The organism is Streptomyces sp. ISL-94, assembly GCF_018614075.1.
Taxonomy (GTDB): domain Bacteria; phylum Actinomycetota; class Actinomycetes; order Streptomycetales; family Streptomycetaceae; genus Streptomyces.
In genome coordinates this window covers 57,672-111,348 of record NZ_JAGGOZ010000021.1, presented here as the reverse complement: position 1 = coordinate 111,348, position 53,677 = coordinate 57,672, and the positions used below count along the sequence as shown (strand labels likewise).

Here is a 53,677-nt window from a genome sequence, read left to right as displayed (position 1 = left end):
AGATGTTTATAAGAGACCGGTAGCGAACTACGCAGTGTCACCAGGGGAGATTTCGGCCCCAATCCACCACCGGTGCCCGCCTGACCTGCATCGACTCGCTAACTCACCGGCATTGGACTGACCTGCCACTTTAGGGCGGCGGCAGCCCCGTTTGCATAACTTTCACCGATTCGGACGTAATGGTCATTACCGCATTTTTTCGGTGAATGTGGCCAGCTATGTTCGACTCGCCTGCTGCAGACATGCCAGCACACCGCCTAGCTGAGCCGCCGTCACCGGGCCGCGGTCCGGGAGCGAGGCCTGCTGCCAGGCACGGAGCGCTAGGTCCCGATCTCCAGCAGCTGCCTGGAGGACGTGTCCCTTGGCCTCGTCCTCACCAATGGACTCCGTCTCCAGCCCCAGGTCCATCAGGTGCACCACCACCCGCGCCTTGTGCATCGGATTCGACGCCAGAGCCTCCATCTCCTTGTAGACCAGCACCCGGCGCCCCACCAACGACTGAGCCCGCGTGATCATCGCCGCACCAGCATCCGTGTCGCCCCGATCCGTACGGATGGCCGGCTCCAACTCACCCGAGACGTTGCGCAGCAACAGCACACCGCGCTTACTCGAGTCCTCCGTCACTACTCCCAGCAGCGTCGCGGGAAACCGAGTCGCCGCGCCCAATCGCTGAATGTCCCGGGCCACCACATCACCCAACACAAAGAGATCGACGGCCAGCGCTCGTACCCGCGTCTGCCAGGCCGATTCCTCCCCCGCGACACACGGACCGGCCGCCTGTGCGGCAGCAATAACAAGGGGCTGATGACTGCTCATGCACCCATCATGGCCCCCGCGGCAACCTCGCCCCAGGCTGGGCTGGGGCCGTTCTCGCCGGGCACAAGCCCGCATGGCGGGGTCATCCGGGTGTGAGTAGTTGAGGTGCAGGAAGGCCCGGTGCGAGCACCGTGTTGTACCACGGCAAGGGCATCAAGCCGCGAAGCCCCAGGGCTGGGCATCTGCTCTGAGTCGGGCCCGAGGGCGGGCAGCGGTGCAGGTGTGCTCCTCGAACAGCACCTTCGCCGCGCGCGCGAGCGTCCGTGACGCTTCTCCCGCTGCGGCAGCGTGGGCAGGCGCTCTTTCTCCCTGGCCCGCTTCGCCGTGCCGATCAGCAGGGCCCTGGACCTGGTCCAGGGCCCTGGTAGGCGGCAGCCACGCAGACGCAGACTTTCGGTGCCGTGGCCCGCGCGACTGGGAGGCTGCGCCGTCAGGCCGTGCGCCAGCGGCGGAGGGTGTCGTTCGAATGGGACGTGAGCCAGGTGCCGTCGCCCAGGGCGAGAGGGTCGCAGCAGGTGGTGGCCGAGTAGGTGACTTCGGCGGTGGGGCGGAGGGTGTGGGCCTCCAGGAGGAGATTGCGGTTGTCCTCCCCGTCCTGCTCCTCGGCGACGGCCGCCAGGACGCGGTCCGCGTCGAGGAAGCCCGGTCGGTAGCCCACGAAGCGCAGGCCGTCGGGGAGGACGTCCTCCGCGTCCGCGCTGACGTCCGGGTGTCCGGGCTGGTAGCGGCCCAGCCAGTCGCCGCCCACGTCCAGTTTGAGGAACGCCCCGTCGCGGGCCAGTCCGGCGAACGGCTCGTCCTCGTAGCCGACGTGTTCCGCCTGCGGGGTGTCGCCGTTCAGGGTGACGAGCAGGGCGTGGAAGGTGTCGCCCTGGGGGCGTCCAGGAAAATCTGGGCAGGGTCGGTCAGCGACTGCTGGAAGCCGTAACCGGCGGAGGCCGACGGGAGTACCGTCTGCGCGAGGAGGCGGCCGTCGGCGAGGTCGAGTACGACGATCAGGTCGCCGGGGTAGGGGCCGTCGGGGTTCGTCGGGCCGGGTACCGTCACCAGCAGCCGGCGGCCCGAGGAGTCGGCCGTACAGGCCCCCGTGGCGATGCGCTCGTCGGCCCAGGACTCGTGTTCGTACCTCCACCGCGTCCGCCCGTCCGCCTCGACCACGGCGACGTACCCACTGCCGATCACCGCCAAGGCGCCATCCGGGAGGGGGGAGACGAACGCGGTGCGGAGAGCGGGACCGGGTGCCGCGCGGAGTTCCTGTCCGTCGAAGACCCGGGACTGATCCTCGGAAACCCGCGCGAGGACCAGGTCCTTGTCCTCTCTGCCCACCATCCAGACCGCGCCGTTGCGCACCTGCCAGGCATCAGGCCGGAAGTAGCCTGAGCCGATCCCGGGAAGACGCTCCTCGGCCAGCAGCACAGCGTTGACATGTGTGATTTCCATGCTGCCTGTTTACGCGGGTTTGTGCGGGGAGGGCCAATAGAACTGGTTCTGCTGTGCCCCGTGGGAATGGGAGTGGACCAGCCCGAACATGGCTCCGCCGCTGCCCCGGACGACGGGCGCACAGAACTTGTTGCAGACGACGTTCGACGCGGCGCCGTGCGATGGCAGCCACGTGGGCTGCGACTGGCCGTCGTTCATCCTGCTGAGGAAGGCCAGGATGTTCTGCTCGGCGTGACCCCCTTGTCGCCCTTGGGTACCTTCATGTACTCGCTGCTGGGCAGCGGGACCAGCCCCAGGGACTTGGCCAGGGCGATCTGGGCGGCGTCCAGCTTGCTCTTGCTGGTGTCGGCCACGAAGGTCACGGCCCCCCTTGGGGGTCTCAGACCAGCAAGAACCGCCCGGCGCCTGAACTCGTCGTGGTTACGTGGGCTATGCCTCCCCCGCGGTTCCCGGAGCAGTACTGCCGCAAGGTCCTCCGGCTCGGCGGCGTTCACCTGAAGAGCCAGTTGACGACGGCCTCGGCGGCGCCGCTCACGGCGGCCAGCGCGAGGAGTCGTAGGCACCTGGCGAGCGCGTCGCGGGTACGGGGGGAGGGGTTCGGGGTGTCGGTGTCGGCCATGGCTGTCTCCTTCGCCGCGTAGCGGGTCGCCCGATGCGGCCCGGCTGCGGTGCCAGTACCGCGCTTCCGGGGAGTTTCCGGCGAGGTGTCCGAGGGCTGCAGGAGGCTTGTGCGGCCGTGACAAGCCTGGTGGGCTGGCATCTCACAGTCTTTTCCGGGGAGTTCGGGAGGGTGGCAGTGGCGGAGCGCGCGCGGCGGTTCTGGGCGGAGCTCGCGACGGTGTACGAGAGCGCGGGGCGCCCGACGCTCGAGCGCTTGGTGCAACTCGGAGAACAGCGGAACCCACCGGTGAAGATCGGCGTGTCGACCCTCAGCGACTGGCTCAATGGCCGCACCGTTCCGGACCGAAACGACCGGTATGTGATGGCGCTCGTCCACTTTCTTCAGCAGGAAGCGGCAGGCGTGGGGAGCGGATACGCGAGGCGGCCCGAGGGGTGGTGGCAGCAACTCCTGGCGGCGGCCCGCCAGGAGCGCAACACCACACGCGGCGGTCGGCCCGCGACCCGGGCCGCGTCACCGGGCCCGCCGCCCGGTCCCGTGACGCTGCCCCCGGATCTGGCGGGATTCACCGGCCGTGCGGCCGAACTGGCCGAGATCCTGGATCTGCTGGAGCCCGACGGTGGCTCCGGTGGCGGTCCGGGCGACGCCGCGGCGGCTGCGGTGGTCGTGTCGGCGGGGATGGGAGGGGTCGGTAAGACGGCCCTGGCTGTGCACGCCGCCCACCAGGCCCGGGTACGAGGGTGGTTCCCCGGCGGGATCCTCTTCGCCGACCTGCGCGGCTACAGCAACGCCCCCCAAGTGGAGGCGGGCGCGGTCGCGGACCGGTTCCTGCGCGCACTCGGGGTGAAGACGAAGGATCTGCCAGGCACCGACGAGAAGCTGGATGCCTGGCGGATCCACCTGGACACCCGGGCGGCGCAAGGCCGTCCGCTCCTCGTCATCCTGGACAACGTTCGCGAGCCCGGGCAGATCGACGCCCTGCTGCCCGCCGCACCGCACCGGGCCCTGGTCACCTCGCGGCACACCCTGTCCTCGCTGCCCGCCCGCCGCGTCGATCTCTCCCCGATGAGCCCGGCCGACGCCGTCGACCTCCTGGACCGGACGCTGCGGGCCGGCGGCACCGACGACGCGCGCGTCATCGCGCAGCACGACGACGCACTGCGGCTGGCGCGGCTATGCGGGCGCCTGCCGCTGGCGCTGAAGATCATCGGTGCCCTGCTGCGGGACGAGCCCGACCGGCGCCTGGCCGATCAGGCCGACGAACTACGCGACGCCCGGACCCGCCTGGACCGGCTCGCCTACGACGGGGACGACGACGAAGGCCGCCCCTTGGCGTTGCGGGCGTCGCTGGAGCTGTCCTACCAGCACCTGACGGAGCCGCAGCAGCGCGCGCTGCGCCTGCTGGCTGCGGCGCCCGGGCCGGACGTGTCGACCGCCGCGGCGGCCGCCCTGCTCGGCGAGAGCGCCACCCACGCCCGGCGTCTCCTGGCCGGCCTGGCCAGGACCCACCTCCTGGAGCCCGCCACCGCAGGGCCGGAGCGCTGGGCGATGCACGACCTCGTCCGCCTCTTCGCCGACGACCTCGGCCAGAGGGAGGCGCCAGCCGACGGCCGGGAGCCGGCGGTGTCGCGCCTGCTCCACCACTACCTCACCACCGCCCAGGACGCCGACGCCCACCTGTGGCCCGAGCAGAACACGCCCGCCTCCGGCACCTTCGCCGACCGCGACCAGGCGCTGGCGTGGCTTGACGCCGAGCGCAGCAACCTTGTCGCAGCCGCCCTCGCCGCCCCCGCGCACCACCCCGCCGCCACCAGCCTCGACCAGGCTCTCGCCATGTACTTCACCCACTCCGGCCACTTCGCCGACTCCATCCGGCTGAGTAGCGCAGCAGCCGCCGTCTTGCGCGAGGCCGGCGACCGCCGGCGCGAGGGCAGCGCCCTGAACACCCTCGGGACAGCTCTGACCCACGTACGGGACTTTGAACAGGCCGTCGACATCTTCACGGAGGTCATCGGCCTCTACCGGGATGTCGGCGACCGCCGTGCCGAGGCCATGACGTTGGGCAACCTGGGCGGCGCCCTGATGCGCCTGGAAAGATTCCCCGAAGCGGCCGAGACCTTCCACCGCGCAGGCGCCCTCTTCCGTGAGACCGGCGATCTCTATAGCCAAGCGCAGGTGATGGGCAACATGGCGGCCCTCCTGGTGGATGCGGGCAAGCCGGAGCACGCCGTCCAGACCCTCACCGAGGTCGTTGCCGTCTTCCGCAAGATGGGCGACCGCCGCAGCGAAGGCACGGCCCTGGGCAACCTGGGGCGCGCCCTGCTCGAGTTGGGCCGACTGGACGAGGCCGTCACGGCGTACACCGACGCGGTCGCCGCCTGCCGTCACGCCGGCGAGCGCCGCACCGAGGGCACGACGCTGTACAACCTCGGCGCCGCCCTGGTCGTGTCAGACCGGCCGGAGGAGGCCGCCGGGACACTTACCGACGCGATCACCGTCTGCCGGGGGACCGGCGACCGCCACGGCGAGGCCATGGCGCTGAGCAACCTCGGCCTGCTCCGTAACCAGGAGCGGAGATTCGCCGACGCCGCCGACCACTTCACCACCGCCGCCGCCCTCTTCGGGGAAACGGGCGACCGCACCCGCGAGGGCCTGATGCTGAACAGCCTAGGCGGCACCCTCGTCGCCACGGGCAGGCTGGCGGACGCCATCGACGTCGGCACCCGGGAGCTGGAGATCTGCCGCGAGATCGGCGACCGCAGGGGCGAGGGCATCGTGCTGACGAACCTCGGGCGCGCACTGTCCGAGCTCGGCCGCTTCGCCGAGGCCGCCGACCACCTCACCGCCGCGGTCGCGGTCTTCCGCGAGCTCGGCGACCCCGGCCGGGCAGCCGAGGCGCTGCTGCACGCGGCGCGGGCCCGCGCCGCGCGTGGACTGCCGGACTGACCCCGTCCGGCGAGGCGCGTGCGGGAGCCAATGCGGCCGCGGGATCGCCTCGCCGCTCTCCCTGACCATGCCGGACAAGAACGGCTGGTCCCAGGCCGGCGACTACTGCCTCGACAAAGCCCTGATCCCCCTTCACCGAGGCCCTCGACCGTGAAGAAGCACTACACCGCCGGAGGATGATCCGTGTACGACGCCCTGGACGACCCCACCCCTCCGCCGGTGGCTGACCATGACACCCGAAATCCCCCGGCACCAGGACGGGGCGGTCTGCCAGCCGTTGCAGGGTCGAGGAGATCGGCGGAGTCGTCGCCGGGGTCCGACCGCTCGGTGCGCCGTGCCCCTCCGGCGACCCAGTATGTGATGGCCGACGGCGGCGCTGGTCCCGAGGATCTCCGCGTGAGAGGGGAGCAGCGTTGACCCCCGACTGAGGGGGACGTGCGTGGGGTTCATCCCCGCGTGCGCGGGGAGCAGGCACCGACCGTCTGCGCGAGCATGAGGATGCCGGGGTCATCCCCGCGTGCGCGGGGAGCAGAGGGGTCCGACGTATCGAGAATGCCTAGGTGTGGGGTCATCCCCGCGTGCGCGGGGAGCAGCACAGCCGCGTGCCCGAACTGCCCGGGAGACCGGGGTCATCCCCGCGTGCGCGGGGAGCAGGGTGGGCAGGGTGGCCGGGCCCCCGGCGAGGAGGGGTCATCCCGCGTGCGCGGGGAGCAGATGGCGTAGCTGCTGCCGGGGAGGGTGCGGTCGGGGTCATCCCCGCGTGCGCGGGGAGCAGGCTTCTTGACCTGGGACTCTATGCGGGCGATGCGCCGTTCTTGAGTACTTTCACCGAATCCGGCAAATCAACAATTTCATACCAGAGCGAGGCGCCGTGATGGCAGGTGCCCCCAGGGCCAACGGCTACCACCAGTTGCAGTGCGCAGCCCCGCAGCTGCCTGTAGCGCGGCCTCGGCACCGCAAGCCGCTGCCCCACCCTCGGCCCCTCAACGGGGAACGAGCTCCGCAGGGGGTGATGGCCCCGTCCCGCGGGAGCGGTCAGCGAAGGTAGGTCTGCTGCCACTCCAGGGACGTCATGGAGAGGGCCGCGTCCGCCAGGGCCTTCGCCGAGTCCGTCTTCAGGCTGGCGAGGCTGGTGTCGATCCAGTTCTGGGTGAGGGTGTAGCCCTGTTCGCGGTACTCCACGGCCTGGATCAGGCACTCCAGCTTGTCCGCGTCGCGCGCCACGATCGCCTCGGGGGTGGTGCCGTCCTCGTACTCGTCGACCGCCGACTGCACGCCCGCGCGGACGGCCGGGTGCGCCGCCGAGACCTGGTCCGCGGTGACCTCCTGGTTGGAGGCGGCGCGCAGATAGCGGCGCCCGATGTGCGGGATGTCGCCGACCCGCGTCTCCTGGCTGTCGTGGAAGAGGCAGAGGAGGGAAGTTCGCGCCGGGTCGGCGCCCTCCATCATCGCCAGCACCGAGCCGATGACCCCGACCCGGAAGGAGTGCTCGGCGATGGTCTCGGGCTGCTTGTTCCCGAGGAACCACCAGCCCGTACGCGCGACGCGCTTGAGGACGCCCATCTCGAAGAGGAAGCCGGTCGTGCCCCGGGCCGTGTCGTCCTTCATCTGCTGCCTCCGGTCTCTCGGGTGTGCTGACCTAGAACGTATGCGACGGAGCCCAGTTCACGTCTGGATCTTTCCGACAGTTCTGCCCCGTCCAGGAGCTCCGCCACCTTCCCCTGCAGCGGGGCGCCGAGCCGGCCCGCTGCCTGCGGCAGCCACGGGAACGCGCGCAGCAGTGCCCACAGCGAGTGCGCGTACAGGTCCACGTAACCGGGGGCGAGGTGTATCCCGCGGGCCAGCGCGCGCAGCAGCGTCACCGGGTCCCAGCCGGTCAGCTCCCGGTCCCGCATGAAGGTGTCGTCGGCCTGCGGCACGGCGTACGCGCCGAGCCAGTACGCCCAGTAGTTCAGGTTCGCCGCCTCGGCGGTGTCGTCGTCGGCGACGGCCCGCTCGATGAAGTCCAGCAGCGGCTGCGGGTCTCCGAGGCGGGCCAGGGCGGTCGCGGTCGAGCGGGCCTCCGCCCAGTGCGGGGACCAGCCGCGCCGCGCCAGTACGTCCCGGCGCCCGTGCAGGGCCTGTGCGGTCCACGCGGCGGCGTCGGGCCCCCGGTCGTACGAGGCCAGATATAAGGCCTGCCGGTGCAGCAGCACCCCGCCCCCGCCCTGACCGGCGGCCAACTCGGCGCTCTCGCGCAGCCGGTCGAAGAACATCTGCCGGTCCGCCGGGCCCAGGAGCGGCGCGGCCGCCACGGGCCCGCGGCGGGGCGCGGGCGCCAGGCCGGCGAGCGCGGGCGGCGCCGTACCGGTCAGGGCCCAGGCGAGCATGTGCGCGGTGTCGCGGGTGTGGACCCAGCCGGCCAACGGGTGGGGGCCGCCCTGGCGGTCGGCGTCCAGGCCGCCGAGTCCGGAGGCGATGATGCGGTCCGCGTCCATCGCCGCGTCCAGGAGCCCCACCAGCCGGGGGTCGGCGCCGAGCGCGGGAAGCCGCCGGCGCAGCTCCAGCAGCGCCCCCACCCGCATGTGCGCCACCGGCCGGCGACCGGATTCCCAGCCCTGCCAGGTGTTCAGGTCCACGCCCAGGGCCTCCGCCATCGAGACCTGGGTACGCGGAATGCTCTGCCTGGCCAGGCGCAGCACGAAGCCCGTCACTGCGCCTGCTGATGTGTGCGGCCTGCTCATGACGGCCTGCCCCCGGTCGCGATGTCCTCTGACGAACTCGTACCCCGGGTCAGTCCTACCGCATCCGCAGTGACCCTACGGTCGTCCCGAGAAAGCCCGACCCGACCTGACCCCCGGCGCGGCCCAACCGCCTGCAGGCACAGGCCGTGTCGACCGGCCCGATGTGAGGAGGCCGCCCGTGAACGGACCGGCAGACGACACAGCAGACGACACGGCGGACAACGGCCTCGACCGCTTGCCGCAGGGCCACCCATCGCCCGAGCTCCTGGCGCGCGCCGGCCGCGGCCTCGCCCGATTCCTGCGCGGCTACGACCCCGCAAGCCAGCAGCCCGGCGGAGGGAACGACCGGACATGAGTACCCACCTCGGCTTCGGACACGAAGCGCATCCGCTGCTCGGCTGCCTGGTCCGCGACCTGGCCTCCGGCACCGAGGGGCGGCTGATGGCCGTCGTCCTCGAGGAGGTCGACACCCACGCGGGCCCGCGCTGGACCCGCCGCGCCTACATCCGCCCCGTGGCCGGCGGCACCGAGCTGGCGACCGCCGTGGCCAACATCCAGCTCCTCGCGGCTGCCTGAGCCGCCCCGCACCCGGGAGGCCGACCGCCCGGCCCCGGTGCGGCTACTCCCTCCGTACGGCCGACTTCCCCGGCCTGCGGACACCACCAAACCGACGGCCCGCCCGGGCCGCCGCCGGCACCTCGCGGAGGCATCGTGTACGACCGCTCCCCCCTCGCCGCCCTGACCGGCGCCACCGTCCTGGTGACGGGCGGTGCGGGGCTCATCGGCTCCCGCATCACCGCCCGGCTGCGCGCGCTCGGCGCCCGCCCCATCTCGCTGTGCAGCATGAACGCCTACCCCCAGCACGTCTACACCGACTTCTTCGGCGTCGACCCGACCGACCCGGACGTCATCACCGGCGACATCCGCGACGCCCCGCTCGTACGCAAGCTCGTGGCGGAGTGCGACTACGTCGTCCACGCGGCCGCCCTCGCGGACGTGGCGGCCTGCACCCGCGAGCCGCTCGCCGCGATCGACACGAACATCGCGGGAACCCAGGCCGTCCTGGACGCCGTCGCGGCCAGTGCCCGTATCCGGCGGATGGTGTTCGTGTCCTCCGCCAGCGTCTACGGCGACGGCAGCCCCGAGGAGGCCCACAGCCAGGAGCTGCTGACCATGCGCCAGCTTCTGGAGGTGGTCCACGGGCGGATCCCGCCCCAGTTCCACGAGGGCGACCGCATGCGGCCGGTGTCGGTGTACGGGAACACCAAGGCGTGGGGCGAGGAGCAGACCGCCCTCGTCTTGGGCCAGGTCGGGATCTCGTACGCGATCGTCCGGTACTTCTCCGTCTACGGGGAGCCGCAGACCGTCAAGCCCAACAGCCACTCGTGGGTGGTGGCCTGGTTCGCCGCCCGCGCCTCACTCGGGCTGCCGCTGCACCTGAACGGCGGCGGCCGCCAGGTCCGCGACCTGACCCACGTCGACGACATCGCCGAGGGCACCCTGCGCGCGCTGACCAGCCCCCGGGCGCACACCGAGACGGTCAACATCGGCACCGGGGTGGCAACCAGCATCCGCGACGTCGCCGACCTGGTCCGCGCCCACTACCCCGGCACACCGATGCTGGAGACGCCGCTGCCGGCCGGGGACCCGCTCGGCGGGTACGCCTCGGTCCGCCGCATGGAGAACATCCTGGGCTGGAAGCCGCGGGTGGCCATCGCCGACGGCGTGGCCCGCTACGTGGCGTGGCTGCAGAACGCCCCGCACGCCGCGCCCGGCTGGCTGGCGCAGACCGCGACGCAGGGCTGACGGGCCTAGATGACCGGCGGCCGGCCCAGCCGGGCCATCCGCACGACGGTGCGCCACCGCATGGGCCGGCGGGGTCCGCCGCTGGTCCGAACGCCCTCGGCGAACCCGCCGAACCAGGCCCGCAGCCCGGCCGCCGACCGCGTCCGGGCCACGGTCAGCACGGTCCACACGCCGAGGTAGACGGGGACGAGGGGGGCGGGCAGGTGGCGTTTGGCGAGCCAGACCCGGTTGCGGGCGGTCATCCGGTAGTAGACCGCGTGCCGGGCGGGAGAGGTCTTGGGGTGCTGGAGGACGAGCTGCGGCTCGTAGAGGATGTCCCAGCCGGCGTCCAGCGCGCGCCAGGCGAGGTCGGTCTCCTCGTGGGTGAAGAAGAACGAGTCCGGCCAGCCACCCGTCCGCTCCAGCATCGGCATCGACAGCGCGTGGCCGCCGCCGAGGAACGTCGTGACCAGGCCGCGCCGCATCGGGTCCTTCGCCCGCAGGCGGGGGATGTGGCGACGCTGGGTCTCGCCCGTCTCGTCGGCGATCCGGAAGCTGACGATGCCGAGGCGGCCCTGGTCCTCGTAGAGGTCGGCGATGCGTCGCACGACATCGGCATCGACAAGCAGCCCGTCGTCATCCAGGTCCACCAGTACGTCGACGTCCCCGAACTCCCGCAGCCGCCGCCACGCGACGTTGCGGCCGCCGGACACACCCAGGTTCTCCGCCAGCTCCACCCCTGTAACGCCCTCGGGCAGACCGGGCAGCGCACAGCCGTTGCCGACCACGACGATCCGGGCGGCGGGCTCGTCCTGCTTGGCGACCGAGTCCAGCAGGGCCCGCAGCTCGGGCATCCGGTCGCCCATCGTCAGCACGGCCACGCCCACCCGCGGTCGGGTCACACCCATCACGTCCTTCCTTCCGGCACGAGGTGAACGGCGAGCGTACCGCCCGCCCGAGCCATGCCCAGGCCACGCGAAAGGCCCCAAGCCATGACCCCGCTCCTCCTCAGCGACTACGTCTCGGCCCCCGCCCGCGGTCCCCTCTCCGGGACCCCGTACGGAAGCCTGGACACCTACGACCTCGCCGACTTCCTCGCCCGCTGGCCCGAACTCCACCGCCAATCCCTCGACGCGCTCGGCGACGCCGGCCGCATCCACCCGACCGCGTTCGTCCACCCCCAGGCGATCATCGGGGACGACGTCATCATCGGCGCGGGCGCGAAGGTCTTCGAGTTCTCCACCGTCCGCAAGGGCAGCGTGGTGTGCGCCGGCGCCTCGGTCGGGTTCAACTGCGAGGTGACGGCAGCGTTCATCGGCGAGGACGCCGTCCTCGGCCACCGTATCGGCATCAACCGTACGATCGTCGGCGCCCGGGCCCACCTGTCCGCCGGGGTCACGGTGGCCGCGATCAACATGTGCCGCGACATGCACACCCCGGACCGCGAGGTCATCATCCGCACCGAAACCGGCCTCTACCGATGCGGCACCACCCAATTCGGCGCCGTCATCGGCGACGACACCCAGACGGGCAACACCATCAGCCTCGGCCCGGGCGTCGCGGTCGGCCGCCACACCCAGCTCAACAGCGGCGTCACCCTGGCCGCCCGCACGGTCCCCACCGACTCCGTCGTAACGGCCCCGCACACGGCGGAGGCCAGGCTGCACTCCCGCCGCCGGCCGAGGCCGATGGGGGCCGTCGGCGGGTGAGCCAGCCGGGAAGCGCCAACCACTGTGGGGGTTCATCCCCGCGTGCGCGGGGAGCAGGGCCGTGTTCGTCGATGGCCAGAACCACTTCGCGGGGTCATCCCCGCGTGCGCGGGGAGCAGTGACCGTCTACGAGGAAGGAAGCGGCTACCCGGGGGTCATCCCCGCGTGCGCGGGGAGCAGTTCACCGTCGAACCGCGCACCGACATGGAGGTGGGGTCATCCCCGCGTGCGCGGGGAGCAGCCTCAGCGAGGGCGCGGACGCGGGTGAGCGCCGGGGTCATCCCCGCGTGCGCGGGGAGCAGCCGGTGATCTGCTTCGGCAGGACGGTCACGTCGGGGTCATCCCCGCGTGCGCGGGGAGCAGTCGAGGTCGACGTGTGTCAGGGAGATCGCGCGGGGGTCATCCCCGCGTGCGCGGGGAGCAGATCGTCTATGCCGCGAAGCCCGACGAGGACGGGGGGTCATCCCCGCGTGCGCGGGGAGCAGGCTTCTTGACCTGGAACTCTATGCGGGCGATGCGCCGTTCTCGAGCACTTTCACCGAATCCGGCAATGAACTCATTTCATACCAGCGAGGGCCTGGCTGCGGCAGCGGTCAAGGGAGGTAGGTCTGCGACCCTCGGGGAGGTCGTGGAGAGAGCGGCCTCGGCAAGGCCCTCGCCGAGGCCGTCAGGCTGGCGAGGCTGACGTCGATCGAGTTCTGGGTGAGAGCGTAAACCTGTTCCCGGTGCTCCCCGGCCTGGACCAGGCACTCCGACTTGCCGGCGTCACAAGCGACGATCCCCTCCAGGAGGGTGACTCCTCGTACGCGTCGACCAAGGCTGCCCGCCCGCCCGCACGGCCGTGTGTGCGGCGGAGACCCGGCTAGCGGTGACCTCCGGTGCGCACACCGGGGCCGGGGCGGTGCCATGCGGCAGCTTGCCGCGGGCGAGGGGGGACCGGGTCCGGTGGCGGCCCAGGGCAGTGAACCACTTCTGCGGCGGCCGCGAGCAGTGCATCGGCGGGTTGATGTTCTGTCAGAAAACGGTGCAGCAGGGGCAATCGGGCTGTGCGAGGCTGGACAAATGACGTTCGAATTCGAAGCAGAATGGACGCAGGCGAAAGGGGAAGCGGCCATGCGCCTCGCCTCCGCCGGGCCGTCGCCCGCATCCACTCCCCAGCCGAGTCCCTCCACGTCCCCGGCGCCCGCCCCTGCCCCGGGGAGGACCGACCTCGGTCTCGTCAACGGCCCCGTGCACTCCAAGGCGTCCGGCATCCGTACGGCGAACGCCGAGGCCCGGGGCAAGTCCTCGCTCGACGACGCCGAGGCCGTGGGCCGCCGCCACGCCGGGTGGGCGGCCGGCTCGGCCAGCAACGACTGCGTGGGCGCCTGGCAGCGCAGGCTCCGGGAGCTCGCGGACCTGGTCGACGACGCGGCCGACGCCCTGACCACGGGCACGAACGCCATCACCACCGAGGACAGGGCGATAGCCGACGGACTGCGCGCGGCCGGCGGCGTGCTGGAGGACGCCTGATGGTCTCCGTACCCGAGTTACAGCAGGCCGACCCGCAGAAAGTGGCGCACCGCGGCAGACGACGCGGTGGCCGTGGCGAAGCAGTGCGACGGCCTCGCCTCGTACGCGCGCCAGGACGTCGCCCGTACGGTCAGCCGGTGCTGGGTCGGCGAGGCCGGCCGCGCCGCCACGGAACGGTTCGTGAAGCACGCCGACGACTACGAGACGTCCGCGCTGGCCCTGCGCGCGATGGCCAAGGTCTACGACGAGTTGGCCGAGGCGATCGCGGGGGCGCAGCGGGACCTGAACAGCGCCCTGGACTACGCCCGCAGCCGCGACCTGAAGGTCGACGACAGCGGCCGGGTCCAGCTGTCCCACCCCGTCATGGTGCCGCAGGGCAGTACCGAGCACCTCGAACCGGTCAACCATGCACAGGGGATCATCGTCGACGCCCTGCGGAAGGCAACCCAGGCCGATGTGGAGGCGGCACGTGCCCTGCGCACGGTCGAGGGCCTCACCGCCATCTCCGATCCGAAGCTGGCCAAGGAGGCCCTGATCCCGGGTTCCCCGCTCGCCGTCGCCCTGGCCCTGTCGGGTGGCATCGACGGTCTACATCCGGTCAACGTCTCCCCGGCGCAGTTCGCGGCACTGAACCGGGCCGCGGCCGAGACCGGCATCAGCCGGAAGCTGCTGCTGGCGATCCTGTGGCAGGAACAGCAGTGGTACCAGAACTTCAGCCCCGGCCTGACCGGTCCGCTGGCCCAGGCGGGACGGATGTTCAACTGGTCGTTGCAGCAGTCCCTCAAGCCCGACAAGTCTCTCGGCATCACGCACATGAAGCCGGACACCGCGCGAGAGGTGATGGAGCAAAACAAGGAGGCGTTCACCCTCCGGGACGGCACCTTCCTCGGGGATCTCGACGACGCCCAGCTCACCAAGTACATCGAAGAGAACCCCGACGAGAACATCCGCATGAGTGCCTACCACCTCAAAGGCATACAGGAGAACCCCTACGGGGCGAGCACCGACAAGCAGCTTTTCACCCTGTACGCGGCGGACACTCCGGGCGTGCGGGAGCTGAATGAGCAGTACGGCGACGAGTCGGGCAGCCGGGCCAACGACATCAGGACCCGGGGCGAGAACTGGGACAAAGTGGAACCGCACCTGGACGACGCGATGGCGTGGTACGCGCTCACGGACGAGCAGCGGGCCACCGCTGTGCGACAGCTCGAGTCGCAGACCCCGGCCGGACACCACGTCTCCGTCGACCCGATCTACCACGAGGGCGGCGGGCCGCACACCGGAACGGGAACCGGCCCCGCGGAACCTGGCACCCCCTCCCCCAGCCCTGGCCCGACCCCTCAGCCGCCGAGGAGCAACTGACCCATGCGCACACGGAAGTCCATCCCGCTGCTGCTGGGACTGCTGCTGACGCTGAGCGGCTGCGGCCTCGTCGGTGGCGACCGGGGACCCCGTCCGCTGACACCGATGCCGAGCCAGGTGCCGACCGGCCCTGAATACGCGACGGCCGATGACGTGATCGCCGCCATGGCCAAGGGCGGCTTCGACTGCAAGGTAACTGTGCGCAATGACTACCCGCACGGGTCGAACGCCACCTGCGAGGTGCAGCACCGCGGAACAACCGTCGTGAACGAGATCTCGGTACTGAGCACGGCCCGGTTCAGCCGAGACGAGGTCGGCGATTCGATTTCGACAGGACGTCGGGCCTACCGGCACACCATCGTCGCCGCCGGCAACTGGTTCATCTGGGTGCGACCCGGGGTCTACGCCTACGACATGGCCGCGGCGCTGCCCGGTTCCGTGGTCCTGGAACCGCTCGTGGACAAGTAGGGAGCCCGGCCCGGGCCCCACACTCACTGCACCCGGAGAACGCTCGTGATCACCATCCAGGAGTACGCGGCCCTGTCCGCCCTGGACAATGCGGAGCCCGGCACCCCCTCACCAGCCGGGGCCGGCGACACGGGCGCCGAGGAGCGGTAACGACGCACTTGGCGAGCGCCGGACTACAGACGGCGCGTGGATCCTCCCGGGCGCAGGGCGCCCGTCACCGGAACTCGTGGACCGGCTCCTCGCGCCGAGGACGGCGGACTTGATCGACGGCTGGTTCTGGGTAGGCAGAGCCGCGGTCAAAGCGGGTTCGGTCGGCAGCGAGTGCGGGGAGCAGGGGGCTGGCCGGGCCGCGGCTGTCGGCCGCGCTTCTCGCCGGGTCCCCGCGTGCGCGGGGAGCAGCCCTCGTAGGTGAAGGGGACCTTCGTGTCGATGGTTGCACGCTTGCGCGGGGAAGCGCAAGCCACGTTGAGCCCAGCGTGATCCGGTCGGGTTCATCCCCGCGTGCGCGGAGAGCAGTCCAGAGCGGCCTTCGCCGCGCTGTAGGGGCCGGGTTCATCCCCGCGGGCACGGGGAGCAGCTGCGACGGACGTAGTAGAGCGCGGTATCCATGGGTTCATTCCCGCGTGCGCGGGGATTCCAGATCATGGAGACCGGGAACATCCTGGCCACCAAGGGTTCATCCCCGCGCGTGCGGGGAGCAGCTCGACGCCCATATGAATGTCAGCCTGGACGGGGGTTCATCTCCGCGTGCGCGGGGAGCAGACCTCGTTCCAGGACTTCCTCGACAAGGTGGAGGGTTCATCTCCGCGTGCGCGGGGAGCAGGCTCCGTGACCTGGGACTCTAGGCGGCCCAAGAGCCGTTCGCGAGTACTTTCGCCGAACCCGACAATCCCGCCATACTCCCCGGTCGCAGCGCAACGCCCAGCCATCCCATCCCAGTCGCCGAACTGTCACTGCGCGCGCCCCGTCAAGCGGCATGCGGTAGCCGTCCTCCGGCTGCCGGACAGCGCAACGGCCTGACCCACCCCCTCGGGCCGCCATAAGGTGCCTCGTAGCGATCATCGAAGAGGGGGAGTGCGCGTGGGCGTGATGGGGGACGAACGCCGGCGGCGGAGCGGGATCGTGGGATATTGGCGGGCGGCCGAGTTGTTCAGTCCGCAGAAGGTGCCGGCCCTGTCCGCCCGGGAGCGGGTGTACGCCGCCGCGCAGGACCGGCCCATGCCGTGGGAGGCCGGCCACCCCCTGCGGTCCGTCCCCCTGGAGCCCGGGTACGGCTGGCAGCACGTCGTCTACGGCGGGACGTACGCCCTCAGCGCCGTACGCGACACCCTGCTCCGCGTCTTCGGGGAGAGCGAAGAGGACCACGACGGCCGGATGGACGGCGAGACCGCGCTCTTCGCCCTGACCGTCACGGACGAAGGGCGTGTGCTGCTCGACTCTCCCGTCTTCTCCTCCTGTGCCTGGGCCACCGGCCGTGCCGTGTCCCCCGGCCCCGGCAGCCGCGGCTGGCTCGACGGGTTCGAGGAGGAGGCCGACGCCTGGGGCCTACGGGCCGGTGCGCTCGGTGAACCCGTCGGCGCCGGCGAGGAGCTCCCGCCGAGCGACGACACCGATGGCGGCGGAGAGGACGACGACTCCCCCGCCGGGACCGGCGTGGTCAGCGCCGAGCACTTGCTGGAGTTCACCGGCGATCTCGCCCGCGCCTGGGGCGTCTGCGTCGCGCTGAACCCGGCCGGTGTGCGTGTGCGCAGCATCGCCGTGCGGCTGGACCACTCCGGCGACGCCGACCAGCAGGACTTCCTCAACAGCTTCATCGTCGCCGACCTCGACCGGGTGGCCCACGCGCTCGGCCGGCAGGATCCCGGCGCGTCGCTCGCCGCCTACCTCACTCCCGACGCCGCCTTCGACACGGCCCGCCGGATCGATGTGCGCGCGCACCCCGCCGTCGCGCTCGCCGGAGTCGCGCCCGCCCGTACGCCGCTGGGCCGATGGCCGGCCGATGCGGGGCACCCGCTGGCCCTGAGCCAGCAGTTCGCCGTCAACGCCGTCCACACCGAGCTGGCCCCCACTGCCGGGATCTTCGCGGTCAACGGCCCGCCCGGCACCGGCAAGACCACCATGCTGCGCGACTGCTTCGCCGCGGCCGTCGTCGAGCGGGCCCGCCGCCTCGCCGCGCTGCGCCTGCCGTCCCAGGCCTTCGCCGAGCAGGCCCCGTACGTCTGGAAGAGCGGCGACTACACCCGTACGGTCACCCCGCTGCGCCCGGAGTTCACCGGCTTCGAGATGGTGGTCGCCTCCGCCAACAACGGCGCGGTGGAGAATATCTCCACCGAGATCCCCGCCCGCGCCGCGCTCGGCGAGCAGTGGCGCAAGGACGCCGACTACTTCGCCGAGCAGGCCACCCGGCTCCTCAAGGGCGAGGCCGCATGGGGCGCGGTAGCCGCTCGCCTGGGCAGCAAGAAGAACCGTCTGGAGTTCGTCAACCGCTTCTGGCACGGCAAGTACCGCCGGACCGACGCGGGCGCCGCCACTCCCCCGCCGCCGCCCGTCCCGCCCCAGGCGGACCGCCGCGGCCGCCGCAGCCCCAACGCCTGGATCGACAGCGGCAGCGGCCTGGCCCACCTGCTGCGGCAGTGGCGCGACACCCCGCAGAGCGGTGTGTGGCGCGAGGCAAAGCAGCGGTTCGAGGCCGCGCTCGCCGAGGCCGAGCGGCTGCGCGGCGAGCGGACGGCCGCCGCCGAGGCGTACGCGTCGCTCCCGGAGTCGTACGAGGCCTTGCGCCGTGCCGAGCTCGCCGTGGAGCGGGAGGCCGCTGACCTCGCCCGCTTACGGGAGACCCTGCCGCCCGCCGAGGCCGCGCTGGACCGCGCGCAGCAGGCCCTGGCGCAGGCCGAGCACACGCACCAGACGCATCTGGCCCGCCGCCCCGGCTTCACGGTCAGCCTCTTCACCCTGGGCCGCGCCGCGCGCACCTGGCACGCGCAGGAGGGCGACGCCGCCGGGCTGGTCGCCGTCGCACGCCGAGCACGCGATGAGGCACAGGCCGGGCGGGACGGCGTACGGGGAGCCGTGGGCGCGGCCGCGGCACGCCTGAGCGAGCGCCGAAGCGCGCGGGACACGGCGCGCGCCGCGGCCGAACGGGCCGAGCGGACGGTGTCAGCGGCCCGCGGCCGCTGGGAGGAGTTCGTACCCCAGGACTCCTGGCCGGCGGACGACCAGGCGCGCGAGCTGGCCGCCCCCTGGTCCGACCCGGAGATCACCAAGGCCCGTACCGAAGTGTTCCTCGCGGCCCTCGACCTCCACCAGGCCTTCCTGCGGTGCACCGCCCGCACGATGTACGCCAACCTGATGGCCGCCATGGACGCCGTCGCCGGGACCGTGCCGACCACCGTGCCCGAGGCACACCTGCGGGCGGCGTGGCAGAGCCTGTTCGTCGTGGTCCCGGTCGTCTCCACCACCTTCGCCTCGCTCGACAGGGTCTTCGGGCGGCTCGGGCCGGAGGCCTTGGGGTGGCTGTTCGTCGACGAGGCCGGCCAGGCCACCCCGCAGATGGCGGTGGGAGGCATCTGGCGGGCCCGCCGTACGGTCGTGGTCGGCGACCCGCTGCAACTGGAGCCGGTCGTGGTCCTGCCGTGGACCGCGCAGCGGGCGCTGCGCGAGGACTTCGGCGCCGCGGAGGAATGGGCGCCGGGGCGCACGTCGGTGCAGCAGCTCGCCGACCGCGCCAACCGCTACGGGACCCTGCTGCCCGCCGAACTGCCCGACGGTCGCCACGAGGTGTGGGTCGGCGCGCCGCTGCGGGTGCACCGGCGGTGCGACGACCCGATGTTCTCCGTGAGCAACGCCATCGCCTACGACGGCCTGATGGTCCAGGGGATCGGCGCGGGCGCCCGCGAGCCGTACGTCTACCGGCCGTCCAGCAGCTGGGTGAACGTCGTGTCGACGCAGGCGGACGGGCACTGGATCCCGGAGGAGGGGCGGGCCCTGCGGCGCGTCCTGGAGCGGCTGCGTGACGAAGGGGGCGTGGACCTCTCCAAGGACGTCTTCGTGATCAGCCCGTTCCGGCAGGTGGTGGCCGGTGCGAAGCGGGCGTGCCGGGACCTGATGCCGGCCGAGCGGGTCGGTACGGTGCACACGACCCAGGGCAAGGAGGCGGACGTCGTCATCCTGATCCTGGGCACGGACCCGCGCCGCGCGGGCGCCCGCGCCTGGGCCGCCTCCCGCCCGAACCTCCTCAACGTCGCGGTCAGCCGGGCCAAACGCCGCCTCTTCGTCATCGGCAACCTCGACGCGTGGCGCGACCAGCGCTTCTTCGGCACCCTGGCGGAATCCCTACCGGCCCACACCTGGAGCCCCAGGGCACACCCCGGACCCACCGAGGCCCCACCCGCGGGCCCGAGGCCGACGAGTCCTTGAGGAGCAGGCAGGCACAGCAATCCGATGCACGGCGCGGAGGGCCCAGCCCAGCCGGTGCGGGGAGCCAGAGGCCTTCGGCTTCACCAAACCGAGGGCCACGGGGTCATCCCCGCGTACGCGGGGAGCAGACTTCGCGACCTGCGACTTTAGGCGCGTTGGAGTCAGGTTCCAAGCACTTTCGCCAAGTCCGACAAATCGGCTAGATGACTCGGCAGTCCCATGCACTGCGCGGAGCGAAGGACAACGCCGCGCCGCCGGCGCATCCTTCCTACCCACCGTGGAGGGGCGAGCGGCTCTCAGCGCCATGCAGAGAACCGTCCCCACGAGCTGCACGAAGGAACTCCTCATCAGTGGAAAGCCTTCCGGGCCCAAACTGCCGCCCGGCAGCTCTCCGGATGCGGCGGTCTGCTCTTCCGCCGGGCCCCCCGAACCGTCGCGCGAGCCCGGCCGCGGACACGGTCATCGTGTGCTGAGCATTCCATCGCGCACAACCGCGCCCCGGCGAATATACTGAGCACATCAAGTTACTCAGGCACGAAAGGCCCTCCACCACGGTGGAGGGCCTTTCGCTTGGCTATGCCGGGTTTGTCGCCGGTCTCAGGCAACCTGCAGCTTCGGCCGGCCCGTCGCGGCCGGCGGAGCCTGGTGGTACGTCGGCAGCTTCAGGTTGGGCAGGTCCCCGGCCTGGATGCGGACGAGGGCCGCGCGGAACGCCGCCTCCATGGTCTCGGGGCTCTCGTACTTCGCCGCGAGGGGATGGAGCCGGTAGGAGTTGCCGTTGCGCTCCTCGCTGCGCGGCCTGAGCACGATGTTCAGCTCGCACAGAGGCGCCATCAGCCCGCTGACCGCCTGCGGGGTGACACCGTACTCGGCGGCCATGTCCTTCTGCCGGACGGGCAACGCTCCCCCGAAGTCGCTGCGGGACACGAGGTACTGGAGGAACTTGACGGCGGACCCCGACAGCGGCAGGGCCCAGATGCGCTCCGCGATGATCGGAGACATGACGTTAGCCATGGAACAGCCTTCCTCGTGAGCGGGCGCCCGCGCAGGGGCATGGCAGAACTATCACCCGGTACGCCTCCTTGCGCGATAGCTCTCTTCCACCACGGGGCCGAGATCAAGCTCCTCCTGGTGGGCACCCTCCGGCCCGACCGCGAAGGGGAACACCTCGGTGTCGTGGTCGTGCCGGTCGGCGATCTCAGCCAGTACCTCGTGCTGGGCCGTGCTGCTGCCGTGGAACCACAGACGCACGTTGATCTGGATCCGGCCGTTGCCGGCCTTCTCCACCCAGTTGTAGCCGCACAGCGCCTGGACGGCCCGGTTGACCGTGGACCGCGTGATCATCTTGCCGCCCTTCTGTGCGGCAATCTTGTTCAGGCCGTCCGTGATCTCCTGCTGGGTGTACTGGGTGATTCCGGTCCCCGGCACCTGTCCTCCCGCGACGAAGAGGAAGACGCACAGCTGGGACTTGGTGATGCTGTTCGCCACGGCCAGCTGGGCCAGGAACTGCGTGAACCAGTTGCTGGCCAGGCTGTACCCGGTGCCCCCGGCCATGTCATGGACGGCGCGCGGGTCCGCCGCGTACTCGAGGTGAACTCCCGTCAGCCGACGGCGGCCTCCGGGGTCGGCTGCCGCGGCGACCTTCTCCCCGAGCTGCTGGCCGAGGACGGCCAGGATGTCCCCGTACTCGGCTTCATTGCCCCCAGCGCTGGGGGCGGGTACAGGCCGGGGCCCGCGCCGACGACGGGCGGGCGGATCAGATGTCACAGGACCTCCTCGTTACTCAGGCGGTCCGAGACTATCCAAAAAATCAACCTGTGCTTGTCTTTTGACGCCTCGGCGCGTCGGAACACCCCCCCGGCCGCGACCCTGTTCGAAGATTGCACGAAAAGTACACGCTACGTGAAGTTTCTGGGCCGCCAAGAGCCGGAAGTACACGGCTGCCTGATTTCAGTTGTCGCGATGACGACACACTCATGTATGTGCCACGGATGTGGACGGGGCCCTCACCCGCCTGTGTCCGACTCTCTGACCTGCGGTGTTGCCGGGCCAGTTGGGCTCCGCAGAAAATCAACTACTGCTTGATTTTTCGGCGAAATGTGCTCTCCAGGTTCACATTTCAAGAGCCGAAATGTGTCCTGGGGGACACATACCAGCGGGCAAACCTGCAGGTCAGAGGCTTACAAACGCGGTGCCCTCTTACTAAAGAGCAACGTGACCGCGCACCTCAGCGTCCGCCGAGCCTGTAGTGACCGGAGCTTCTCTGTGCCACACCGCACCTACTCGACACAGTTCAACCATGCGGCACTCTCCAGTCCTCCGCCTCCTACCTCAGCCGACACAGCTTCACCACGATGTATCCGCAGCCGACTTATCCGGCCTGCAGTCCCCCACCTCAGCCCAACTCCGGCATCAGCACCGGCCATTGCAGGCCCTCATGCCCAGTGAGGGCGCCCTGCGCCCGAGGGGTGCACCGGCGACCGTCAGGGAGCCGGGGCAGGGCGTGAGGGTGAGCGGGTCCAGGGCGCCTGAGCGCCTGGCGAGGGGGTCTGGGGGGCGAGTAGCCCCCCATGCCAAGGCCGGTCCAGCGCGGCCAGGCGCTGGCGGGGTCCAGGGGCTGGCCCCTGGGATTCACGGTCCGCAGGGGACCGGGGACAAGAGCCCTGATGTCGGCAACACCGATCTCATCTGCCCGTACGAAGTGTGTTGTTCCCGCGTGCTCGCATCGGTGCAGGTGAGTCGGAGAAGCTGCTCGCCGATATCAGCAGTGCCAGCAGTAGAGCTTCACCCTCTGCCGCTACAGTCCGCGGTCAGCTCGGGGTGAACAGCGCCTTCCATAAGCTCGTCTTGTAGCTCCTTAAATGAGGAATCACCCACAACAGGAGAAAATCGACCGTCAGAACGGCGTCGTAGAAGGCCGATCTCCAGAGTGCCGGTGGAATGTGACCTTCCCATCCCCGCGAGGCCGTCAGGCAGGCGTACAGCGCTCCGAGGTGCCCGCGGCAGTCCGACACGTCCCGCCGAGTCCCCTGGACGGCTCAAAGGAGCCCTGGCCCATCGGATACGTGTGCGTCCGGCGGCGCCGCTCCGAGCAAGCGCATCGTCCGGCCCACGTCTGACGACATCCGATCGACACCCACTGGCTCCTCATGTCGCGCGCAGCCGGGTGGCGCTTTACCGGGCCCCGGGTGGCAGCCATGACCAGACCCCTGAAGGCCCCAATCCGGACAACACGGGCCATACGCAAGCAACATGTTTCGGTGTGGCACTTCACCTTCCCCGTAGAAGGTTAGTAAGGTACCCGCATGACCGCTCCATACGATCCGGAAGTCAGGGAAAAGGTAGTCGCCAAGCTGCCTGCGTCCCTGCGGCAGGAACTCAAGGTCCGCGCAGCCCAGTTGGGCGTGGACATCCAGGACGCCGTCACCGAGGGCGTTCACGCCTGGCGTGCCGACGCCTCCGCGGCCACGCCCGTGGACACCTCCGGCGCCTCCTCCTTCTCCACGTACCTCCCCACCGGCCTGTACGGGGAGTTCAAAGAGGACTGCCGGGTACGGGAGGTCCCGTACAACCAAGGCCTCGCCCAGTCGATCCGGCTGTGGCTCGACACCCACCCCTCCCCCGCCGGGCGTCGCCGGCCGTCCCACGAGGGCGCCCGCCGGATCGTGGTCTGCAACCAGAAGGGCGGCGTCGGCAAGAGCGCCATCAGCAACGGCCTCTCCCAGGCCCTCGCCGAGACCGGTGCCCGCGTCTGCGTCATCGACTTCGACCCGCAGGGCCACCTCACCCGCCACCTCGGCGCCGAGATGCTCGGCATCAAGGAGCCGAGCCTCGCCAAGCACATGCTCGGCGAGATCGAGGGCCGGGTGCGCGAGCTGCTCGTCCCCATCGAGCACGGCGTCTTCGCCGGCCGCCTCTTCCTCCTGCCCTCCTGCAAGGACGCCTTCCTCCTCGACGCCCGGCTGGCCACCACGCGCCACGTCCGGACGAAGGAGACCGCCCTGGAGAAGGCCCTGGAGGACCTGGAGCAGGAGTTCGACTACATCGTCGTCGACTGCCCGCCCAGCCTCGGCTACACCATGGACACCGCCCTCTACTACGCGCGCACCCGTGAGGGCGAGGCGCCGAAGACCTCCGGCATCGTCGTGCCGGTCCAGGCCGAGGACACCTCCGCCGATGCGTACGACATGCTGAGCGAGCAGCTCGAGGACCTGATCGACGACCTCGACATCGAGATCGGCCAGCTCGGCTTCGTCGTCAACCTCTACGACAGCCGCAAGGGCTACGTCGTCACCTCCTCCCTCAACAGCTGGAAGGAGTTCGGCGACCCGCCGGTCATCACCGTCATCGCCGACCTGAAGGAGCAGCGCGAGGCCGTGCGCGTCAAGCTGCCGCTGCTGCACTATGCGCCGGACTGCGAGCAGTCCGAGGCCATGCGTGAGATCGCCCGGAGGATCGCGGCATGAGCAAGAGCGACCTCCTCGGTACCGGCGCCGCCTTCAGCAACGCCCGCCGCACCGGCGGCCGCAGCGAGCGCGGGCGGGCCAAGGCCATAGCGCAGGGCGACCTGCCGGCGTACGAACTCATCCGGGTCCCCCTCGACCAGGTGTCGCCGACCCCCCTCAACCCGCGCCGCAACTTCGGCACGGACGAGGAGAAGACCCGCTTCGGCGAGGAGCTGCGCCAGGCGCAGCTCTCCGCCTGTGTCGTCGTCACCCGCGACGCCTACCTGTCCCTGTGGCCCGATCACGATTCCCGGATCGGGGCGGCCTCGTACGTCCTGATCAACGGCGAGCGCCGCTTCCGCAGCGCCCTGCACGTGGGACTGGAGTCGCTGGACTTCGTCGTACGGGACGACCTCGCGGCCTCCCGCACGGACTTCATCGACCACCTCCTGGCCGAGAACCTCGAACGGGAGGACTTCGACGTCATCGAGCGCGCCCGCGGCGTGCAGCAGCTCGTCGACACCTGCGCCGAGCAGGGCAAGGAGCACGGCGCCAAGTCCCGGGCTGCGGAGCGGCTGGGCAAGTCGCCGTCCTGGGTCACCAACCAGCTGGTGCTGCTGGAACTCCCGGAGGAGATCCAGGCCATGCTCAGCTCGGGGGACCTGCCCGAGCGGGACGGCCGGCTGCTCGCGCGCACCGCGAAGGACCGGCCCAGTGCGGGCGCGGCCGAACTCCTGGCCTTCCTGAAGGAGACCAAGGCGCAGGAGGCCCAGGTCAAGGCGGTGCAGCGGGAGATCCTGCGAGACGCGCAGGAGTCCGCGCCGGTGCGCGCGGCGGTCGAAGTGAACCTGACTGGGGGAGCGGCGGAGACCTCGCAGCCCGATCCGCAGCCGGCCCGACTTTTGTCCGCGGACAAAAGTCGGGAGCCGGAGATCGCTCCGGCGACGGCTTCGCAGACTCCCCTGGCGGCGAGCGAGCCGGTCCGGGTCAGCCCCACTCCCCCGCTGCCCGCACGCTCCACGGTGACGCCCGCCCCCGAGGTCGAACCGCTCCCCGCCCGTGAGCCGGATGGTGTCATCCCGGCTCAGGGCAGCCGGAGCACGGACGTGGGCCTGCTGTCGTGGCACGACCCGAAGGCCGTCTTCGACGCGATCCAGCAGAACATGTCGGCCAAGCAGCGCGCGGAACTGACGATGCTCCTCATCGACAACGACTAGCGGAACCGGTACACCGATCTCCTACGGGCCCGACCTCGACATCCTGAGGTCGGGCCCGCGGCATGTCAGCAGCGAAGCAAGCGGCCGTTGAGGCTGCGCTGCATGTGGGACGGCGGGAGTTGGATCCAGCTGGCTGCCCGACTTTTGTCCGCGGACAAAAGTCGGGCAGCCAGACAGCACGGGGGAACGGCACCCGCAGCAAGGTCCGCTACGACCTCATGGGCACGGTTGCCCGGGCTTTGGACTCTCCCGACAGCGGATGGAGGCCTGGCAGTCTGATGTTCATGCGCTCGAAGAGGTCCTTTCCGTAGTACCGAACGGGTTGTCGATCACGTACCGCCACAGGCCGTCCGGACCGCGCCGGGCCACATCCGTAGCGGTGCCTTCGATGTGGACGTGCTCTCTGTCCGGTCCCTCGCCCTCGATGACCCAATCGACGATGAGCAGCGCGATGTCGTCGGCGATGTAGGTGTGCCGAGGACGGACGCTCATCGGCAATCCCAGCGACTGGAACTCGGCGTTCGCGGCGCGGAGCTCCGCCCCGGTGACCGACTCGCCGACGCGGGGGACGAACACGGCGTCGGGTTCGTAGACGGCGGCGAGCGCTTGCGCGCTGCCGGAGTTGAACGCGGCCTCGAAGACCGAGGGATGTTGCACCGCGTCGGATGTCAGAGTGAGACTAAAGGCATGGTCGTGCGCAAAGTTCGTGTTGATGTCCACAACGGAAGTCAAGCCAGTGCCGACGTGGGTCACCAAACGGAAACCGACAGCCGGGGCTGGGACGCCGACTTGGTGCCATCCCCACCGGGCCGCACGGTACGCCCGGACGCCGACTGCCCCGTGGAGACCGCCTTGGCGGCCATATCGGGCCGCTGGACCACGCTCGTGCTGCGCGAGCTGATGCATACCGAGCACTCTTTCGGGGCTCTGCGGGAGAGACTGCCAGACATCAGCGCCAAGGTGCTGACGGACCGGTTGCACATCCTCAGGGAACGCGGCCTGGTCACCCAGGAGCGCCTCCCCGGATTCCCGGTGCGCACGCGCTACGCGCTCACCGAAGCCGGCCGGTCCCTGCGCCCGCTCCTCATCGAGCTCTACCGCACAGGCGAGCTGCTGAGGGAGGGCGGACGCGGGGCATCTCTCTGAAGGACGGAGGGCAGCAACGCAGCCGAGTCGAACTGCGCCTGACGCCCAACCAGTCCTCGCTGCTCAGGAGTTGGATTTTCCTAAACCCGTCATATCGCCCTCGTTCGCCTGTTAGCGTCCTGCCTCATTCCAGCAAGCAACCGTTATGAGCAGAGGGCTAACGATGCAACTTGGCTGAATCACGCACGCTGCGCGGCGGGGCGATACGCCCCCGATGGGATCCCCGGCAGGAGCCATGCGTTATGGCATTGGCCCTCGACGGCCGACTGGTCGAGCGGAACCTCGTCGACCTGCTCCACGACGCCGACGAGATACGGACCGTCGAGGCCTCGACGCCGGGGGAGAAGGTGGCGCTCATCGAGTTCCTGCTGGCCATCTGCTACGCCTCGGGCACCTATCCGGCGTCCGCCGCCGAATGGCCTGCCTGGGTGGACGAGAAAGACGCGCTCCGGCCCGCCGCCGAGTGGCTCGCCAAGCGCCCCGAGGACGAGGTCTGGGACCTGTTCCACCCCACCGAGCCGCTCGGACAGAACTCCCTCCTCGCTCCCTTCATCGACCAGCACGGCGCCGGTCCGGCGCAGCTGGTGATCGAGCGGGTCGGCGACTACAACCAGTTCTTCGACCACCACCACCTGGAGCATCCCCGCCCGTTACCCGCCGCCCAGGCTTTCCGGGCCATGCTCACGCAGCACGTGTACGGGCCGGCCGGCCGGGCTCGGATCTCCGGCAAGGAAACGCTCGGCCCCACCATCACCAACCTTGCCGCCACCCGCCTCGGCACCCGGATCCGCGTCATCGCGCTGGGCTCCACCCTCGGCGAGACCCTCCGCCTGAACCTGGCCCCCGTCTCCGGGCCGCCCGGGGAGCTCAACCTCTCGTGGACCCCGGGCAAGGACCGCCGGGGCTTCAAGGCCAAGCCCAACGGCCGGCCGGTCAGTGGCCCGGCGGACCTGCACAGCTACCTCGGCCGGTCGGTCCTGCTCCGCCCGACACCCGAGGGGGATGCCGTGGACCGGGTGCTGCTCGGCGCGGGAGAACTGCTCTCGCTGAAGGACGAGCACCTCCAGGACGCCGTCTACGCCACGAAGCCGGACGGCACCACCAAACCGCTGTGGGCATCGGCGACCCGCGCCGTCTGGCGCGACGCCCACTCCCTCTACGCCGCGGTGGCCGACGCTCGTGCCTCTGCCGACGCGAACGACGGCGGAAGCCTGTACCGGAGGCTGGCGCTCTTCCCCCCAGAGGACGTCGCGCCCGAGCCCGGCCAGCAGCCCGCGCGACGCGTCGATTTGTGGACGGTCGGGCTCGTGGCCAAGCAGACCACGGCCATCACGTGGGTCGACGGCACCTTCCCGTTCGCCCCGGGCCTGGAGGTCAGGCTCTACCTCGGCTCCCGCCACGGTTCGGAGATCGCCGAGTACGTGGCCGCGGCCCTGAGCAAGGCGGCGTACGCGGCCTGGACCGTCGCGTACCCGAACCCCAAGCCGGCCGACAAGGCCGGCCAGATCGCACGGTTCGACGTGCGAGGCCGGCACTGGGCTGCGACGCGCGAGCCGTTCGACCTCCTGATGGACGAGATCACCCTCGGCGAGCCCGTCCATGAGTGCCTGCTCGACTACGCGGCCACGGTGTCCACGGCCGCCCGCAGGTTCCTCACCGAGTGCCTGGACTCGCTGCCGAGGAACTCACAGGGGACCAAGGCGCAGGCCGCCGCTCTGAAGCGGTTCGACGACGAGCTGGCGCTGCCGAAGGCCCCGGCCGAACTCCGAGGGGAGAGGGAGAGGGCATGACCACCCAAGCCGAGACCAAGCCCGCACCCGAGACCAGCGAGAGCAGCGCCGCCCTGACGGCCTGGCTCGCCAGCCTGGTGCACAACCGCCACTACGGAAGCCTCGCGGACCTCCGTCGGCCGCGGGTACGCAAGGAGCCCCACTTCCGGGCCATCTGGTACAGCCCGACCGAGGAGCAGCGGGAGGTCTACGAGCAGGTGGCCTTCCTGTTCGCGGTCTACCACCAGGGGCGGTCAAAGCCCGCGTACGGCTACGGGAGCCTCGGAGAGGCGGCCCGGCGCATCGGCAGCGGAGCCGGTCGGGGTCCCGACGACCCGGGCGCGGCGCGCCTCGTCGACCGGATCGTGTCCAGCCGCCGGATCCCCTGGCGCCACCTCCAGCACTCCGTTGCCCGGCTGCGCGCCTGTGACCAGCCGCCGCCGTCCTGGGCCCGGCTTGCCGACGACCTCAGCCGGTGGCACGACCGCAAGGCCCGCGTCTCCTACGAGTGGGCCGTGGCCTTCCACATGCCTCCGTCCCGGTCCACCAGCGCCCGGTCCACCAGCACGACCGCCGCCGCCGACACGAACCAGAAGGGCGCCACCACGTGACCAGCAACGCCTCGTCCACCGGCAGCCAGTTCCTCTCCCTGCACCTCCTGGAGACCCTGGTCGCCGTGCTGCCCGTACGCGACGAGAACGGTTCTCCCAAGTCCATCGTCTACGGCGGCACCGAGCGGCACATGATCACGAGCCAGGCGCGCCGCCGTGCCGAACGGGTCCACACCCGGGACCGGGCCAACGCGGGCATCGGTGCCCTGGCCGGCCGGAGCACCGGCGTCCGTACCCGCGAATGGGCGCTGATCACCGCGCGGGAGCTGACCTCCGCGCACGGCTGGGACTCGGACGAGGCCGTCCGTACGGCCCATGCCGTCATCGAGGCCACCGGGCTGAAGTTCGGCGACCCGGCCAAGAAGACGGTCGCGAACCTGACCAAGGTGCTCCTGTTCGCCCCCTCCGACGCGGGTGAGCGGATCGCCGCCCACATCCACGCGCACGCCGAGGAGCTCCGGCCCTGGACGGCGGAGTACGTGGGGGCGCAGGCGGCGGCCGCGGCCAAGAGCAAGAAGGGCGGCCGCAAGAGCGCCGACCAGGAGGCAGCCGAGGCGGAGGAGACCGCGGAAGGTACCGCCGCGGCCGATGCGAAGCTGCCCGCGCTGTCGGCCGCGACCCGTGCTGCGGTCCTCACCGCGCTCGCCCCGCGCGACGCCATCGACATCGCTCTCTACGGCCGCTTCCTCGCCGAGATCGCCGACTCCCCGAACGTCGACGGCGCCGTCCAGAGCAGCCACGCCTTCACCGTCCACGAGGCGGAACAGGTCGACGACTTCTACGCCGCCGCCGACGACGCGAAGCTCGACCGGAAGAAGAACGCCCTGGACTTCCTCGACGCCGCCGATGACGCCGGAGCCGGCATGACCGGCTACCAGTCCCTGATCACCGGCACCTTCTACCGCCACGCCGTACTCGACCGCCGGAGGCTGCGCAGGAACCTCCAGGCCGCCGGCATGACCGCCGAGGAGGCGGAGGAAGCGTCCGTCGCGGCCGAGGCGGAGTTCGTCACGGCCTTCGTCGACGCCTTCCCGGAGGCGAAGAAGAACTCGACCGCCTCCACCGGCTCGCTGCCCGCCCTGGTCCTCGCCTTCGAGGGCGAGAGGCCGTACAACTACGCGGCCGCCTTCCAGGCCCCGATCGACGAGAACCCGCTGGACAAGGGCGGTGAGGGACCGGCCGGGCCGGCCGCGGTCAAGCGGCTGCTGAGGCACCACTCCTTCGTCAGCCGGCGCCGCCCCGACATCAGGTCCGGCCGTGTCCTCACCTACGACCCGCAGATCGACGAGCTCCTGGGCACCTTCAAGGATCCCGGGGCGACGGCCGTGACCTCCGCCGAGGAGCTGACGGCGTGACGCACGTCCTGCTCGTACGGCTCGCCGCCCCTCTGCAGTCCTGGGGGGCGGTGTCCCGGTTCTCCCACCGCGACACCCACAGCCGCCCCACCAAGTCGGCGGTGATCGGCCTGTGCGCCTCGGCACTCGGCCGGGACCGCACCGACCCCGTGGACGACCTCGCCGGGCTCGTCTTCGGCGTCCGCGCGGACCATCCCGGCACTCCGGTACGCGACTACCACTCCGTCGGCGCCGGGAAGTTCCCGCTGCGGCCGCGGGACCTCATCACCGACCACCGGCGGGCGGCGGCCGTGGCCAAGAGCATGGAAGCGGCCGACGGCCCGAGCTTCGGGCACCACGAGCTGGCCGGGTGGTACGGCGCACCGAAGAAGATCGCGGCCGACCCGGTATCGGGGACTCTCGTCTCGGGGGAGCTCTCCCGTACCGCGCTGATCACCGAGCGCTGGTACCTGTCGGACGCGGCGTTCGTCGTGGGGCTCCAGCACGAGGACCGGGCGCTGCTGGAGGAGATCGCGTACGCCCTGGAGCACCCGAAGCAGCTGCTGTGGCTCGGCCGGAAGTCCTGCCCGCCCTCCGGCACCCTGGCCGCGGAGATCCTGCCCGGCACGGTCGCCGAGGCCTTCGCGGCCAAGCGGCTGCTGCCCGGCCCGAACGGCCCCGACACCTCGGGCCGGCGTCCCTGGGCATGGCTCCAGGCGGCGCCGGGTGCCCGGGGAGCCTCACCGGTCAACGACCAGCCGGTCAGCTTCGATCCGGCGCACCGGGTCCACGCCACGCGCTGGGAGACCCGTATGCGCGTCACCATCGCTCCGACCGCCACCGAATGGGACATCATCCCGTGAACACCGCGCACTCCGTGAACCCCGTGAACGGCACACGCGCCTCCACGGCGCGCTTCGTCGCCACCCACTCCGTCCTGTCCCTGAACGCCCGCCACCCGCTTGTCGCCAAGTCCCTGGTCGACGCGCAGGAGATGCACCGCACCGTGATGAGCGGGTTCCGCGGCTGGGTCGAGGACGGTGACCCGGACGCCCGCTCGCAGACGGGTGTCCTGTCGACCTGGTCGGTGGACCTCAAGGCGGCGGCGCTCGTCCTGGTGGTGCAGTCCAGGATCCCGGGGGACTGGGCCCGGATTCCCCGCGCGGCCTTCACCGCCCCGCCGCACCTCATCACCGTCGACCGCACGTTCAAGGAGGGCGAGGCCGTCGGCTTCCGTACGGTCGTCAACCCCACCTACAGCAGGCCGTCGGGCAAGCCGGCCTCGGAGAAGTCCCGCGGTACGCGGACCTCCCACAGCACGCCGGACCACGTGAAGCGCTGGTTCGCGCGCCGCCTCCAGACCGACGGCGAGCCGGCGACGGCCGAGGACGGAGTGGTCCGCATCGGCGCCACCGCCGACCCCGACAGCCTCGGTATCCGCATGCTGCCGACCGTCTCCAGCGCCCACCGCAGCAAGCCGGTGCGCATCGGCCGCGCCGAGATCCGCGGCTCCCTGACGGTCACCGACCCGGAAACCCTGGTCGCAGCCCTCTCCAACGGCCTCGGGCACGCCCGCGCGTACAGCTGCGGGCTGATCCTGACCCGCTGAGGGACGCGCCCTCCGGGGCCCGACTTTTGTCCGCGGACAAAAGTCGGGCCCCTCGAGACACTCGGGCGCGCCCGCGCCTTTTGCTTCCGCTCCAGCGGGATGAACCGGTGGGGGTGCCATGGTGCCTTGCCGACTTCGGTTGCTCCCCGAGCCTGTACGGCAGCCCGTCTGCTGGCTCGGATGGGCCGGTTGCATCCCCGCACACGCGGGGTTCGCGTCGGCTCTGCTCTTAACGGGGGTCATCCCCGCGACAGCGGGGGAGTACCGCAGGGGGCCGAGACTAGCGCCGTGCGGAGAGGCGCCGCCAGAACGCAGGCATCCCAGCCGGTATGCGACCGGGGCTACCCACCGGCGTGAGTGTGCCAATCGACCCGTGTCTCGGACACCTCGCCGCATCGAAGGCTCCTGCCTGAGGCCGGCAGGAGCGGTCGACGCAGCGAACTCAGGTGTCAGCGCTTTTCGTTGCGCCGCATCAGGATCGTCAGTGTTGCCCGGGCGTCGCGGCGGCGCTGCGGGTTGCGGGAGAGTACGGACGACGCGGCCACCGTCACGACGGCACCGGTGTAGGCGAGGCCGGTCGCGGCCGTGAGGGTGGCCGCCTCCTGGAACACGGACTGCAGGACGGACAACAGAACGGACATGGGGATCCCCCTCGGGATGGTCGCCCGGTGGTCTTCTCCGCCGAGCGCGGTCCCACAGGTATCCGCTCGCCGAAGACCGTCCGGCGATGTTGGGAGAACCGGCGGGCAGGTATTTGTGCAGGTCGAGAAGGGGAAAATGATGAGTCCGGAGAAGTCTTCCTCAGACGGTGGGGAGAGCGGTGCTCGGGGATCGGGCTTCTCGGAGGACCTGCGAGCACTCGGCGCAGCCGCGGGCTGGGGCGAGGCGTTCACTCTTAACGATCTCATCGGCCTTGGCGCGCCGCACGGGTTCAAGGTGAGCACCTCCAGCCTCAGCGAATGGGGTGCGGGCGGATCGGTGCCCATGAAGCCACAGCACGTCCGCTACGTCCTGAAGGTGTTGATCCCCTTCCTGGAAGCCCGGGCAGCCCAGGGGTCTCCAGACCACCGGCGGACGGGCACGGAAACCTGGCGGGCCCGGCTCATCGCGGCCCAGGCCGTCAGGAAGAGCGGACAGGGAGGCCGCGGCCGCCGGATCCATGCCGCCTCGCCCGGCCGCCTGTTCGGAGTGCCGTCCCATGCCCTCCAGAACGTCCTCCCGCACGAGTTCGTCGGCCGGGACGAGGAGCTGGCCGAGCTGGCGGCCTTCGTCGCGGCCCCGGACGGTAGCCCGTCGTACGTGTGGTGGCAGGCAGGCGCCTGGGCCGGCAAGACCGGTCTGTTCGCCTGGTTCGCGGACCGCCGCCTTCCGGCCGGGGTCGACGTCGTACACCACTTCATCGCCGGGCGCCTGGGTACCAACCGATGCGAGGACTTCGTCCTGGCGGTCAGCGACCAGCTCGCCTCAGTGGCCCGCCGGAAGATCCCGGCTGCCGAACGCGGGCGGCCGGATCGCCTGCCCAAGCTGTACGAAGCCGCCGCGCGGGCCAGTGCGTCACTCGGCAGGCGGCTGGTGCTGATCGTCGACGGCCTCGACGAGGACGCGGACGCCGCCCCGGCTCATTGGAGCATCGCCGCGCTCCTGCCCAAGGAGCCCCCGCACGGCATGCGCGTCATCGTGTCCGGACGTCCCCACCCGCAGGTCCCGCCGGACGTAGCCGACGGCCATCCGCTCCGAGATCCCGGCATCGTCCGCCGGCTGATCGACTCGCCTGCCGCCCGTGTCATCCGGGACACGGCCCTGCGGGAACTCGCGGCCCTGCTGGACGACCCGCTCGTCGGCAGGCGGCTTCTCGGCCTGCTCGTCGCCGCCCAGGGCGCTCTCACCGGTGCGGACATGGCCGAACTCGTCGGCGTCACGCCGTACGAGGTGCAGAAGAGCCTCCGTAGCGTCGTCGGCCGCAGCATGGCGCCCACTGAGATCGACCGCCTCGCGCTGGGCGCGCGAGCAGCAGCTGATGCCGATGCCGCAGCCGGTCGGCAGACGTTCGTCCTTGCCCACGAGGAACTGAATCTGGCTGCGGACGAAGCCCTTGGCAAAGCCGCACTCGATACGTACGAACAGAGCCTGCACGCCTGGGCGGACGGCTACCGCGACGAGGGCTGGCCCGAGGACACGCCGAACTACCTGCTCACCGGCTACACCCGGCTGACGCAGCGCAGCGGCAACGCCGATCGGTTGGCGGACCTGGTCCTCGACCCGCGGCGCCAGCTCCGTCTCGTCCAACGCTCCGGACCGGACGTCGCTCTCTCCGACCTCGCGCTGGTCGCTTCGCCCGATGCCGGCCGCACACCGCCGGGACTGGTCATCCCGGCAGGGGCGGCTGTCTCGCGGGAGTCGCTGCTCCTGCACGCGCGGTCCCTGCCGCGCTCGGTCGCGCGGACGGTGGCCCGGAGTGGTGATGTCAGGCGGGCCAGGGCACTGGCGAGTGCGGCTCCGCAGGCCGCGGCAAGGGCAGTGAGCCTGGCCGATGTGGCCCGCGTCCTGGGGGACTCCGCACACGAACAGGCCGGGGAAACAGCGCGGGAGGCGGGGGAGTGGGCGCGAACTGCCCTTCGCGAGGCAGGACGCCTCGGGTACGCCACCGACGAGACGGAGGCGGCTGCGGGGCAGGCCGCACTCGCCCTGCTGGCAACGGGGCAGGTGCAGGCCGGCCTGGAACTGCTCCGCTCGACCCGTGGGTCGAGTACGGCGCGGTACGAAGCATGGGCGGAGGCAGCCCAGCTGCTGGCACCGCACCGTCCGGAGTCCGCGGCCGAACTGCTGGACGATCTGGAGGAAGAGGCCGCAGACCTGGCCGAGGAGCGGGGGGACGGCAGTGCCATTGCCCTCCAGATCTGGGAAACCGTCGCGGGCGTGGCCCCCGACCGGCTGGACCGGATCCACTCCCAGGTCCTGGACCACGTCCGTGGTGTGTGGGAGGCGGCGCCCACCTTGCAGCATGTCTCTGTTCTGGCCGCCGCAGCCTCGGCGTTGGCCCAGGGCCGGCCGGGCGACGCCGCGCACCTCGTGGGCATGGCCTGTCGGCACGTCGAGTCGGTGCTCCTGGGCAGCACCACGCCGATGTCGGCAGCAGACGCCTTCCACGTGGAGTTCGGCTTCCGCCACACCCTCGCCCGGTTCTCGCAGGCACTTACCGACACCGGGACGCCACCGGAACAGGTCCGCCGTCTCCTGGACCGGGTGGAACAGGCACTTCCGGGAGAACCGGTAGACAGCTCCGAACTGCTGGACGAGGACGAAGAAGACGACGACGCCGAGAGGCTGGCCGGCGAAGCCTTCCAACTGGCGGGCCTCGGCAGGGACGACGAAGCGAAAGGCTGCCTGGACGAGGCCTTGGCTCTCCTGCCGATGGCCGGTGTGGGTACGGGCCGCGCCCCCTTGTGGCTCCCCGGCCTGGCCGGAGCACTCGTACGTATCAATGCAGCAGAAGACGTCGAGGAACTGATCGACCTGTGGCAGGACGCGGCCGACCGGGCGCGAGCGCACGCCTCTGTAGCCCTGGCTTACGCAGACCTCGGTCTGGCCCGCGATGCGCGCAGGCACGCGTACTGGGCTGCCCAAGCCGTCGCCCGGTCTGCTCCCGACGGAAGCCCGGGCCAACACGACGGCGCGTGGGCGCATGCCGCGCAGGCGCTGGCGTGCGCGGGGGAGGGGGAAGGCGCGGCTGCGCTGTACCTCATTCGCAAGCACGCGATGCCCGCGGACCGCAGCAAAAGGGCAGCGTGGAGGAGAGCAGACCGGCTGGCTCGCATCGCCGTGGCGGCAGAACGCGCGAAGTGCGACCCGCAGATGTCGGGCGAGCTGCTGCTCCCTCTCATCGACGATCTGTATGCCGGCCGGAAGTCGCCTCGAGGGGTGTCCGCCCTGCTGGCCCGCTTCGCCGAACTCCTTCCCGCTGTGTCCGGCGCCGGACATTCGTACGAGGTACGTATCCAGGAGGTGATGGAGGAGGGGCTCGCCTACGCGGATAAGAGTCCGGAAACCTGGCAGCCCGACACCGTCCTCGTGCATGCCCTCCTGCGGATCGGCGCGGGGGAGGACCCCGGCTGGCAGGTGGACTGGCTGACCCGCGACATGGCGAACCGTGGGCCCGAGCACTTCCCAACGGCTGGCCTCGCGGTGGTCCACACGGCGAGGGGCGACATCGAAGCGGCAAGGCGGGTGGCCGAGAGGCCCACGAACCCACGGACCCGCGCGGTCGCGCTCACCGCGGTGGCGGGGCACCTCGCCCGGGTCCCAGTCCGCCCGGTCCCCGGGATCGACCCGTCCCAGACTGATCCCTTCAACCGCACCATCCAGAACCTGGCCCTGGACGTCACCTCGCACGCACCAGCCGACAGGCGGGCGGCCACCGGGTTCCTCCACTGGAGCCTGGACACCGTGGGCTGGTACCACGCCCTGCCGGTCCTGGCTCAGGTGGAACCTGAAGCGGTCGCCCGCGTCCGGGACATCGGGGTGGTCCACGCTCGCGCAGTGGGAGGCACCAGGTCCGACTGACCCCGCCGCGGTTTTGTACTCCTGAGCCGATGCCCTCAGCCGCAAGGCACTGTGCGCATGCGGGGATGACTCCATGGGCAAACTCATCGCGCACGTCTGCGCGATCTGCTCCCCGCCCACGCGGGGATGCCCCCATGAGCGTTGCCGGGGCGCCCCGGGCTGCTCCCCCACGCCTACGAAGGTGACAAGGTCACGCATCTGCGAGTGACAAGTGCAGGACTCGGGATACGAGTGTCCGGACGTCAGCTGCCGTTGGCTCGGGTCGCCGACTTTTGTCCGCGGACAAAAGTCGGCGACCCGAGCCAACGGCAGCATCTGTAGGGCGCAGAGTAAATGTCAGTGAGGCGCAGGGTTCTGTCAGCGCCCGTGGCTCAGCCGACGTCCGTGCTGGCTGTCGGGGCGCGTGCCCGAACGGGAGCGGCCCTACTGGCCCAGGACAGGGCAGGGCAGGCCCTCTTCCGCGGAGTGTCCGCCGCGCTCGGCGCCGACGTGGATCAGCGGCGCAGGAGCAGGGCTCCCCACATCGCTCGCGTGCGATGGGAGCGGTAGGAAAGCCTTGGAAGCGGCTGATATCGCCAGGGAAGTCCGTGCGCGTAACCGTCTACATGACGGAACTGGGCCACGGATTCCCTGTAGCGGCCCTGGCGGAGCAGGAAGTAGGCGAGCACATGGCGAGCCACTGGCAGTTCAGGGTGGCCCTCGGCCGCGGCGGCATCCTCCAGCGCTGCGTTGACCAGGCCAATGAGATGCGGGCTGCGGAAGGACTCGGGCATGAGGCGTTCCTCCGTGAAGACCTCGTGCTCCTCGTACCACGCGTTCAGCGGCAGCACCTTGAGTAGGCTGCCCAGCGGCGCATCGTGCGCGGCCTGAGTGGCGAACTCCTTGGCCTGGATGTGGGAGCCACGCCACTTCTTGCACATGAACTGCAGGGCGCCGTGATGCGCCGAGTAGACGTGGGGCGCCCGCTCGGTCACCTGGTCCCACAGCGAGCGCATCGTGTCCATGGGATACCCGAGTCCGAGTGCGACCCAGATCTCCTTGGCGAGGGGAGTCGGGTCCTCGGGGTTCATCGCCGCGACCCGCGCGAGATCATCCCGGGCGCCGAGCAGTTCGCGGTGGAATGCCTCGAACTGTTCGCTGGACGTCGCGCTCGCGCGCAGTGCGCCGCGCGTCTTCCACGCGTGCTCGACACGGGCACACGCGCTGACCAATGCCGCATCGGAGTCCTCGGGGCGAGCTGCATTCCACGCGCGCAGCCACGCGTCACCGTCATGAGCAGCCGAGTGGGACAGATGCTGTACGTAGTAGGCGCGGCGATCCCAGTCCTTGCCGGCATCGGTCAGGAGCTGCGCCGCCGACGTCCATTCGCCGTGGCTGACATCTTTCAGGGTTCGCTGCAGCAGGGGATCGGGTCCCGGCAGTCGAGTGTTCAACGGACGCAGAGGCAGCAGGCCGTAGCGGAGCCAGCCGAGGGCCGCGAGTGAGCCTATGGATATGAGTATGAGCACGTTGTTCCTGTCGTCCCGCGTGTTTGCGTTGCCGCCTCGATGAGCGGAGTATGCACCGCCGATGAGGGGGGCGGGCAACAGCGATAGGCAGGCCTGGTCTTATACGTACGTTGCGAGAGCGCCTGTTGCTCGGCGACGAGAGCACCTGCCGCTACGGAAGAATGGTGTCGACGAGCAAGAAGAGGCCGCACCGTCCGCGTCATGCTCCACGCCTTTGGGCAGATCCTCCACGGCGGCCGTCCCGTGTCACGGAGGCGATCAGGGTGGAGAGGGCGAAGGTCGCCACGAGGCTTGTCGTCATGACCAGGCCCACGCCGATCAGGAAGAGGCCGCTGGAGTCGTCCGACCAGTCGTAGTAGGCGGAGACGGTCACACCGGCCGTGGTGCCGAGTGCGGCGCCCGCGACGTGGCGCCGGGAAGCGGCCCAGTACACCGGTGCCAGCAGGGTCAGCACCAGCCCGATCACCTGCCACGCCTCGTACGGGCCCGTCACCGAACCGTCGGGGTGCACGTCACGATGCTGATCCCAGCCCAGCCAGGCGGCCCATGCGGCAACCGGAACGAGGAACACCAACAGAAAGGAAGCGGGGCTCAGTGGCTTCTGGCGCATGGCCCAAGCGTCCCGGCCAGCTCCGGCACCGGGCCAGAGCTCACGTACTCACTTCCCCTTGAGTAGCCGGACACCCACAGGCCGGACATCCGCGGCCCCATCCAGCCCGCCGAGGCCGAGGACCTCCTTCGCGTCGGGTCGCCGGCGGAATCGACACCAACGACGCCGCTCAGCGCCAGGCCCTCGAAGACCTCGCCGCCGCCGAGATCGTCGCCCGCGGTGACATCATCGACCGCTTCCACGACAACGTGCTCTACAGCCTTCGAATGCTCCCCGAGCCAGAACCTACTGACACCGACTCCGCGCCCCATTGTCATAACCCTGAGCATCCTGCTGACATCCAGCCTGCGCACGACATCGCTGACATTGTGACGTCGTCCGACGACAAGGACCAATGGTTCCAATCCCGTTACCAATCTCGTTAGCACTCCAGGTATCTTCAATACACGATCATGGATCGTGATGAGGCCGGTGCCGGATGAGGGGGTGGGAAGGTGGGGTACGCGACGCCCATCTACGCCCCCGAGCAGGTCGAATACCGGCTGAGCGAGGACTGCGGGTGCGACCAGGCGCAGGACGCTCAGGTCGAGTACCGCCTCGCCGGGGAGAGTGCCCTGCGGTGGCTCGGCAGCGGCCTCGTAGAGCTCGGTCTCGTCGCCGGCGAGCGGGTTGATCCTGATGCCGCCCGTGCGCTGATGGACGGTCGGGACTGGCGTAGCGGCGAGCAGTTGGTCGCCCGGAAGAAGGCGCTCGATCCGCGGGGGAAGGTCACCGCGCGCGTGCTCGTGGACGCTGTCTGCGAGGCGGCGGCCGCGGCCGGGAAGTCCGTCTCGGACTACTTGCGCCGGGCCGCGCTGGCGAAGCGGTTCGACCGGGCCGAGCGCGGGATCCTGCGCGACGGGGAGACCCACCTGCTGCCGCTGGCCGACGCCGAGCGCCTGGCCGCGGCCGCCGGGCTGGACCTCGACGAGCTGTACGGCGCGGACGCGGTGGGCGAGGCCCGGAAGTGGATGCGGCACCGTGTCGATGTCGGGCTGCGCGGCGTGGACATCACCCTTGATCTCCCGAAGAGCATCTCCGCCGCCTACGGGCTGGCCGGCGCCGAGCTCGCCGCGCGGATCGAGGCCGACTGGCTGGCGTCCGTCACCGAGGCCGTCCAGGCGCTGGAGGAGTGGGCCGCGTACGGGATGGCCGGCCACCACGGGGACGGGCGGCAGGCCGAGCGGGTGGAGACCTCCGGGCTGATCGGCTGGACGACCCTGCACCGCTCCGCCCGCCCGGTGGACGGCTCGCCCGGCGACCCGCACCTGCACGTCCACGTGAACATCGCGCACATGGCGAAGTGCGCGGACGGCAAGTGGCGCACCATCGCGGGCGGCGGCGAGGACCTGCACCGCTACGCCCACCTGGTCAACGAGATCGCCGAAGGGCGGCTCCGGGCCCGCCTCATGGAGACATACGGGGCCCGCTTCGAACGCTCCGCGACCACGGGGGCCTGGGAGCTCGCCGGAGTCGACGAAGGACTTCGCGAGGCGTTCTCCCGGCGCCACCAGCAGGTCATCGACCTCGTGGGCGAGGGTGCGTCACGGGCGCAGCAGAAGGCGGCCGCCCGCAAGAGCGCGGAAGCCAAGGAGGACGCTGGTCCGGGCGCGCCGAGGGAAGCCTGGCGCACCCGGGCGGCGGTCGTCCTCGGTGGCGAGGCGGCCGTCGACGCGATGGTCGCGGCCGCGCTGCCCGGACCGGACGGCTCGGCGCCGCCGCTGTCCGCCGGCGGGGGCCCGCGGATGCCCGGCCCGGCCGAGATCGCGGCGCAGATCTGGGATGCCGAGTACGGTCTGACCGCGTCCCGTAAGACGGTCTCCCACACGCATGTGATGGCGGCCGTCGCGAAGACGCTGCCCTACCTCCTGTCGGTGGAGCAGCTGAGCGTGCTGACCGACGAAGTCCTCGCGGTCGGCGGCCACGCGGTCCGCCTGGCCGACTCCAACCGCGGCCACCACACCCACCGGCAGCGGTACACGCACACCACGGTCGTGGCCGCCGAGCAGGCCGTGATCGAGTGCGCCACGGCCGGCCTCGACCGGCAGCTGGCCCGGCTGACAGCCGAGGCCGCCGAGATGACGCTCGCTGCCGTCGAGGTCGCTGATTCCGGCGATGACCGCCCCTTCGTCTTCAGCGCCGAGCAGCGCGCCGTCGTCATGCGGCTGCTGACGGCCGGTCACGCGGTCGATGCGGTCATCGGCGTCGCCGGCGCGGGCAAGACCACCCTGATGCAGGCCGCCCGCACCGGCTGGGAAGCCGCCGGACTGCGCGTGGTCGGCGCCTCCACCGCGGCCGTCGCCGCCGCCAACCTGGCCGCCGAAGCCGGGATCGAGTCCCAGACCATTGCCGCCTGGACCCGGGAGATCAGCGGTAGTCGGGGCCTGCACGGGGTCGGCGTCCTGGTCATCGACGAGGCCGCGATGGTCGACGACCGTGCGCTCGCCGCGCTCCTGCGGCACGCGGCCGACACCGGCACCAAGGTGGTCGCGGTCGGCGACCCGCTCCAGCTCCGCGCGGTCGGCATCGGCGGCGGTTTCGCCCGTGTCCACCGCATCGTCGGCGGCCTGGAGCTCACCGAGAACCGCCGCCAGCGCGATGTCGTGGAGCGGGCTGCCCTGCAGGACTGGCGGGCCGGGGCCCGCACCAGCGCGCTCGCCGCCTTCGCCGCCCACGGCCGCGTGCACGCCGAGGACACCGCCACCGAGACCCTGACCTCCATGCTCGGCGCCTGGAACGAAGCCCGGACCCGCTGGACCGGCGACCCCCACGGCCAGGTCTCCGAACTCCTGCTGCTTGCCGCCCGCCGCGCAGACGTCGCGGCCCTCAACGCCGGCGCCCGCGCCGTGCTCGTCGCCTGCGGCGAGCTGGAGCAGGGACGTACGTACGCGGTCGCGGGCGGAGGCCGGATCGCGTTCGCGGCCGGGGACCTGGTCCACATCCGCCGCAACGACTACCGATCGCGCCGGGACGTGTCCGCGGCCGACGTCCTCAACGGCTTCCGCGGCGTCGTCCTGGAGGTGGACGCGCAGCAGGGCGTTCTCGTCCAGTGGCGCCGCCCCCGGCCCACGGGCGGATTCGCGATGCACGAGGCGTGGATGTCCGCCCGCGACATCGCCCAGGGCCGCCTCACCCACGCCTACGCGATGACGATCGGCTCGGCACAGGGTCTGACCGCAGAGGTCGCCCTCGCCTACGGCCTGCACGCCGACTCCCACAGCCTCTACCCGGCCATGTCGCGGGCCCGGCAGGAGAGCCACCTCTTCCTGCCGCTCGACGAGTTGGAGGACCACCCCACCCGGGCCGCCCGCGGGCCGGTCCGTACCGACGCCGACCGCCTGGACCGCGCCGTCGCCGCGTACGGCCGCCGGCTCGGGGCCGACGCCGAGGACGTCATGGTCACCGACGAACTCAGCCGCGTTCCGGCCCCCCGGATCCTCGCCCGGCAAGAACCCGCCTGCACCCCGTGGCAACAGCGCCCGTACGGACACCTGCCCGCGCAGCACCTGGCCGCCCGGGCCGCCGACGAGACCGCCGCCGCGCAGCGCGCCGAGGACCTCGCCGCCGGGTACGAGCGCCGGGCCGGCGAACAGCAGAACAGGCTCGACGCCGCCATCACCCCGGGCGGGGCGCTGGCCGCCGAAGCGTACGAGGTCCTGTCCCGCGCTGGCACTTGGACGCACCGTGCGCGGGAGGAAGGAGCACGCCAGGCGGCCGCCGAGCGACACGTCGAGTCGATGAGCCGGATTCTGGAGCGGATTGAGCAGTCCGCCCAGAAGAGCCGGGTGGCTCTCCGCCTGGCCGGCACCAGCCGGAGGGAAACGCTGGCGCTCACCGCTCAGTACCAGCAGCAGCTCACGGCCGCGATCGACGAGGCCCAGCGGGCCTCCAGCGCCTCCGCTCAGGCCCTGCGTGAAGGCTGGCAGACCCTCAACGCCTACCCGCACATCTCCCTGCTCGCGCCGGGTGGAGCCGCCACCCCGCCCAAGGACGTCCAAGCCATGGCCATCCTCTTGGAGGCGGTGCGGCAGCGCGTCCCGGTCCTGGCCGACCGCCTCGACACCCGCCTCGCCGAGGACGTCCAGCAGCTACGAGGCAGTGCGGCAGCCCAGCGTTCGGTCGCCATGCGGCACCGCGCGACCGCGGCCGAACTCGGGAAGGAGGCCGCCCTGCGCGAGGAGATGCGCTCCGCGGCCCCCGTCAGCCACGCCCGTGAAACCGACGAGCGCGCGGCCGCTCTGCGGGGACAGCAGGAGCAGCCACCGAGCCGGCCCTCCGACGTTCCACAGCGTCCAGTACCCACCGTCCCCGGGACCGGGGTGGGCCGAGGGACTCCACCGCCGCGACCGTAGGAACCTCGGCGCCGCGAAAATTCGCCGAGCAGGGCCCCCAACGAAACAGTCCCGTCGTTCGTGTCATCACATGAGGGGGTCGAAGCCGAATGGCGAAGAAGTGGTCGCTACTGCTCACCGAGCTGGTCCAGGTCCGCGGCTCCGCCTTGAACCGCTACGGCTTCCTGCTGTGCGGCGACCGCGCGGAGGCCGCCGACCTCGTCCAGGAAGCCCTGGTCAGGGTCTTCGCACAGCCCCGTTCGTCCTGGGACATGGGGGACGCCGAGGCCTACGTGCGGCGCACCATGCTGAACTATTTCGTCGATCAGCACCGCCGACGTGCCCGGTTCGTGACAGCGACGCCGCGGCTGGCTCAGCCGACGGCGGTGGCGGAACACAGCGAGGGTGTGGGGCTGCGGATCGACCTCCTCGCCGCTCTGAAGGGGCTGTCGCCACGGCAACGCGCCTGTGTGGTCCTGCGCTACTACGAAGACTGCACCGTGCCCGCCATCGCGAGCCAGCTGAGCTGCAGCGAAGGCACGGTCAAAGGCCACCTCAGCGACGCGCTGGCCCGGCTGGGCGCAGCCCTCGACACACCGCGCACCGAGGTTGAGGGAGACACGAGGTCATGATGGGACCGGAAGACCTTCGCGAGCAGTTGTCCGCCACGGCGGAACTCGCCGGAACGCCGAACATCGACATCGGCCGTGTGGCGGGCAGGGTGCGCCGGCGCCGGACGGCTCGCTTCACGGTCCAGGGAGGCGCTGTTCTGGCGCTGGCGGCCGCAGGGACCTTCGGCGTCCTGCAGTGGAACGGGGGTCCTTCGCGGGCCGTCGACGCCGCCGGATCCGGACCGAGCACCGGCCCCGTGAGTGCCTCCCCCTCGGCGGGCACATCCGGCACTCCGGCACCCGGCCCGTACGTGTGCGGCCAGAGCCCCGACCTTCCGGGAGCGGCCTCGACGCGCGACGGTCTGACCCTGGAGATCAGCTCCGTCCGGCGGACGAGCAGCCAGGCCGGCCCCGAGATCGCGGTCTCCCTTCGTTCCGACACGCGGCGCACCGTCGTCTCCACACCACCGGCAAGCATCGAAGTGCTCTACCTCAAGGACGGCGTCATCCGGGGCGGGGGGCCGATGCTCAACCCGCCCGGGGACCTCTCGCCGCAGGGCGTCGACATGGCGGGGCATCCCGTCGACCTCGAACCGGGAAGCCCGAGCGTCCAGCAACTCGGCGAGCGCAACGCGCTCTGCCCGTCGTCGTCATGGTCCGAAGTGTGGAGCGACCCAGCGGGCTACGAGGTGGTCGTCGTGCTGCAGCAGCCGGTCGAGACGCCTGCCGCACAGCCTGCGCCGAACGTACCGCCGCTCGTGGTGCGCGCCCCGCTCCCTCACTGAGGCGGTTCCCCCGAGCCCGGCAGGGCTCGGGGGAACCGCCGTCCGCCGTTAAGCAAAGTACCCGCCGACGCAGAGGTATCAGCACGGAGCCCGCCCGGGCGTACCGCGGGCGCAAGGGGAAGGCGGGCGGCTTCCTCGGCGGAGGCGGACTCTTCCGGCCAGTGGAACTGTGCCCCGGCCAGGGCTCGGCTGTCCTTGTCGAACCGGAGGATGTCAGGCGCGTCCCACAGCCGCTCCGGGCTGCCGAAGGTGTCCGCGAGGAACCGCTCACGCTCCCTCGCATCCGCGTAGCGCGCAACGTCAACGGAGGCGTCGCCGGTGAAGCGGGGGGTGATGTGCAGCGGGTCGTCCGTCACCGTCGCGCGCCAGCCGCCGTCGCATGCCAGTTTCATCGTGATGGCCGGCCCGTCACCAGTTCCCATAGGTGTCCACCAGGTTGGCGATCAGCGCGGTCAGGGCGTCGGCGCGGTGCCGGTCCTCGCGCTGATCGCGCAGGGCCTCGTCGGCGGCCCGCAGCCGAGCCAGGGCGGCCGGATCCTGGTCCTCCACGTCGTAGATCAGCGGATCGGTGACCAGATCCAGGCACTCGGTGAGCAGCCGACGGGTAGCAGGGGACGGCGGGTCGAGGTCGGGGTCGGAGTATGGGGTGGTCAGGTGGTGCGCCGGATTTGTGAGGCGGGACAGGCGCCAGGCGTCAGGCGTCTTGATGGTCACAGTCAGTGGTGCCCACGCCGCTCGGCTGGCACGGGCACCTTGACCTCGCGTGGGCGCTGGCGTCAGTTCGCCCGTACGGGCGCCCACAGGCTGACGCTCCACACGTCCCCGTGCCCCGCGTGGTAGCCCCTTTCCTCCTCCTCGTCGTCCACAACGAGGACGGAGACACAGGACGTCTCCGCCCGGTACTCCAGGAAGCCGCCCTGGTCGGTGAGGGTGAACTCCGGGACCGGAGGGACGTCGGAGAGCGCTTCCTGTACGTCCGCCCAGGCGGTGTACGGGGTGAACTCGACGCCCGTGCTCCCGCCCCACCGCGCCGCCAGCTCGGGGGCGTTTGCGAGGCGGTGCAGCTCGATCGACCCGCCGGACATCACCCACTCCTTCCCGGGGTTGAAGTAGAACTCGACGAACCCGTAGTCGCGGCGCAGCGAGGCGCCGCCCTCGCCGACGACATCGACGCAGCGGTGCTGGAGGGCGCGGTCGACCTCGCCGAGGGTGGAACCGATGCCGATGCCGTGCAGGCGCCCGGTCGTGATGAAGGAGGCGAGGAATTCGATGCCGGTCACGGCCAATTCTCCAGTTTGTCGATCAGGGCCTGCATCTCCGAGGAACGGTTCTGCGAGTTGCCCCAGTTGTGGGTGTCCATGTGTTCCTTGGCCGACTTGGCCTTGGCCAGGAGGTCGGCCCGCAGCTTGGGGTCGTTGTTCACCGCGTCCACGGCCTGCTGGACGCTCTTGTCCGACGCCCAGCCGTGGGAAAGGGGCGGGCTCACCGGCGCATTCCCGGGCGGCGCCCGGTCAGCAGCTGGGACGTGTGCCCGGGGCAGGTCGCGGGGCGGCGCCTGTACCGGTTTGGTGGTGACCCACTTCTGTTCCCGGGCGATCGCCTGGTGCGCGGAGGCGTCCAGCACCGCCTTGTTGTGCCCGGACGGACCGGCGCGGACGCTGGTCGATCTCGCCCTCGCATCCGAACACCGCTGTGGTCACGGAGCCCTCTATGGAGGGCTCAACCAGGGCCGGATCGATGTCGGCTCCCGACGATGCCACCACCGGCGGATCCGGCTCCACCGAACCGGGTTCCGGCGCCGGATCGCCCGCCCGCCACCATCCGTCGCCTCGGCGTACTGGCGAACACGACCTCCGGGGCCTCCAGCCGGGCCACCTCCTCGTCTACCTCGGTGGGCTCCTTACGCAACTGCTCGGCGCAATCGGCCGGCAGAACCCTGCCGCTCGACGGGCGGTCGCCGCGACCGTGGGTCTGCCCTGAGTCCGGGTTGGCCGCGGGTGCTGGTCACAGGGGTACTGCTACGCGGCGGGCTTCCGGCGCCGGGGTGCGGTGTTGAGGACGGCCCAGACGCGGCGGCCGTCGTCGGCGAGGTCGTCGCCGCAGCTCTCCACGGTGGCCAGTGCCTGGAGCTCGGCGAAGACGTTCCCCTCGGGGAGGGATCCGGCCTGGTGGCTGAGCGCGACCACGAGGATCTTGTCCGCCTGGTCGCCGAGGTGCACGCTGACGCGGCGTCCGCCGTCCCGTACGGCGGCGTCGACCAGGAACCGTACGGCGGCCCGCAGATCCGGCTCGTCCAGCCCCGGGTAGCCCCAGCCGCGTACCGTCGTCAGGGCTTGTTCGGCGGCCTTCTTCGCGGCCCACTGGTCCGCCCGGTAGGTCAGGGCCGCGGTCTGCCGGTTCCGGATGTGCATCCGCGGCCGGGGCAGGCTCAGCTGGGTCGTCGGCTTCGTGGCCGGCTGCGGTCTGGGAGCCTCCACCGGCTTCTTCTGCGGGGGCGGCGTCTTCGGCGGGTATGACGGCGGGACCTTGGGCCCCTTGGCCTCTGGAGCGGTCAACTCGTCCTCCCGAAAGCGCAGATGCGTGCGCGTAGCTCTGTCCCATCTTGGCAGTCCCCATGAGGGCAGGAGACGAAACGAAGCCTTCGGGAGTGCTGCCTCTCACCTCCCGGCCCTTGTGCCGAACGGACCGCAGGGCTGGCCGGTGAGCGGTGTACGCCGAGGCCGTCGAGCGTGCAGCCTCTGCAGTGCGCACGCTCACCAAGTGGGTAGTCCGGCAGAAGAAGGCACCCCGCCCGGGGGGAACGATGCCATTTTCGGTCGGCCGTGGCTGCCTCTGGAGACAAGCAGCACAGTGGTTGAGGTCCTCTGTGGTGCGGAGTAGCGCCCGTACGCCGCATGCCGCGTGCGGCTATCGACTGGGCGCACCTTCTGTGGCTGATGTTCCGACAGGGGTGGATGGGTTCTTCTACCGGAGCCGGGCGAGCGGTCGATTGGGGCTCGCGACTAACTGGATCGAGAGCAAGCACGCACACCTGCGGGAGAGGGCCTCGTGACAGGCTGGACATGAACGTCGGAAATGTCGGTTCAGGTGAAACTACTTCAGAGCGTCCATCTGCTCACCTAAAGTGGCAGGTCAGTAAGCCTGCTCCCCGCGCACGCGGGGATGAACCGTCACGTCGTCCACGGCGACGAAGTCACCGAACCTGCTCCCCGCGCACGCGGGGATGAACCCTGGGCTGCCCACGCCTCAACTCAGTCGCAGACCTGCTCCCCGCGCACGCGGGGATGAACCCCGAGGCCGACAGGCCGCCGTGGCCGAGATCGGCTGCTCCCCGCGCACGCGGGGATGAACCCCCTTGGCCCATCTCCGGAAGCAGGTCGCGGATCTGCTCCCCGCGCACGCGCGGATGAACCCCGGGAGTACAGGCTGCACGCCGAGGTCTCGTCCTGCTCCCCGCGCACGCGGGGATGAACCCTCGTACTACGGGAACCAGTGCCTGCAGGGCTACTGCTCCCCGCGCATGCGGGGATGAACCCGGCCTCGCCGGCATCCACACCGCCGGAATTAGCTGCTCCCCGCGCACGCGGGGATGAACCCACCGCGCCGTACGTGGTGAACAGGCGGTCATCCTGCTCCCATGCACGCGGGGATGAACCCATGCTGCGGACTTCGAGCGATGCCGTATGGAGTTCCTCCCCGCGCACGCGGGGACGAAGCCACATCGCGGACCTGCGCGACGACCGCCGCAAGCGGCTCCCTGCGCATGCGGGGATGGACCCGGAATGACCCAGCGCCGACGGGCTCTGCCTCCCCGCGGCGGGGATGGAGCTGCCCTGGACGGGGCAGTGAGCTTGTCGGCGGCTCCCCCACCCGTGGGGATGAACCGATGCTGCTCCGCACCGATACGGGTGACATCTGCTACTCCCCGCGCTCGCGCGGCCGAGCCCGTAGCCGGATCGTAGGCGCGGCAAGAGCAGCGTCGGCGCCGGGCTGCCGGAGCTGTTCAAGATGTTTCCGCATACGGAGGGACGCCTGTTGTCCTGCGCCCCGTAGCTCGGTGAAGGCCTCGAGCAGGTCGTCGGCCAGGCGGGTCGCGTCCGGTGCCGGCAAGGCCTTCCACATGCTGTACGCGCGCCGGACAGCGAGAGCGGTCTCCGGGTGTTCCGGGCCGTGGAGGACGGCGTGTAGGCGGACGACGTGGAGGTACCAGGCCACCGCGGTGCCATGGTGCCCCGTCAGGTGTGCCAGGTAGGCGCGGACCTCGCGGACGCGGACTGTGTCGGCGTGTGCCTCGCCGTGCGCGGCTGTGATCCGCGCGTCGAGGTCCTCCGCCAGAGTGTTCGCGCGGGCGAGGTCGTCCGAAGCAGTCGACCGGATATCGGCCAGCTGCTCGGTGAGGTCAGGAAGGGGGCTGCCTGCGACCTCGTCGCTGCCGGTCCAGAAGGCCGGGTCGACGATGCCCCAGGGGCGGAAGAGAGGTTCGCTGTGCATCGCATTTCCCGTGCTCGTGTCGGCCGTCACCAGCTCACCACCCTGCGGATCCCCGTCGCGCGGGTCATGTAGTTCGTGGAGTTGCGCCAGCTGCTGTACGGGACGATCCGCGTGCGGACTCCGGTCCGCGGGGACTCGATCAGCAGGCCCGATCCGATGTACATGCCGACGTGCCCGGGGCTGGCGGCCGAGCCGTCGGAGCCGGCGTTGAAGACGAGGTCGCCCGGCTTCGGGTCGTCCAAGCTGACCTGAAGGGGCAGGTCGATCTGGTCGAAGGTGACCCGGGGGATGGTGATGCCCGCAGCCTTGTACGCCTGCTGCATGAGCGAGGAGCAGTCGCACCAGTGCTGGGGGTTCCACCCGAGGGCGTCGGTGCAGTCACCGCCGAGCTGGTACCAGCCGCCCTTCTGGGCTAGCGCCCAAGCCACGGCGGTGCGTACCTGGGGCGGGGTGTCGGGCGGTAGTTCGAAGCCGGCAGGGAGGTCGACGGGGCCGCCGCCGCCCGCGGGCGCGGTGTACTTCACCGACTGCGCCAGGATCGCCTTGACGTAGTTGTAGGTCTGCCCCTGGGCGAACCCGATCGGTGGCACTCCGCGGAAGCGCTCCACCGCACCGAAGCCCGCGTTGTACCCGGCGAGGGCCAGTTCGATCGGGCTGCCCGCATAGTCGGGATGCCCCTTCGCGTCCTTCAGCAGACCGCACATCATGGAGCCTTGGCTCGGGATGGCGTCCTTGGGGTCCATGACGTCGCGGTCACCGTCGCCGTCTCCGTCGATCCCTTTGACCGCCCACGTGCCGGGAATGAACTGGGAGATCCCGAACGCGATGGGTCTCGTCTTCGTCTCGGGGTCCTCGTAAGAGATCGCGGTGGGGTCGAAGTTCGACTCCGCCCAGATCTGGGCAGCCAGGACGGCCGGTGGCAGCCCTTCGCTGCACGTGGCGGCGGCGGCGAGGATCAGCGGCGCGTACTCGGCCGGTACCCCGTCACTTCCGCCGATCCTCAACGAGCCTGCTGTCGGCCATGAACCGACGTTGCGGACGGTGCTTTCGTCTTCCGCGAGCGCGGCGACGAGCATGGCGACGCCCACCCCCAGGGCCAGCGGAGTCGCTGCTGCTCCAGCCACAGCGATCCCCAGCCACCTCTTCGCCCCCACTCCGATCCCTCTCGGCCGTCCCGCTGATTTGCTCCCACGAAGAAATCATTCAGCCAAAATGGCCGGTGTAATCCCGTGTGGGAACCCGTGGCAGATCGTGACACTATGCCATTTCTGCTTTCAGGAAGGGTGTTGTATATCCCTCGGGCAATCAGGAAATGGCCGGTGTAAGGTGCCGATGCGTTTCGCCTTCGATGTGCCTTCGATATGAAATTCACATTAGCGATGGCTTTGCGAGGCGTGTGCGGGGGGATTCATGGGTAAAAAGGACAATCTGACGTTCTTAGGGGTGTCGACGGCCGCGCGCCTCGTCATTCCGGTCATGGCTGCGGGAGGCGGGAGCGCGCGATCCACCGTCGCCCACCTCCTTGCTGACGAGCTGGCACCTGCCGCCGAGACGGTCGTCCTTGACCTGGCTCCCCGGCTTGCCTCCCCCTGGCCGGCATGGAGCGGCGGCGGGCAGCGGGGCGGCCTCGCCTCCCTGCCGCCCGACCTGCCGTTGAGCCGGGCGCGGATCCGCTCTGCTGCTGCTGTGCGGCGAGCCCCCCAAGGCCACTGGTCGGTCCTGACGGACGGACGCGAATGGAGTGCCGTCCCGCTGGCCCTGCCCAGCCAACCCGCCGCCTGGTACCAGCTGGCAGCCGCAGGCGGATGGCAGGCCGTGGTCGCCGACACCGCTCACCCGGTCGCTCACGACCTCCTCGCCGCCCGCTGCTCGAATGCACCGAGCCTGACTGGCGCCTGGTGCGAACTCCCCTTCGCCGTCCCGGTGCTGTGCGCCCAGGCCACCGCGGACGGCATACAGGCTCTGCAGCAGGCCGTGATGGTCCTGCACGCCGAAGGACTGCCGTTGCATCGCACGGTCGTCGTCCTGGTCGCCGGATCGGATGGTCGGGCGCCCGCTGTGGCCCGGGCCGCGGCCACGATGCTCTCCGCCCGAACGGCTGCCGTCGTCCATCTGCCCCACGATGCGGACATCCGCGCACACGGGCTCCAGGCTCAGCCGGCCCGGATCCGTACGCGCACCCGTCATGCAGCCCGTGAGCTGGCCACTGCCGTGCTCGCCAGCGCCGACGCATCCTTCGGCGATCCGCTGCCTGACGCTCCTCAGCCCTTTCCCCTCCCTGCCGTTGTAGTTACTGCTGTCTGACGAGGAATCACCCAAAATGAGCCAGCTCCTGACGACCCTGCACACCCTCGCGAGCGACCCGGGCCTGGTCGTCCTGGCCGACGGCGTCGGCCCGGTACCCGACTTCAACCCGACGCTGCCGACCGCGGTCAACACCCCGGTCCAGACGATCTTGGCCTGGACCGCCGGCGGCGGCCTGGCCCTCGCGGTCCTCGGCGGCCTCGCCGGATGGGCCCTGGTCGCGATCGGCCACAACACCGAGCGCGCGGCCCTGGCCGCCCGCGGCAAGCAGAGCGTGCTGTGGAGCCTCATCGGTGCCGGCGGCATCGGGCTGACATCCTCGCTGGTCCTGGCCGTCTTCACCATGACGAGCGCGTGAGCATGGATTCTTCAACCGGGCTCCAGGCCCGCAGGGCCCGCCTCGTACTCGCCGCGATCGTCGTCGCGGTGGCCGCACTCCTGGTTGCGGGCGGGTTCGCGGCGGCCACGCTGATGCGGAACGACGCCAAGGGTGGCCCGCAGGCGGGCGCCAGCCCGTCCGCCAGCACCCCCGTGCCGACCGGCGGCACCACGACGGACAGCCCGATGACACCGGAGCGGGCCCAGAAGATCAGCCTGCGTAAGCCCACGGGCCACCAGAACGGTGTGGCTATCGGTTTCCCCGGCTCTCCCAGCGGCGGGATCTCGGCCGCCGTCTACTTCTGGGAGGAATTCGCCTGGCTCGACGACGAGAAGGCCGCCCAGCAGCTCACCGCAGTGGTGTCGAAGGATGCGCCCGGATACGTCGACAAGCAGGTCTCCGAGATCCGCAAGATGCGCGAAGCGCTCGGTTTGGCCCCGTCGGGCGGACTCCCGGCCGATGTCTCCTTCACGACCGCCGTCCACGCCGCCCGGGGTAGACGCTGAAGGCGCCCGGGCTGCCTGCTGGCGACGTCATGCAGATCTGGCTGTCCTACGACCGCTTCGCCAGCGGCCCCAAGGGCGGCACGGACGAGGATCCGCTTCGCGGCGCCACCATTTCGTTCGTCGTGAAATGGGAGGACGGTGCCTGGAAGTTCACCGACAAGTACGACAAGTTGGGCGACTTCCCGGTCGCCTACGAGCCCACCAGCCCGTACGCCTGGAGCGACGGCTGGGTCCAGGTCCGCCATGCGAACTGACCGCTTCGTGCGCGCAACTCGCGCCGTCGTCCTGCTCTGCGCGCTGCTCTCCTTCCTCAGCGCCGGAGCCGCCCTCTCGATCGCTGTGGCCGCCGACGATCCAAAGTACCACGCCTTGGTAGGGCCGCCCGACCCCATCCCGAAAGACTGGGACCAGTTCACCGTCGGGCTTGATGCCCGCGACAAGTACTGCCTGGTCGACCAGATCGACGACCGTTCCATCTGCCGCCTTCCCGGGCCCGGCGATCCGCCATTCCCCGGCCGGACCAAGATCTGCGAAGGCGCGGACGGCACAGGCGCCGCGGAGTGCAACCCGCAGGAGCAGAAGGAGGCCGAGATCCGCCGCCTTGAGCGGTGGCGCAAGGACTTCCCCGACAAGCAGTGGAAGAACTTCGAGCCCCTCAACCAGTTCATCACCGACTGCGTCGTGCGCGACGGCCGTCCGTTCAGCGTGTGCCAGAAGGAGGGGGAGGAGGAGTACGGCGTGCCCTCCACGGGGCCGCTGGAGTGGGTTGGGAAGAAGTTCTCCGAGTTCGCCTCCAACGCGTTGAAGGAAGCCGCCATCTACATCGGGAACGGTGTCGTCTGGCTGCTGAAGGAGTTCGCGACGCTCTTCAACGCGAACTCCAGCATCAAGTTGGACGACGTCGGCATCAACAAGTTCACGTTGATGATGACCTCCCTGTCGGCGGTCCTGGCCGTGTTCCTGCTGCTGATCCAGTTCGGGAAGGTGGCCATCAGTCACAACGGCGGACCGGCTGCGACTGCGCTGACGGGCCTTGCGAAGTGGGCCGTGATCTCCTCCGTCTACTGGGGTGGGGCCCAAACCGCGCTCACCTGGTCCGACGAGGTGTCGACGTGGATCATCAACAAGACCTTCAAGGGCGGCGGCGAGGGCAGTATCGCGGCGACGCAGGCTATGCAGGAGAGGCTCGGCACCCTCTTCGGCGGGCTGATTACCGGGGGCGGTGGCGCCGCCACCGCCGGAGGCGCGCTCGTCGCCGGTGAGGGGGTGGCCGCCTCCGCGGTCGGCGTCGTCATCGTCGTCGGCATCGTCTGCATCCTGGTCATCGCGGCCCTGTGGGTGGAGATCCTGATGCGCCAGGTCGGCATCATGCTCATCCTCGCGACGATGCCGATCACCCTGGCGGGGCAGCTCTCCGATGCCACCGCCGAATGGTGGCCCAAGGCCCGCAACGCCTTCATCTCCCTGGTCCTGATGAAGCCCGCGATCGTGGCCTGCTTCTCCATTGGCGTCTTCGCCATGACCGAAGGGCAGGGCATGCAGAACATGCTCGTCGGCTTCGTCATGTTCCTCGCGGCCGCGCTGTGCTGGCCGGCCCTGGCGAAGTTCATGACGTTCACGACCAAC

General features: G+C 70.7%; 49 protein-coding genes and 2 CRISPR repeat arrays (1 of these 51 running past the window's edge). Of the genes, 26 read left to right on the top strand and 23 right to left on the bottom strand.

The window, feature by feature from the left end; translation table 11 throughout:
- Nucleotides 1–216: 216 nt before the first annotated feature.
- From J7E94_RS07885 to J7E94_RS35360, 6 genes are all read right to left on the bottom strand, one after another.
- Nucleotides 217–816: a hypothetical protein gene (locus J7E94_RS07885; protein ID WP_215013566.1), complete on the bottom strand. Its 600-nt coding sequence runs from the start codon at nt 814–816 to the stop codon at nt 217–219.
- 430 nt (nt 817–1,246) lie between these two features.
- Nucleotides 1,247–1,564 (bottom strand): hypothetical protein, encoded by a 318-nt coding sequence (locus J7E94_RS07880; protein WP_215013565.1) that lies wholly within the window; start codon nt 1,562–1,564, stop codon nt 1,247–1,249.
- Between the two features lie 89 nt (nt 1,565–1,653).
- Entirely contained in the window at nt 1,654–2,256 is a 603-nt protein-coding gene (locus J7E94_RS07875; protein ID WP_215013564.1) for a hypothetical protein, read from the bottom strand.
- Nucleotides 2,257–2,265: 9 nt separating this feature from the next.
- The gene (locus tag J7E94_RS07870; protein WP_215013563.1) at nt 2,266–2,454 is read right to left on the bottom strand and encodes a hypothetical protein; all 189 of its coding nucleotides are present in this window, start codon (nt 2,452–2,454) and stop codon (nt 2,266–2,268) included.
- On the bottom strand, nt 2,451–2,618 hold the full coding sequence (locus J7E94_RS07865) for a hypothetical protein (protein WP_215013562.1): 168 nt from the start codon (nt 2,616–2,618) through the stop codon (nt 2,451–2,453). The genes J7E94_RS07870 and J7E94_RS07865 overlap by 4 nt, the downstream gene beginning before the upstream one ends.
- Before the next feature lie 128 nt (nt 2,619–2,746).
- The gene (locus tag J7E94_RS35360) at nt 2,747–2,875 is read right to left on the bottom strand and encodes a hypothetical protein (RefSeq protein ID WP_285440726.1); all 129 of its coding nucleotides are present in this window, start codon (nt 2,873–2,875) and stop codon (nt 2,747–2,749) included.
- A gap of 177 nt (nt 2,876–3,052) precedes the next feature.
- Here J7E94_RS35360 and J7E94_RS07860 point away from each other — a divergent pair, with 177 nt between their 5' ends.
- Nucleotides 3,053–5,821: a tetratricopeptide repeat protein gene (locus tag J7E94_RS07860; RefSeq protein WP_215013560.1), complete on the top strand. Its 2,769-nt coding sequence runs from the start codon at nt 3,053–3,055 to the stop codon at nt 5,819–5,821.
- Between the two features lie 383 nt (nt 5,822–6,204).
- Nucleotides 6,205–6,596: direct repeats of the CRISPR family, unit length 29 nt; unit sequence GGGGTCATCCCCGCGTGCGCGGGGAGCAG.
- 260 nt (nt 6,597–6,856) lie between these two features.
- Here the strand turns inward: J7E94_RS07860 and J7E94_RS07855 are convergent.
- On the bottom strand, nt 6,857–7,429 hold the full coding sequence (locus J7E94_RS07855) for an HD family hydrolase (protein WP_215013557.1): 573 nt from the start codon (nt 7,427–7,429) through the stop codon (nt 6,857–6,859).
- Nucleotides 7,426–8,514 carry an XRE family transcriptional regulator gene (locus tag J7E94_RS07850; protein ID WP_308344696.1) on the bottom strand — a complete coding sequence of 363 codons (1,089 nt, stop codon included), beginning with the start codon at nt 8,512–8,514 and terminating at the stop codon, nt 7,426–7,428. Before J7E94_RS07850 ends, J7E94_RS07855 begins: the two co-directional genes overlap by 4 nt.
- A 208-nt stretch (nt 8,515–8,722) precedes the next feature.
- On the opposite strand from J7E94_RS07850, the gene J7E94_RS07845 reads away from it, so the two are divergent.
- The 3 genes from J7E94_RS07845 to J7E94_RS07835 all read left to right on the top strand — a co-directional run bounded on the left by J7E94_RS07845 (nt 8,723) and on the right by J7E94_RS07835 (nt 10,350).
- Nucleotides 8,723–8,899, top strand: a complete 177-nt coding sequence (locus tag J7E94_RS07845; protein WP_215013555.1) for a hypothetical protein — start codon at nt 8,723–8,725, stop codon at nt 8,897–8,899.
- Entirely contained in the window at nt 8,896–9,120 is a 225-nt protein-coding gene (locus tag J7E94_RS07840) for a hypothetical protein (RefSeq protein WP_215013554.1), read from the top strand. Before J7E94_RS07845 ends, J7E94_RS07840 begins: the two co-directional genes overlap by 4 nt.
- Before the next feature lie 135 nt (nt 9,121–9,255).
- The gene (locus tag J7E94_RS07835; RefSeq protein WP_215013553.1) at nt 9,256–10,350 is read left to right on the top strand and encodes an NAD(P)-dependent oxidoreductase; all 1,095 of its coding nucleotides are present in this window, start codon (nt 9,256–9,258) and stop codon (nt 10,348–10,350) included.
- Between the two features lie 5 nt (nt 10,351–10,355).
- On the opposite strand, the gene J7E94_RS07830 is transcribed toward J7E94_RS07835, so the two are convergent.
- Nucleotides 10,356–11,237: a glycosyltransferase family 2 protein gene (locus J7E94_RS07830; protein ID WP_215013552.1), complete on the bottom strand. Its 882-nt coding sequence runs from the start codon at nt 11,235–11,237 to the stop codon at nt 10,356–10,358.
- Nucleotides 11,238–11,321: 84 nt separating this feature from the next.
- On the opposite strand from J7E94_RS07830, the gene J7E94_RS07825 reads away from it, so the two are divergent.
- From J7E94_RS07825 to J7E94_RS34300, 5 genes are all read left to right on the top strand, one after another.
- Nucleotides 11,322–12,038: a transferase gene (locus tag J7E94_RS07825; RefSeq protein ID WP_215013551.1), complete on the top strand. Its 717-nt coding sequence runs from the start codon at nt 11,322–11,324 to the stop codon at nt 12,036–12,038.
- Nucleotides 12,039–12,066: 28 nt separating this feature from the next.
- A CRISPR array of direct repeats spans nt 12,067–12,523; the repeat unit is 29 nt; unit sequence GGGGTCATCCCCGCGTGCGCGGGGAGCAG.
- Nucleotides 12,524–13,100: 577 nt separating this feature from the next.
- On the top strand, nt 13,101–13,550 hold the full coding sequence (locus J7E94_RS07820) for a hypothetical protein (protein WP_215013549.1): 450 nt from the start codon (nt 13,101–13,103) through the stop codon (nt 13,548–13,550).
- A 72-nt stretch (nt 13,551–13,622) separates the two neighbouring features.
- Nucleotides 13,623–14,912, top strand: coding sequence for a hypothetical protein (locus tag J7E94_RS07815; RefSeq protein ID WP_251056290.1), 1,290 nt, complete (start codon nt 13,623–13,625; stop codon nt 14,910–14,912).
- A 3-nt stretch (nt 14,913–14,915) separates the two neighbouring features.
- Nucleotides 14,916–15,380 carry a hypothetical protein gene (locus J7E94_RS07810; protein WP_251056289.1) on the top strand — a complete coding sequence of 155 codons (465 nt, stop codon included), beginning with the start codon at nt 14,916–14,918 and terminating at the stop codon, nt 15,378–15,380.
- A gap of 1,089 nt (nt 15,381–16,469) precedes the next feature.
- A complete protein-coding gene (locus J7E94_RS34300) occupies nt 16,470–19,796 on the top strand; it encodes a DEAD/DEAH box helicase (RefSeq protein ID WP_251056306.1) in 3,327 nt (1,108 codons plus the stop codon).
- 597 nt (nt 19,797–20,393) lie between these two features.
- Here J7E94_RS34300 and J7E94_RS07800 read toward each other — a convergent pair.
- Together J7E94_RS07800 and J7E94_RS07795 are read right to left on the bottom strand one after the other, a co-directional pair.
- The gene (locus J7E94_RS07800) at nt 20,394–20,810 is read right to left on the bottom strand and encodes a hypothetical protein (protein WP_215013547.1); all 417 of its coding nucleotides are present in this window, start codon (nt 20,808–20,810) and stop codon (nt 20,394–20,396) included.
- 51 nt (nt 20,811–20,861) lie between these two features.
- The gene (locus J7E94_RS07795; protein WP_215013545.1) at nt 20,862–21,563 is read right to left on the bottom strand and encodes a hypothetical protein; all 702 of its coding nucleotides are present in this window, start codon (nt 21,561–21,563) and stop codon (nt 20,862–20,864) included.
- 1,538 nt (nt 21,564–23,101) lie between these two features.
- On the opposite strand from J7E94_RS07795, the gene J7E94_RS07790 reads away from it, so the two are divergent.
- Both J7E94_RS07790 and J7E94_RS07785 read left to right on the top strand, forming a co-directional pair.
- Nucleotides 23,102–24,262: a ParA family protein gene (locus J7E94_RS07790; RefSeq protein ID WP_215013543.1), complete on the top strand. Its 1,161-nt coding sequence runs from the start codon at nt 23,102–23,104 to the stop codon at nt 24,260–24,262.
- Nucleotides 24,259–25,458 carry a ParB/RepB/Spo0J family partition protein gene (locus tag J7E94_RS07785; protein WP_215013541.1) on the top strand — a complete coding sequence of 400 codons (1,200 nt, stop codon included), beginning with the start codon at nt 24,259–24,261 and terminating at the stop codon, nt 25,456–25,458. Before J7E94_RS07790 ends, J7E94_RS07785 begins: the two co-directional genes overlap by 4 nt.
- A 282-nt stretch (nt 25,459–25,740) precedes the next feature.
- Here the strand turns inward: J7E94_RS07785 and J7E94_RS34295 are convergent, their stop codons facing one another.
- Nucleotides 25,741–26,178 (bottom strand): DUF4440 domain-containing protein, encoded by a 438-nt coding sequence (locus J7E94_RS34295; RefSeq protein ID WP_308344692.1) that lies wholly within the window; start codon nt 26,176–26,178, stop codon nt 25,741–25,743.
- A gap of 132 nt (nt 26,179–26,310) precedes the next feature.
- Here J7E94_RS34295 and J7E94_RS07775 point away from each other — a divergent pair, with 132 nt between their 5' ends.
- The 6 genes from J7E94_RS07775 to J7E94_RS07750 all read left to right on the top strand — a co-directional run bounded on the left by J7E94_RS07775 (nt 26,311) and on the right by J7E94_RS07750 (nt 31,927).
- Nucleotides 26,311–26,604, top strand: coding sequence for a helix-turn-helix domain-containing protein (locus tag J7E94_RS07775; RefSeq protein WP_251056288.1), 294 nt, complete (start codon nt 26,311–26,313; stop codon nt 26,602–26,604).
- 242 nt (nt 26,605–26,846) lie between these two features.
- Nucleotides 26,847–28,394 (top strand): type I-E CRISPR-associated protein Cse1/CasA, encoded by a 1,548-nt coding sequence (locus J7E94_RS07770; protein ID WP_215013538.1) that lies wholly within the window; start codon nt 26,847–26,849, stop codon nt 28,392–28,394.
- Nucleotides 28,391–28,984: a type I-E CRISPR-associated protein Cse2/CasB gene (gene casB, locus J7E94_RS07765; RefSeq protein WP_215013537.1), complete on the top strand. Its 594-nt coding sequence runs from the start codon at nt 28,391–28,393 to the stop codon at nt 28,982–28,984. Before J7E94_RS07770 ends, casB begins: the two co-directional genes overlap by 4 nt.
- Nucleotides 28,981–30,339 (top strand): type I-E CRISPR-associated protein Cas7/Cse4/CasC, encoded by a 1,359-nt coding sequence (locus J7E94_RS07760; RefSeq protein WP_215013536.1) that lies wholly within the window; start codon nt 28,981–28,983, stop codon nt 30,337–30,339. The genes casB and J7E94_RS07760 overlap by 4 nt, the downstream gene beginning before the upstream one ends.
- The gene (gene cas5e, locus J7E94_RS07755) at nt 30,336–31,181 is read left to right on the top strand and encodes a type I-E CRISPR-associated protein Cas5/CasD (protein WP_215013535.1); all 846 of its coding nucleotides are present in this window, start codon (nt 30,336–30,338) and stop codon (nt 31,179–31,181) included. The genes J7E94_RS07760 and cas5e overlap by 4 nt, the downstream gene beginning before the upstream one ends.
- Before the next feature lie 23 nt (nt 31,182–31,204).
- Nucleotides 31,205–31,927 (top strand): type I-E CRISPR-associated protein Cas6/Cse3/CasE, encoded by a 723-nt coding sequence (locus tag J7E94_RS07750; protein ID WP_215013533.1) that lies wholly within the window; start codon nt 31,205–31,207, stop codon nt 31,925–31,927.
- A gap of 449 nt (nt 31,928–32,376) precedes the next feature.
- On the opposite strand, the gene J7E94_RS07745 is transcribed toward J7E94_RS07750, so the two are convergent.
- Complete coding sequence (locus J7E94_RS07745) at nt 32,377–32,568, bottom strand: hypothetical protein (protein WP_215013532.1); 192 nt, start codon at nt 32,566–32,568, stop codon at nt 32,377–32,379.
- A gap of 343 nt (nt 32,569–32,911) precedes the next feature.
- Here J7E94_RS07745 and J7E94_RS07740 point away from each other — a divergent pair, with 343 nt between their 5' ends.
- On the top strand, nt 32,912–36,487 hold the full coding sequence (locus tag J7E94_RS07740) for a hypothetical protein (RefSeq protein WP_215013530.1): 3,576 nt from the start codon (nt 32,912–32,914) through the stop codon (nt 36,485–36,487).
- 494 nt (nt 36,488–36,981) lie between these two features.
- Here the strand turns inward: J7E94_RS07740 and J7E94_RS07735 are convergent, their stop codons facing one another.
- The 3 genes from J7E94_RS07735 to J7E94_RS07725 form a co-directional block, all read right to left on the bottom strand.
- Complete coding sequence (locus J7E94_RS07735) at nt 36,982–37,995, bottom strand: hypothetical protein (RefSeq protein WP_215013528.1); 1,014 nt, start codon at nt 37,993–37,995, stop codon at nt 36,982–36,984.
- 199 nt (nt 37,996–38,194) lie between these two features.
- Complete coding sequence (locus J7E94_RS07730; RefSeq protein WP_215013526.1) at nt 38,195–38,605, bottom strand: hypothetical protein; 411 nt, start codon at nt 38,603–38,605, stop codon at nt 38,195–38,197.
- On the bottom strand, nt 38,587–39,000 hold the full coding sequence (locus J7E94_RS07725) for a hypothetical protein (protein ID WP_215013524.1): 414 nt from the start codon (nt 38,998–39,000) through the stop codon (nt 38,587–38,589). Before J7E94_RS07725 ends, J7E94_RS07730 begins: the two co-directional genes overlap by 19 nt.
- A gap of 99 nt (nt 39,001–39,099) precedes the next feature.
- On the opposite strand from J7E94_RS07725, the gene mobF reads away from it, so the two are divergent.
- From mobF to J7E94_RS07710, 3 genes are all read left to right on the top strand, one after another.
- Nucleotides 39,100–42,996 carry a MobF family relaxase gene (gene mobF, locus J7E94_RS07720; RefSeq protein ID WP_215013522.1) on the top strand — a complete coding sequence of 1,299 codons (3,897 nt, stop codon included), beginning with the start codon at nt 39,100–39,102 and terminating at the stop codon, nt 42,994–42,996.
- 89 nt (nt 42,997–43,085) lie between these two features.
- Entirely contained in the window at nt 43,086–43,607 is a 522-nt protein-coding gene (locus tag J7E94_RS07715) for a SigE family RNA polymerase sigma factor (RefSeq protein ID WP_215013520.1), read from the top strand.
- Entirely contained in the window at nt 43,604–44,371 is a 768-nt protein-coding gene (locus tag J7E94_RS07710; protein WP_215013518.1) for a hypothetical protein, read from the top strand. The genes J7E94_RS07715 and J7E94_RS07710 overlap by 4 nt, the downstream gene beginning before the upstream one ends.
- Here J7E94_RS07710 and J7E94_RS07705 read toward each other — a convergent pair.
- The 7 genes from J7E94_RS07705 to J7E94_RS07675 form a co-directional block, all read right to left on the bottom strand.
- Nucleotides 44,365–44,793, bottom strand: coding sequence for a hypothetical protein (locus J7E94_RS07705; protein ID WP_215013516.1), 429 nt, complete (start codon nt 44,791–44,793; stop codon nt 44,365–44,367). The genes J7E94_RS07710 and J7E94_RS07705 overlap by 7 nt on opposite strands.
- The gene (locus tag J7E94_RS07700; RefSeq protein ID WP_215013514.1) at nt 44,780–45,085 is read right to left on the bottom strand and encodes a hypothetical protein; all 306 of its coding nucleotides are present in this window, start codon (nt 45,083–45,085) and stop codon (nt 44,780–44,782) included. The genes J7E94_RS07705 and J7E94_RS07700 overlap by 14 nt, the downstream gene beginning before the upstream one ends.
- Nucleotides 45,086–45,147: 62 nt before the next feature.
- Nucleotides 45,148–45,651: a hypothetical protein gene (locus J7E94_RS07695; RefSeq protein ID WP_215013512.1), complete on the bottom strand. Its 504-nt coding sequence runs from the start codon at nt 45,649–45,651 to the stop codon at nt 45,148–45,150.
- Nucleotides 45,648–45,857 carry a hypothetical protein gene (locus tag J7E94_RS07690; RefSeq protein WP_215013510.1) on the bottom strand — a complete coding sequence of 70 codons (210 nt, stop codon included), beginning with the start codon at nt 45,855–45,857 and terminating at the stop codon, nt 45,648–45,650. Before J7E94_RS07690 ends, J7E94_RS07695 begins: the two co-directional genes overlap by 4 nt.
- A 532-nt stretch (nt 45,858–46,389) precedes the next feature.
- Complete coding sequence (locus J7E94_RS34290) at nt 46,390–46,926, bottom strand: hypothetical protein (protein ID WP_251056287.1); 537 nt, start codon at nt 46,924–46,926, stop codon at nt 46,390–46,392.
- A 1,363-nt stretch (nt 46,927–48,289) separates the two neighbouring features.
- Entirely contained in the window at nt 48,290–48,862 is a 573-nt protein-coding gene (locus tag J7E94_RS07680) for a hypothetical protein (RefSeq protein WP_215013508.1), read from the bottom strand.
- 26 nt (nt 48,863–48,888) lie between these two features.
- A complete protein-coding gene (locus J7E94_RS07675) occupies nt 48,889–49,986 on the bottom strand; it encodes an NlpC/P60 family protein (protein ID WP_308344688.1) in 1,098 nt (365 codons plus the stop codon).
- 319 nt (nt 49,987–50,305) lie between these two features.
- Between J7E94_RS07675 and J7E94_RS07670 the strand changes: the two genes are divergently transcribed.
- The 5 genes in view from J7E94_RS07670 to J7E94_RS07655 are tightly spaced (at most 29 nt apart) and all read left to right on the top strand, a layout consistent with a single transcriptional unit that may run on beyond the window.
- On the top strand, nt 50,306–51,166 hold the full coding sequence (locus J7E94_RS07670; RefSeq protein ID WP_308344687.1) for a hypothetical protein: 861 nt from the start codon (nt 50,306–50,308) through the stop codon (nt 51,164–51,166).
- A gap of 16 nt (nt 51,167–51,182) precedes the next feature.
- Entirely contained in the window at nt 51,183–51,524 is a 342-nt protein-coding gene (locus tag J7E94_RS07665) for a hypothetical protein (protein WP_215013502.1), read from the top strand.
- 2 nt (nt 51,525–51,526) lie between these two features.
- Nucleotides 51,527–52,051, top strand: a complete 525-nt coding sequence (locus J7E94_RS07660; protein WP_251056286.1) for a hypothetical protein — start codon at nt 51,527–51,529, stop codon at nt 52,049–52,051.
- Nucleotides 52,052–52,080: 29 nt separating this feature from the next.
- Nucleotides 52,081–52,305: a hypothetical protein gene (locus J7E94_RS34285; protein WP_251056285.1), complete on the top strand. Its 225-nt coding sequence runs from the start codon at nt 52,081–52,083 to the stop codon at nt 52,303–52,305.
- A gap of 7 nt (nt 52,306–52,312) precedes the next feature.
- A protein-coding gene (locus tag J7E94_RS07655) for a hypothetical protein (protein ID WP_308344686.1) crosses the window boundary here: on the top strand, nt 52,313–53,677 show its 5' portion. It continues 468 nt past the right edge of the window; only the first 1,365 of its 1,833 coding nucleotides appear in the window; the start codon lies at nt 52,313–52,315; its stop codon lies off the right edge, out of view.

Excerpts from the sequence above, each read along its gene's own strand:
- J7E94_RS07830 (WP_215013552.1), bottom strand. The coding sequence starts at position 11,237 with ATGGGTGTGACCCGACCGCGGGTGGGCGTGGCCGTGCTGACGATGGGC.
- J7E94_RS07800 (WP_215013547.1), bottom strand. The coding sequence starts at position 20,810 with ATGGCTAACGTCATGTCTCCGATCATCGCGGAGCGCATCTGGGCCCTG.
- J7E94_RS34285 (WP_251056285.1), top strand. The coding sequence starts at position 52,081 with ATGCAGATCTGGCTGTCCTACGACCGCTTCGCCAGCGGCCCCAAGGGC.
- J7E94_RS35360 (WP_285440726.1), bottom strand. The coding sequence starts at position 2,875 with ATGGCCGACACCGACACCCCGAACCCCTCCCCCCGTACCCGCGACGCG.
- J7E94_RS07820 (WP_215013549.1), top strand. The coding sequence starts at position 13,101 with ATGACGTTCGAATTCGAAGCAGAATGGACGCAGGCGAAAGGGGAAGCG.
- J7E94_RS07730 (WP_215013526.1), bottom strand. The coding sequence starts at position 38,605 with ATGCGCCAGAAGCCACTGAGCCCCGCTTCCTTTCTGTTGGTGTTCCTC.
- J7E94_RS07680 (WP_215013508.1), bottom strand. The coding sequence starts at position 48,862 with ATGCACAGCGAACCTCTCTTCCGCCCCTGGGGCATCGTCGACCCGGCC.
- J7E94_RS07770 (WP_215013538.1), top strand. The coding sequence starts at position 26,847 with ATGGCATTGGCCCTCGACGGCCGACTGGTCGAGCGGAACCTCGTCGAC.
- J7E94_RS07705 (WP_215013516.1), bottom strand. The coding sequence starts at position 44,793 with ATGGGAACTGGTGACGGGCCGGCCATCACGATGAAACTGGCATGCGAC.
- J7E94_RS07870 (WP_215013563.1), bottom strand. The coding sequence starts at position 2,454 with ATGAACGACGGCCAGTCGCAGCCCACGTGGCTGCCATCGCACGGCGCC.
- J7E94_RS07885 (WP_215013566.1), bottom strand. The coding sequence starts at position 816 with ATGAGCAGTCATCAGCCCCTTGTTATTGCTGCCGCACAGGCGGCCGGT.
- J7E94_RS34300 (WP_251056306.1), top strand. The coding sequence starts at position 16,470 with ATGGGGGACGAACGCCGGCGGCGGAGCGGGATCGTGGGATATTGGCGG.
- J7E94_RS07825 (WP_215013551.1), top strand. The coding sequence starts at position 11,322 with ATGACCCCGCTCCTCCTCAGCGACTACGTCTCGGCCCCCGCCCGCGGT.
- J7E94_RS07875 (WP_215013564.1), bottom strand. The coding sequence starts at position 2,256 with ATGGAAATCACACATGTCAACGCTGTGCTGCTGGCCGAGGAGCGTCTT.
- J7E94_RS07790 (WP_215013543.1), top strand. The coding sequence starts at position 23,102 with ATGACCGCTCCATACGATCCGGAAGTCAGGGAAAAGGTAGTCGCCAAG.
- J7E94_RS07810 (WP_251056289.1), top strand. The coding sequence starts at position 14,916 with ATGCGCACACGGAAGTCCATCCCGCTGCTGCTGGGACTGCTGCTGACG.
- J7E94_RS07745 (WP_215013532.1), bottom strand. The coding sequence starts at position 32,568 with ATGTCCGTTCTGTTGTCCGTCCTGCAGTCCGTGTTCCAGGAGGCGGCC.
- J7E94_RS07715 (WP_215013520.1), top strand. The coding sequence starts at position 43,086 with ATGGCGAAGAAGTGGTCGCTACTGCTCACCGAGCTGGTCCAGGTCCGC.
- J7E94_RS07855 (WP_215013557.1), bottom strand. The coding sequence starts at position 7,429 with ATGAAGGACGACACGGCCCGGGGCACGACCGGCTTCCTCTTCGAGATG.
- J7E94_RS07710 (WP_215013518.1), top strand. The coding sequence starts at position 43,604 with ATGATGGGACCGGAAGACCTTCGCGAGCAGTTGTCCGCCACGGCGGAA.
- J7E94_RS07740 (WP_215013530.1), top strand. The coding sequence starts at position 32,912 with ATGAAGCCACAGCACGTCCGCTACGTCCTGAAGGTGTTGATCCCCTTC.
- J7E94_RS07660 (WP_251056286.1), top strand. The coding sequence starts at position 51,527 with ATGGATTCTTCAACCGGGCTCCAGGCCCGCAGGGCCCGCCTCGTACTC.
- J7E94_RS07665 (WP_215013502.1), top strand. The coding sequence starts at position 51,183 with ATGAGCCAGCTCCTGACGACCCTGCACACCCTCGCGAGCGACCCGGGC.
- J7E94_RS07840 (WP_215013554.1), top strand. The coding sequence starts at position 8,896 with ATGAGTACCCACCTCGGCTTCGGACACGAAGCGCATCCGCTGCTCGGC.
- casB (WP_215013537.1), top strand. The coding sequence starts at position 28,391 with ATGACCACCCAAGCCGAGACCAAGCCCGCACCCGAGACCAGCGAGAGC.
- J7E94_RS07785 (WP_215013541.1), top strand. The coding sequence starts at position 24,259 with ATGAGCAAGAGCGACCTCCTCGGTACCGGCGCCGCCTTCAGCAACGCC.